Genomic DNA, 55,723 nt, shown 5'->3' with positions numbered 1-55,723 from the left:
ATCCTTTTCTTCTTTCTACATACGTGTATTTTATAGAAAGAAAGAGAAGGAATCTAACAAAAAGTACATATATTTCATAAAAATGAACGGAAATCGAATATATTCCGACAATTTCTCGTTTATTATTCCATTTTACTTTTTAATATATTAGAATACTTATGAATGATGGGTTTAATACACTAAGTTAAGCATTTTGTATATTTGATAATGAAAAATGTTTCACATGAAACTATTTATATTGTGTATTACCTTGCCTCTACACAATGCATATAAAGCCCTTTCTACTTACTATAAAATAGAAAAGACACCCTTTTCAAAAGGACGTCTTTTTACAGTTGAAAATTTACTAATAAATAAAAGGAATTGTTTAATACATGAATCCCCCATGGAACGAGTAAATTGTTTGTTTTCTTATAGGTGTAAGCTAAACATATACCGCCACCCAAAATATATAAAACACTCCCTAAAGTAAGTGGATGTCCTAAAGTAAATATAAAAGCACTTATAACAATGCTACTGAACGTAGAAAAGTGCTGAGATAATTTCGTGAAAAACATCCCCCGGAATAGAAGTTCTTCCCAAACTGGTGCAAAAACTGTGAGCACCACTACGTATATAAGGATTTCACTTTTAGTAGGCTCGATTACTCTATTAGGTTCATCCAAACTGACTCCCGTTGGTAGAATTAAATTTAATACCGCAAGATATATAAGCAGTACGATCATCGTCATTACTATCGTTACATAATGTTTAAAGTGATTGAACTGTATTGATTTTAATAACTGCAAACAGTAATTTCTTGCTGGCGCATATATTAAAATAATAGTAAGAAATGTTAAAGGCGGAATAAGATGATCTACATACCACGGATATAATGAGGAGTCATATAAAAAGTTCAAATAACCAATTCCATACATGATCCCAAAAATAATTACTATCATGATGATTACTTCTAACATACTCATTTGTACATTCTTTTCTTTATATGTAACTAATTCCGTGTCCACTATATCCCCTCCAGTATAATTAAACCTTTCCAACCATTATATACCAAATTAAACGTAAAAAAAGACAATACATTCAACTGTATTGTCCATTTTCTTCCCTACCATTTCTCTCTGCATGTTTCAATTAAATGTAGTAAGTACCTCTTCGTCATATCTGCCCTTCTCCACCTTGAGAGCATTCTCTTTTCTTTTGGGTTCTGCCGTATTCTCGCTACTTCTTTTAATAAAAGCTCCCATTCTTCCGATGAACGTTCTAATAAGTATTGTAATCCTCTATCTTTTGAAACGATTGTTTTATGGTCTAGTGTATATAAAATACGGCCCATCGTAACGACAGCTGATTCTACCCATTCTTCTATAAAGAATAAATATGGCTGCTTCACCTTCCCACTCCAGTACTGTTCTACGTTGTATTTCATCGTATTGACTACATCATCCCACCTTATTTGAAACGGGAGATCTTCCGCTTCTTTCCCGGTAACTGTAATACCTTGATTTTTCAATGTCCACCATGTGACCGCATTAATATCCCAATGACCTACATTCGCTTTACCATCTGCACAATACACGTACTCATTCAGTTCATCATTGTATTTCCCTAAATCAGCAAGCGGAATATACATACCATCCATTCTTTTCCCTAACGTACTACCACTAAGTTTCTTATGAAGTTCTACAAGTTGCTGTTTTTCAGCTTTATTCACGGAATCACTTATTACCGTAACAAAATCAACATCGCTCGTTTCTGCATGAAATGCACCGAGTGCGATGGATCCGTAAATGTATACCCCGACTATTTTTTCATCTAAAAAAATTTCTTTTAATTCTACTGTGTATCGTTCCATTAACTGTTGTACTTCTGTTGGTAACGCATGCTTCACTCCATTTTTCACAACTATCCCTCCAATAAAAAAAGCCTTTGCAAATTCGCAAAGACTTCCTGCTTTATAAATATTTCTCGATTTCTTCGTAAACATCCTTCAAACGAGGATTTCCTTCTCCAACAATTTCTCCATTTACAAGAACGACCGGGTAAAATAAATCTTCCTCCACTACGCGCTCTGCGAATGCTTTTTTCTCTTCATCTTCTTGTTCTTCTTGAAAATCAATATACTCGAAATTAAATTTATTTTCTTGTCCTTCATATTTACGACCAATCGCCGCTTGTAACCACTCAAACGTTTCTGTTGAAGATGGCATTCCAACGCAGCTCGCACAAATTACTTTCGTCCCATACACTTGCACATTAACCATTTCTTCTCCCCCACTTCTTGTTCTAACAGTATATTCAGATGTCTTATTACATAAGCACATCATTTTACAAACTTATTCCATACCCCTATACTGAAAAAACACGTTGTAAACATGATAAAAAATTTCGACAATAAAACAAGAACAGAAAAAATAGATTTTCCCCTCTATCTTGATTATAATAAAACTGATGAAAGGAGTCGATAAAAATGGAAAACCCACATATGCAAGAACAAGTACTAGAAGTATTAGATAAATTACGTCCATTCTTACTTCGCGATGGCGGAGACGTTGAGTTAGTAGACATTGAAGAAGGTATCGTAAAATTACGCCTTATGGGTGCATGCGGAAGCTGCCCAAGTTCTACAATCACACTAAAAGCTGGTATCGAACGCGCATTACTTGAAGAAGTACCAGGCGTTATCGAAGTAGAACAAGTATTTTAATTAAAAGCGGAAGCGGCTCGTTCAGAACAGGAGGTCATTGGAGCTCCTGACGAAGAGGCGCTTTTTGCCTCATAGGAAGGCGCGAAATGGCCGACTGTTCTAGCCGCTGGAGCTGGATATTAATTAAAAGCAGAAGCGGCTCGTTCAGAATCGCTTCCTAGAAAGAGACCCATTTGGGTCTCTTTTTTATTCAAACAACACTTCCCCTTTAACATCATAAAACAAAATTGGAAATCCTTCTCAAAAAATGCGATAATTGATACTATATAGTGAATCGTTCACACATATACAATCAAAAAACATAGGGGGACGACACATGCCAAAAATGGGGAACACTTTTTTAACAATTCAAGAACTAGAAAAGAAAAAAGAGTATTTATTAGGCCTTTCATCTGTTATACCAACATGGAATGCGAGCTATCAATTTTTATTTAAAGAAATCCAGCAAGAATTATTGGGTAAAGTAAATGAAAAAATCGAAAAACATCAATTCATTTTAAATATATGTGCAGAGCAACAAGTAGGGGCATAATGTATTACATACAATTGTGGTATATAAAAAAGAGACCTCACTCGGTCTCTTTTTTATATTTTTAAGATAACCAATCTAATTTTCTAATCCCGAGCTTATCAACTGGTAAACGAAGTGAGCTATAAAAATGCTTCATAAATTGCTCTGAGCGGTTCACATCGTGTAAAATGGCTTCTAAGCGATCTCTATATATGCTTTTTTGTTCTTCGTTTCCTGTTTGGTAGTACCGTTCAACTGTTTCAAAATAGTGAAGCGGGAACAAGAGCCTTGCAAATAATAGGCGCCAACCAAATGAGGATAGCGAATAATTTCGTTCGTAATCTGTAACAAATTGAACGATTGTTTTCTCCCAGTCTTTCTTTTTTTCAATCATCATATAACGGATTAATTCTGCTATATCTCGAGTTGGGTGATCATACACCCAATCAAAAGGGAGTTTGAGACGCTTCGTTTGATGCCATAATAAAGGTGTGAATCGTTCTTGGCAAATTGTTGCTGCATCAGTTAGCTGTGGTGTATCATCCATTTCTGTATCAACAACATATTGAATGGCATTTTCTGCAACCCCTAAGTAATACGGGAAGGATTCAATAAACAATTGATCGAATACGTCTGTAGGGTGGTTCATCACTTGTGATTGCCAAAACTTTTCTAATTGATCGAGCCTTTTTTCCCATAATGCTTTCCATTCACCAATGCGGCTTAGTTGCTCAATTTCTTCTGGAAAGAATGCACCTCGTTTATGGAATATAGAAAGCTCACTACCTAATGATATAGCATGTCGTTCTAACGCTCGCATACCTTTTAATAAGCAGTAATTTTGTTCTTCTATCTCACTTACATAGTAGCCGTGTATAGTTGGAACGAAAGTCGCTACAGTTATATCCCCTTGCTGGTTCATATAGTCACTGAGCTTTTTCATCTCTACAAGTACTTCTTCCTCCATTTCTCCAATTGGAACAAGTACATAAATTTTGTTGCGAATCCAAAAGCTTTTATAGGGGCCAAGGGGGATTAATTCTTTAACATGCATGTGATAATGCTCATAAATATGATGAATCATCGCAGTCGCCACCTATGGTTTTTCTATATATATATGAGCTTGTGCTCGCCTTTCATTCCTATGCACATGATAAAGCAACGAAACGTATACAAATACTAAAAAGAAAAAAAGGTGATAAACATGAAAGAATCAAATCAACTACAAGAAAAAGCATTACAACTATTACAAGAACGCGGTGTAACAATTGACGATATTGCTGAACTTGTTCATTTTCTTCAAAAAAAATACCATCCAAATTTAGAGATGTCAGAATGCCGTTATAACGTTGAGCGCGTATTATCAAAACGTGAAGTACAAAACGCATTGATTACTGGTATCGAACTCGATGTCCTTACTGAAAAAGGTATGTTAAGTGAGCCGTTACAGGATATCGTAAAACGTGATGAAGGCTTATACGGAATTGATGAAGTGATCGCACTTTCTATCGTTAACGTGTACGGCTCTATCGGTTTCACGAACTTTGGATATATCGATAAATTAAAACCTGGTATTTTAGAATACTTAAATGATAAATCGACTGGAAAGGTGCATACATTCCTTGACGATATCGTTGGCGGAATCGCTGCCGCTGCTTCAAGCCGTTTAGCGCATAGAGCTGAGCATTCGGAATAAAATCTGAAAGACCGTCAGTGTCATACTGACGGTCTTTCGTATTCCATGAGCATAAATTCTCTCCCGCGGCTCCAAAAAATAGGACCTTGTTGAAAACCTATGTTTTTATATAGCTTAATCGCTCTTGTATTAAATGTTGCTACACTAAGTCGAAACGTTTTCGGCCTAAATTCTTTAACAACAAAATCTATGCCAGCTTGAAAAAACATTTTTCCCAGCCCTTTCCCTGTTAACGCCGGCTTCATGCCAAGTCCGATATCAATTACATCTTCTCCACCATATAAATGAGCATCTCTTCCCCCTGACACTTGTGCATTTTCCCCAAAACAAAAATAGCCGATAAACTCTCCCTTATCGTCACAACAACCATAATACGTCCCATCTAATAATTCTTCTATTACTTCTTCCTCGCCTGAAAAACTATACAAATGATAAGGTTCTTCGTACGTCCACGTATTTATCTCATTTGCTTCTTCTATCGTTAACTTATGTATATCCATCCTTCTCTCCCCTAATCAAATATTCTATATATACTCATTCATTTTTAACGCCTCATTTCCCTCTAATTGAAATATGCATAATTACATACGCACAACTATGAAACAAATGATACAATTTATTTGAATCGCTGTTGCTACACTTCTTGATCAAAGAAAAGGCGTTAAAACGGATATTAGCGCCTTATCAAACTCAAGCAATTGGCACATTTTGTCATCTTGAAAGACACTCGAAAGAGTGTCTTTTTTTCTATACCTTACAAGGACTTACTCATTTCAAAGCATACGCACATAAAATAATGTAACTCTTTACATGCATGAATTCTTTTCTAAAAGTTGTGCAGTAGACTCAAAATAAAAAAGCACTCTTGGCTAGAGTGCTTTTTACTTTCAAATCAGGAGGTTACATATATGGATAGTACTCTCGTATTTAACTTCGGCATTGGTATTGTCATTATTTTATTTGTTTTCTTTGTTCTTTGTATGAGTGGTGTGTAGAAAGACGATTTGAGGCGTCTTTTTATACATATATGTATTACTTGACTTTCGCAAAAGAAGTAACAATAATGGTTACAGGTAGAACTATTCACATATCCACAAATAGGAGGAATAACAATGAAACATGTAATCGTTTATGCACACCCGAATACAGAAAGCTTCAACCATGCGATTTTAGAAACGGTAAAAAGTGAATTAGCAGAAAAAGGTCATGAAGTTCGCGTTCGTGATCTATACGAATTAAACTTCAATCCAGTATTAGGCGCTTCCGATTTCATCTCATTTTCTCAAGGAAACACACCAGCAGATATTAAAGAAGAGCAAGAGCATATCTCTTGGGCTGATACCATTACATTCATTTACCCAGTTTGGTGGGCGGGACTTCCTGCTATTTTAAAAGGATACGTTGACCGTGTATTTAGCCACGGCTTCGCTTATGCTTACGGTGAAAATGGCATCGAGAAGTTATTAAGCGGTAAAAAAGGATTATTATTATCTACAATGGGAAATACGAAAGAGGCATACCTAGCAGGCGGTATGTTTGACGCAATGAAGAAAACAGCGGATGTTGGTATTTTTGAATTTACAGGCATTGAAACAATTGAGCATACATTCTATACGAGTGTTCCTTCTGTGGATGACAGTGTGCGTAAACAATATCTTGAAGAGGTTAAAGATGTTGTGAATCGTGCATTTTAAATAAAATTATATCAGCGCAACTCAGATTATATCGGCGATTTTCTAAATATATCGACTTACCGACAAAAACCGACACTAATCACAATTGAATATTAACCCGCAAATATCAAAAAAAAAGCTGCTCCAAAGTTTGGAACAGCTTTTTTCATTACATCTTCTCAATCCACTCCGTCAAGTTATGCACAACTTGCGTCGGTTGAACTTCGTATTCTGTTAACTTCTCCACAGTTGTGACTCCAGTGTGGACAAGAAGCGTATGCATACCGGCATTTATTCCTGCTAAAATGTCTGTATCGTAGTTATCCCCAACCATTAAGGCTTCATTCTTTTCTATGCCAAGCACTTTTAAAGCTTGTTCCATAATGATTGATTCTGGTTTTCCGATAAAGATTGGATCTACACCTGTTGATACTGCTACAACTGATGTTAATGAACCGTTACCTGGTAATAATCCGCGCTCAGTCGGAATAGCAATGTCTCCATTTGTAGAAATAAACGTTGCGCCGTTACGTACAGCAAGACAAGCTTTTGCTAATTTTTCATATGTGATGTCACGATCTAAACCGACAACAACGAAATCAGGATTTTCATCCACAAGTTCAAATCCTTTTTCCACAAGTGCATCATGTAAGCCTTCTTCACCAATCATATATACAGTTGCGTCTTGTTTACGTTCGTAAATAAAGTTTGCTGTTGCCATACTCGTTGTGAATACTTGCTCTGCTTTCGCTGGAATATCGAAACGAACAAGTTTTTCTGCTACCTGTTCTGGTTTACGAGTTGAGTTATTCGTAACGAACAAATATGGAATGCCGCGCTCTCCTAACGCTTTTACGAAGTCGCTCGCTTCTTCAATTTGTTCTTCTCCGCGATACATTGTACCGTCTAAGTCAATTAAGTAACCTTTATACATCGATTATGTCTCTCCTTCTATGCTAACGTTCTCACCTTATCATACCACTCTTATATTACCCGCTTTTTACAAAGAAAAAAACGCTTTACCTTAAAGCGCCCCATAACGTTCATTTTTTCTCTTTTATTTGATAAGAACAACTACAATCGCCCTCGCACATGTTTGCTAGTGTTTTCACATCTGCGCCCGCAAATAAACGATTATACATCTCTTTTTCATCTTCACATACTTGCGGGAATCTCTCAGCAATCTCCTTTAACGGACAGTTTTGTTTTTCAATTACGAAAGAGTTCTCTCCGTCTCTCTTTATTTGAACCATATAACCATTTTTCTCTTGCATCGCTGCTATCTCTTGCACTTTATATGCTAAATTCTTTTGATTACTCACTCGCTTTTGCAACTGTTCTTCCATTCGCTTCGTTCTCTCTTTTAAAACGTAACGAAGTATTTGTTCATCGCCCATTCGAGCTAAATCTTCTAGCATATCAATCGCAAATTGCTTATACTCCTTCGGGAATGTATCTTCTCCCTTTTCGCTTAATCCATACAAATAAGTTGGTCTTCCGACATGTTGCCTTACCATCTTAGAATAGATGAAACCATCTTTCTCAAGATTACTTAAATGTCTTCGGATCGCCATTTCTGTAATCTCTAAAACTTCAGCTAGTTCCGCTACCGTGTGCTCTCCCTTTACTTTCAACAATTGGATAATTTCATCTTTCGTCGTACGTGCTTCCCCCATGCTTCACCCTTCTCCCTCACATACAATATAAGACCCCCAAAAGGCTTTCTCTGGGGATCTTATAAGCATAATTATTCTGGTACAAATGCAGATACAGGTCCTAATTCCTTTTCTAAATAACTGCGAATATTGGCTGGGTATTTCTCTACCACTGCAATATGTTTTTGAATCGTCTTATATAATTCATCATGATTCATTTGAATATAATCTTGCGTAAGCATTTTTCGAAGAAGGATAATTTCTTTCATCCCTTGTCCATCTTCTGCACTTATCACTCGCTCGTCCATTAAAATATCAATAATATCTTCATAGCTTCCTGGATCGCGCATAATAAATCCATCAATCATCGCATTCCCTACATCTAATACAGAATCAATCATTAGATGCGCTATGCGTTCTAATGCGTAAAATTCAAACTCGGTTTCATATATCTTTTTCTCTTGAAATGTACTTGTTGCTCGTTCTAAACATACTAGCATTTGTTCTATTTTCTTTCTGTCTACAAAATACATGAATGTCACCTACCTGGAAATTAAAGCATTTACATTTTAATTGTAACGCTTTCTTCTGAAAAAATCGACAATTTTTCGAATTCACCTTTTCCCCGTAATTTGTTATAGTTATATTTGTATGATTTTTGAAATTGGAGGAATGGAATCTTGGAACGTGAACTCGCACTAGAAATTGTCCGTGTAACAGAAGCAGCAGCATTAGCATCCGCACAGTGGATGGGCCGCGGAAAGAAAAATGAAGCAGATGATGCAGCAACTACAGCAATGCGTGATATGTTCGATTCAGTAAACATGGCAGGTACAGTTGTAATTGGTGAAGGAGAACTTGATGAAGCACCGATGTTATATATTGGTGAAGAACTAGGAACAGGTAACGGTCCAGAAGTAGATATCGCCGTTGATCCATTAGAAGGTACAAACATCGTTGCAAAAGGTCTTGCAAACGCAATGGCAGTTATCGCAATCGCAGATAAAGGAAACCTTCTTCATGCTCCTGATATGTACATGGAAAAAATCGCGGTTGGTCCAAAAGCAGCTGGTAAAATTAGCTTAGATGATCCAATTGAAAAAACAATTGAAATTGTAGCAGAAGCTAACAATAAAAAGATTCGCGATCTAACAGTTATCGTTCAAGAACGTGAACGTCATCAAGATATTATCGATCGTGTTCGTGCTAAAGGTGCACGTGTAAAATTATTTGGTGACGGTGATGTTGGTGCGTCAATCGCAACAGCACTACCTGGAACTGGTATCGACTTATTCGTAGGTATTGGCGGAGCTCCAGAAGGCGTTATTTCTGCAGCAGCATTAAAGTGTCTTGAAGGTGAAATGCAAGCTCGTTTAGTTCCAATGAACGAAGAAGAAGAAGCTCGTTGTCGTGAAATGGGATTAGAAGACCCTCGTCAACTTCTTATGTTAGATGACTTAGTATCTGGGGATGATGCAATCTTCTCAGCAACTGGTGTATCTGCTGGTGAGTTATTAGACGGCGTGAAATTCCTAGGCGGAGATTTAGCTGAAACATACTCTATCGTAATGCGTTACAAAACAAGAACAGTACGATTCATTAAAACGCATCACCATTTAGATCATAAGCCACACTTAAACTTAGATATTTAATAAAAGGAGCCATGTGTATGGAAGAACGTTTCTTTCTGTACGACGACACTGTCGCTACAAAAACTCGTTTCGTTAGCTTTATGGGAGAAAATGAGCGTCATGATTTAGCGCTATTATACTCCGATCGTCATTACGGTAAAACAATTGTCCTTGATATGCAGCGTAATAAATTCGCAATCATCGGCGCTGACGATTTAAACGAACCAGGCTACTTAGAGCACGCATTTTCTATGACTGAAGAAATTGCAGAAGAACTACGCTCATTTTTATTTGAACTTATATAATTTATCTCAAACACCAGCTTTTTAGCTGGTGTTTTTTCCCCATAATAATTTTGAATTTTCAATCTTATATGTTATAATGAAGAATAAATCTATTTGGATAGAAAGGACGTTATCTACGTATGCCAACATTTACTTTGTAATGGACCAGCAATTGGATAGCATTACTCTCAAAAAAGCACCACGCTTTTTCAAGGGAGTAGTCTGCCCATTCCCATTACAAAGGAACGTAATGCATCTGTAGTATGATGTTTACGGAGGTTCCTCTTTAGGGAACCTCCTTTTATTTTTGTCTTTTTCTCATGTCTTCATACTACAAGACATCCAAATAGCTGTATCACGTTCCTTTACCACTACTATAAGAGGTGAAGGAAAATGCAGAAAGTACAACTTTCTTGGAGTTTATATGAAAATCAGCAAAATACAATTGAAAAGTATTGTAAAAATTGCAGACGCACTACCCTATTTACCGACACAAATATTCGTAGGCATAACGCTAACGGAAAAAACATATATCGCTTTGCTATTTATAAATGTCCGAAAGATCATACGTGGAATCAAAAACTTCGTATTTATAAATCATTTACTGATCACGTTGAAACAGTCGATATGACGCAACAAGATCAAACGGAAACAGCTACTACCATTTCCATTACACAGCATAAAGAAAGTAGCATAGATGAAATTTCGATTGTATTAGACCTCGTTTTCGGTTCCCACCGGATGGATAAAGCTTTATCCACATATATTTCCGACTGGAGCCGTACACTCATTGTGGATAAAATTAAAAACGGGGATATTCAATTGAACGGACAACAAATGAAACCAAATACAATACTTTCTGAAGGCGATTGTATATCAATTTGTTTATAAGCGAGAATATGCAAAAAATCCTCTTACAATCGTAAGAGGATTTTTTTACTTCTTCACTTTTCGTAATACGAAGTGTGCACAACCGAAGTTACAATACTCGTATAAATACTCCGATAACGTACTAATTTTTGTATCATATGTCGCACGTTGGTTACTATCATCAAAGAATCCGCGCAATCTAAGTTGCTCATAACCCCAGTCTCCAACGATGTAATCATATTTATTTAAAATTTCTGCATAGCGCTCTTTAAATGCTTCTTCACTAAAACCGTCACGAAAGTTTTTAATTACTTCGTACTGCACATTATTAATGCTCACCGTAGCATGAATCTCTTGCTTTTGCTCCATCATTAACTTCCTCTCTAAGCATTCTTCTTTTTATCGTATCACAAAGCATAACAACCAACAATTTCAAATACAAAAATTTGCAAATTAGTACATGCTATGAAGAAGGAGGTGATACATCGTGAAAAAACAAATTATACTTTCTCTCCTCACGCTTTCCTTATTTGCAGGCTGCCAAACAAATAAAGCCGAAATGGAACGTGAAGAAGGAAGTCGTGTTCTTGTGTCCAATAAAAACGACATGTATCATACGGAAAATACAAATACACGATTAACGCGAGTCGGTTATTCATCTAAACAAAAGCATGAAGTATCTAACAAACAAGTAGGAGCCATTAACCGTGAGAAAGTTGCTGAAATGATTACAAGCATGACAGTCAAACTTCCTGACGTTACAAACGCTGCTACGCTCGTTACAGACGATGAAGTATTTGTTGTATACCGTGCAAACACAACGGATGCGAAACTTGTAGCGGATCAAGTATATAGAACTGCTTTGTCCATCGTCCCTCGCTATTATAAAGCATATGTATCAACAGACCAAAAGTTGATTTCTCAAATTCAAGGACTTCAATCTGGCGCATTAAATGATACAGAATATACGCAAAGCCTCGATATGTTAAAGCGTGAAATGAGTAAAAATCCTCATTTGAACAATACAGGGGATCAGACTTTAAATGATATGATAAAAAAATAAAGAAGGCGGAGAAAACCTCCACCTTCTTTATTTTTTACTATTTATTACGATCCGCATAAATCTCCATCGCATCACACATAAACTGCGCTAAACCTTCGCCAAACTTATCGATATTTTTCGTAAAGCGCTCATCAGCGACGTACATTTGGCCGAGCCCTTTAAAAGCATCTAATGAATAGTGACTGAAGTTTTGCAAGTAATCGTACCATACTTTGATAGCTTCTTGCGCCTCTTTGGAATCTGGAGCACCGTGTCTAAGTGCCGCTAAATTTCTGTAAATAGCATTAAACTCTTCTTGCTTCTCTTTTGACATACCTTTCGCATATTCATTCGCTTTATCTACAGCTGCGTCTCCCCATCTTTCACGTGCTTCTTCTTCGTACGGATTATGGCTGAAATCGAATCCTTCAAATTTCTCTTTGTTCGTCATTTCAATCTCTCCTTTTGTATGCTGAATTGTTTTCTCAATTGTCGCAATCACTTTATCTAACCTAGCACGCTTTTCAAGAAGCATTTTCTTATGAAGCTTTAGTGCCTCTTCCCGATCAAATGATGGACTCATGATAATTTCTTTAATTTTCTTCAAAGGGAAGCCTAGTTCTTTAAAAAACAAAATTTGCTGCAACGTTTCTAAATTTTCATTGGAATACAGACGATATCCAGACTCTGTCGTCTCGTCTGGGATTAACAACCCAATTTCATCATAATGATGCAGTGTGCGCACACTAATTCCAACTAAATTAGCTACTTCTTTTACCTTCATTGCCATGTGTATCTCCCCCTTAATACATACGATAAAGTATGACGCAACGTTAGAGTCAATAAGTAAATTCATTTTCTTTATAAAATATTTCATGCATAATAGATATGTACATATATTAGAAAGCGGTGAAAATATGGTTTCAAATACTGTAATTGCCAGCATCATCTTTCAACTCATTGTCTCGATTCTGGTCCCAATTATTGTACTCGTTTATTTCCGTAAAAAATATAATATAAATTGGAAAGTAGTCGGCGTTGGTGTTCTTATCTTTATCGGATTTACCCAAATTCTCGAAACACCATTCCACCTATTTATGCGCGGTAATCCAGCAATCGCTCCAATTTTAGAAAATCCATTTGTCTTCGCACTGTATGGCGGACTCACTGCTGGTATTTTTGAAGAATTAGGACGCTTCGTTGCCTTCTTCTTCTTACTAAAAAAATATCAAGAATATAAAGATGGCTTCGCTTACGGAATTGGTCACGGCGGCATTGAATCCATTTTAGTTGGCGGATTCTCTGCATTCCAAGCACTTATATTTGCGAATTCAATTAACAACGGTAGCTTCGCTCAGATGGTAGAAAAAATGCCAGAGCTAAGCCGTCTACAGGACATGTTAATTCAGCAACCTGCCTACTTATACTTCCTTGGTAGCTTAGAAAGAATTATGGCACTCGTGCTGCAAATTGCCTTTACAATGCTTGTTTTATACGCAGTAAAACAGAAGAAATATATCTTCCTTGTGTACGCTATACTATTCCATGCACTTGTAGACTTCTTCGCGGCACTTTATCAAACGAAAACAATTAACATCTTTGTTGCAGAAGGAATTACCCTTCTCTTTACCATTGGTGCTGTTGTTCTTATTCGTAAAATGAAAGCGAAATTAATGAGTGTGCCGGAGTAAAAAATAACCCACCAAAATTGGTGGGTTATTTTTATATGAATTACCACACTGATGATAACTTTTGCCCTCTTGCAGCTCCCTCTTTGTTTCTGCATCTATAACGATGTACTTATGAAACTCTTCTACTTCATTTTGAGAAAAGGAAGCGAAAAAATAAACTTGGCGATTAGGATGAACAAAAAAATCTTGAAGCATCACACTACTCCGACAACCCATGGCTGTTTTTTGTAGGAAAGAAAATTCCTCATCAGCCACTTCTTTAAATAAGATTTTTTTCCGAACACTATATGCTGCATTGTTGTATTCTTTATACATTTTCTTATCTAATTGTTCGTAAAACACATCCTCACTCACAAATGACTTATTTCGATTGCTTGGATAATCTACCTTTTGATTGGATTGTGCATATGTTGTGGACAGTTGCGAGAGAAAACAAATCATGAATACAATACATATCATTTTTTTCATCATTGCACCTCGATTTTCTATTATCCACATTACTTTTCCACATGATCGGGTCATTATGTTCTTTCCAATAAAAAGGAATATTTTCCACATTTGTCGAAGTATATAGCGTCAACTTGAAAGATGGGGATGAATTATGAAAAAAATTATTGTCATACGACATTGTTCAGCAACTGGCCAAGAACGTGATGCCGAATTAACGACCGATGGAAAAAAACAAGCAAACACCCTTGCTACATTCCTCTTAGAGCATCATCCACAAATAGACCATATTATTTCAAGCCCATTTGTGCGAGCTATCGATTCTATTCGGCCTTATGCACGCCAAGCCAATTTGTCTATCCAAGAAGATGTACGATTAGCTGAACGCATATTAAGCGACGTTCCAATGGACGATTGGATGCAAAAACTAGAATCTACTTTTACAAATATAGATATTGCCTTTTCAGGCGGGGAGTCAACGAAACAAGCAACGGATCGTGCTATATCGCTTATCCAACACGTTTTAAAATTAAACTATACTACAACACTACTTGTTACACATGGCAATTTACTTACACTCATTTTAAAGTACTTTGATCATACGATTGGCTTTCATGAATGGAAAGCTTTAACGAATCCTGATGTTTACGAAATTGTAATTGATGAACAATGTACTATAAAACGATTATGGGAAGCATCATCCAAGTAATATCTCTTTCCAACACATTCAGTTGACGCCACGAGAAGAAACTGTACTAATAATAGAAAGGGGTATCACTCCATATGTACGAAGATGTACTTGCATTACTACATAAAACAAATGCTTCTTATGAAAAATTTGAGCACGAGCCAGTACTCGATTATGAAACAGATCGGATCGTGCGGGAGAGGCTTGGCTTACAAGGCACTCCAAGTAAAAGCTTATTTTTAAAATCAAAGTCTGGAGATTATTACGTATTTTTCACGTTAGAGGGCACAAGGCTCAATAGAGGGGAGATGAAAGAACTAACAGGAGAACGCTTATCTCTCTGTTCTCCTGATGAACTGCGAGACAAAACTGGTTGCACGCCGGGATGTGTCGCTCCTTTCGGGTATTCACACGATGTAACAATTATTGTGGATAGCGCTATTTATACGTACGATAAAATTTTAATTACACCTGGTGTACCTGAATTTACAATTGAATTATCCACAGAGGAATTAAAAAAGATTTTATTAACATGTTCAAATGCTGTTTTGGAGTATAAACAAAAAGAGAGCTAATCGTTAGCTCCCTTTTTTCATTATTTTGCTTCTGCTGTTTTTTCTTTTGCAGAACGAACTTGCTCGTCCGCATGGTAAGAAGAACGCACAAGTGGGCCAGCTTCACAGTGGCTAAAGCCTTTGCTAAGTGCAATTTCTTTAAGCTCTGCAAATTCTGCTGGTGGATAATATTTAAGAACTGGTAAATGCTTCTTAGATGGTTGTAGGTATTGTCCAAGAGTTAAAATATCCACATTGTTTGCACGTAAGTCATCCATTGCTTCAATTAAATCTTCTCTCGTTTCACCTAAGCCCACCATAATGCTCGATTTAGTTGGAATATCAGGCTGCATTTCTTTCGCTCGACGTAAAAACTCTAATGAACGGTCATATTTTGCTCTAGCGCGAACTCGGTCAGATAATCGACGTACTGTTTCAATGTTATGGTTTAAAATATCTGGTTTTGCATCCATTAACATTTTTAAGTTTTCTTCTACTCCACCCATATCAGATGGTAATACTTCAATTGACGTAAATGGATTTTTGCGACGAACAGCGCGTACTGTTTCAGCAAAAACAGCTGCTCCCCCATCTTTTAAATCATCACGTGCAACCGCTGTTATAACAACGTGCTTTAAGCCCATTTGTACTACAGAATCTGCTACGCGTTCTGGCTCTTGTAAATCAAGCTCTGTTGGTAAGCCTGTTTTAACCGCACAGAAACGACAAGCACGTGTACATACTGCTCCTAAAATCATAAATGTTGCTGTTTTTCTTACAGCCCAGCATTCATGAATATTCGGACATTTCGCTTCTTCACAAACTGTATGAAGATTCTTAGAACGCATCATTTTCTTTAAGCCTGTATAGTTTTCATTCGTGTTTAACTTAATTTTCAACCATTCGGGCTTGCGCTTATATTCTGTTTGTTTTGTCATGGTTATCAACTCCGCACAATATGAAATAGTTTACCGTGTTCGCTTCTTTCAATGTAACATATCTATTCTAACGTATGAAAGCGATTTGCTCAAATGAAGATTCTAAGATTTTTTCCAATCGTTCCCTATAATGAAATACTCCGTATATCCCACACTAAAAAGAGTGATGTTGTGAAAGGAGTCTATTTCATGCTTCGAAAAATTTCTCTTTTGCTTTCGATTTGCTTTCTTCTCCACCAAAACATCGCTTACGGTGAAGATAATCAGCAAAGCATATACGAAAAGCGCATGGCACTATATAAAGAAACCGAGCAATCTTCAGGCATTCCGTGGTATTACTTAGCTGCAATGGATCAATATGAAAGAAATATACGGAGCGTAAGAAAAGATATTCCGAAAAAACCAGATGCCATCATTTCCCTTTATTTCAAACCAGAAATATGGGCTGGACCTGTTAATGGTAACGATACTCTCCCCCATACAATTGCTCTATTTGGCGGGTTAGGTTTAGATGGTGACAAAGATGGATTTGCAAATGCAAATAACGACCGTGACCTTCTGCATACAGCAGCAACAATTTTAAAGAAACAAGGAACGTCAGAAGAACGTATCAAAATCATGCTCTGGGAATATTATAGACGTGCAAAAACAGTTGATTTAATTACCGAATACGCCCAAATTTATAAACATTATGGACGTATTAATTTAGAAGGAAATGCTTTTCCCCTTCCTATTCGCAGTGACCATAGCTACCGTAGTACTTTCGGCGCTGGAAGAAGTTTTGGTGGAAGAAGGGTTCATGAAGGAACCGATATATTCGCAGGCTATGGCGTACCAGTAAGATCCACTTGCTATGGCATTATTGAAACAAAGGGCTGGAATCGCCTTGGCGGATGGCGCATCGGTATTCGCGACCTTCATAATAATTATCATTATTACGCTCACTTAGGCGGGTTCTCAAAAGAAATACAGCTTGGACAAATTGTCGAGCCCGGAAAAGTAATCGGATTTGTTGGTAGCACCGGTTACGGTCCTCCCGGCACAGCTGGAAAATTCCCGCCTCACCTACATTTCGGCATGTATAAAGACAACGGTTATACAGAATGGGCTTTCGATCCATACATGCATTTAAGTCTTTGGGAGCGAAAAGAACGCGCAAATACAAAACGATAACCGTAGCACATTGCTACGGTTATTTTTCATTTACAACTAACTATCCGTTTTCTTTTTATTAGGTACAACAACACTTCCGCTTCCATAATAAGTAGGCACTTCTCCTTGAACAATGCGCGTCGCAATTGGAACATTTTGTTTCACTTTTATTTCTTTCGTATGAAATGGAATAACCACTTGCAACGTGACTTCCATCTCCATAATAATTTGAATCGCTGTCGTATTGATCCCGTGTGGTTCAATTTTTTGTTTAATATCCGTATTTACATGACCAATCGTCGTGAAATCAATTGGAATATCGGGTCCTATATTTCCAAGAAGCGCATTATTTGTTACACGACCAAAAGGAACCGCCATCGTTGCCCCGTTTTTTTCAGAAATACCTAGCCCATTTAAATTCCCTTGTTCTACTTGCTGTAAATATTTTTCTATGTATGTGGTCGTTGACGTTACGATTTCATTTACTTGCTTCGTATTTAAGTTAATTGTGGATACTTTTCCGTTTTTATCATTTTGTACTTTCATTAATGAATCGACATCGAACCCTTCATCAATTCTATCTTTTACCGCCTTCGTCATAACCGCTGTCGCCATTTTATGTGTCTCTACTTCTCCATATTTCATTAATGTCGGCTGAATGCTGCTATTCACAATCCATAATCCTTGCACGAGCAATATGACAAAAAGAATAAACGACATAAGCAGTATGTGCCGAAAGGAAATAGGTCCCCTTCGAAACCGCGAATTTTTCGAACGAAATATACTCATAAAAAAACCTCCTTCTTATATCATTTCTATGCAAGAAGGAGGGACGATATATGCTTATCTCATTTTTAATAATGCTTCTTTTCCGATTGTGCCAGCCGTAATACCTAAAGCTTCGGCTTCAATCGTTACTGATTCTAGCGGTGCTTCAAGAAGTTGTTCAATCGTTCTTACACCAACCGCGCGGCCAGCAATAATACCACGATCTCCTAACTTCTCATTTAAAAGACCTACATCTAATGCACCGCACATAATATATCCTTTATCGCTCATTACAGCTAGCAAATTTGTCTTTGGAAGTTTGACGCTAACCGCAATAAACGTATAATTATCGATTATAATCGGCTCTACATTAACCATAGTTCACACTCCTCTCTTTCTTATCTGTATGACAAGAGAAAAATGAGTGTTACAAGTTAACTAGCCTATAGTTTGACGGAAGATGTATGAGTTATTAACACGTCCGTTAACACATCTCTAAGTAGTTCTGGCATATAATATTGTTTGTTAGAAAGTGTGGATAGCTCTGGGTATAAGTAGCCAAATGTAAACATATCAATCGTTCCTACTGTATATATACGATCTAATTCCAGCGATTCTCCGTTAATTAATACATCTTCGAGTAAAATTTTATTCCCGGGAATCGTATCTGGAATGACTTCTACACCAGCGTAAATCATTTTCCCCATCACTTTCCCGCGAAATCCGAATCCTTTTACCTCAAGGTTCTCCATATTCGGGCGACGTGCCTTTAAAATAACTTCTCTTAGCGTTTTCCCCGGCACCTTTAATAAACATGGATTAATTGGATGTGGACAAATTCTGTGAATATCTCCGCGCGTCACAACACCTTCATCTAATCCTTCAAGAAGTACACCAGCGTTCACCATGCCAATCTCTGCACCGCACCACGTTTTCAGCGCATTTGCTAACATGTGCGAAAATGCTGTCTCATGAAACCAATCAACCGGTAATGATTCCTTTAAATGAACGACAGGTTCTTCCATAATATGTGTACTTTCTTCCTGCAGCGCTTCAATTGTGGATAACGGTTTACTATAAGCACCTAAACGGTCTGTCTTAATCGCTCTACCGTCCTTTTTCAACAGCTTCTTCGTCTCTTTATCCACAGTAAGCTGAACGTGCCCAACGTAACGTCCCCACTTTTCACAACAGCAAAGTAACGTATTATTCATAAGAACACCACGCTCAAATAAATGATGCGTATGTGCCCCTAAAATAACATCTATATCATAATGCTCCGCCATATGCTCATCCATACTTTTTCCAAGGTGAGAAAGGACAACCGTTATATGAGCCTCATCTCTCACTTCTTCTAAAATAGACTCTAAATGCTCGATTGGATCTTCAATATGCCAATCTAACATTTGATAAAACTCTGGATACGCAACTGTTAATCCGATAAAAGCAATCGTAATCCCATCTGTCGTTGTATGTAATTTATAAGGCTTTGCCCACTCTGGACGTACCCCTTCTTTTTCAAATAAATTCGCGACGAGCACCTCAAATCCAGCATCATCATATAGACGATTCAAATGCTCCTTCGCTAACGTAATGCCTTCATTATTTCCGATCGTTACATAATCATATAACGCCTCATTTAAAAGCTTCGTATTGCCAAGTCCATTCGTCGCTTCCGAAATACTATGAAAACGATCCACATGATCGCCAATATCTACAGTTAAAACGGTCTCTCCTGCTTCCTGTCTTCGCTTTTTCTCTCCTTGTACAAACCGAGAAATTTGCGGCCAATTTTCAAAATGACTATGTATATCGTTTGTATGATAAAGGTGGATGATTGTTTCTTTATTTATATTCAGAGAAAAAACCTCCTCTCAGTTCCTTACTGCCTTTTACGCTACACGTATGCAATAATCCTGTAAATACTTTTCGTCTTTTCTTGCTATTTTACATTGTACTCGCATTGTGAGAAAAAGCAAAAGATTGCCCTTTTCATATGAATTTTTCTGCATTATCATCTATATAGGAGGTGTTCTTATTAAACTTTATAGCTTACTCTCACTCGTGTTTTCATTAATAGGAAGCATTTTATTTATCGCTTCCGTACTTTACTTACCTAATCTATATCTATTTATTAGCTTCCCTCTCGTTATTCTTGGCCTCATGTTTAGCATCGTTGCAATATCTAAAAACGAAGCTAGCAAATTGAGATTTGCCGGTATCTTTGTCTTACTTATCTTAATTCTCTTCGTATTAATAGGTATTCCTTTTATATTTGTAGGATTTGGATTTTAGAGCTAGTTATTGCTAGCTCTATTTTTATGTTGCGGGGGTATATGAAGAATTTCTTTTGTCTTACTTTGTCGATAAGTCGATATCCCTTGTCGAATCGTCGATATATTGCAATAATCGCCGATATATTCCGAGTTGTGTTCGATATATTTGAAAAATCGCTGATATATTCCAATGTATACTGGATGGGGTATCACCATACATTTATACCTTGTAACACGACATATGTCGTGTTACAATTTCATCATAAGGTGGTGAACCATAAAATGGATAAAGAGATATTAAAAGGAAGTATTGATATTTTACTTCTCTCCATCATTAAACAGCATGATACGTACGGATATGAAATTATTCAAAAGCTAAAAGAAAACAGCAATGATCTATACACGATGAGCCAAGGTACACTCTATCCAGCACTCAAACGGCTGGAACAAAAGGATTTAATCCATTCCTACTGGGGTGAATCTGAAACTGGTATGAAACGAAAGTTTTATCGCATTACTACGAGCGGAAAGAAAATGTTAGAAGAAAAACTAACAGCGTGGGATTCAGTTACAGCTCTTATTAAAACTTGTCAGAAAGGAGCTTTAAATTAATGACGATTGAAAAATACATAAAGAGTATCGTTCAAAAAACAAACCTATCCCAATCTGATAAAGACGAACTATACTTCGAAATTTACGATCATCTCACAAGCTTAAAACAAGAATTTCTCGATCAAGGAAAATCCGAAGAAGAAGCTACTACATTAGCCATTCAAAATTTTGGAGAAGCCTCTACTTTAGGAACTGAAATTGAAAAAGCGATGCAATCTTCTACGCAAAAATATGTGCAGTGGATTGGCTGGGGATTGTTTTTACCGTATTCGTTTGTTTTGTTATTTAAACTATTGCTCGGGAGATCAGCCTTTTACTTTGGTAATCTGACGTACTTCTTTGAAACAGGTGACTGGCATTCTATACACGGTGGGTTAATAAACTTAGTTCCTTTCAGAAGTACAATCCGCTATTTAACTGAATTTGATTCTTATAATATAGATATCGTACTTATGAATACATTAGGAAACGTCATCATATTCATCCCATTCGGCTTCCTGCTACCTTTATTATTTAAACAAATAAACAATGTAAAAATGGCATCAAAAATTTTCATTAAATTTATTTTATTAATTGAATCGTTACAGCTCCTTACTTTTACTGGTGTTTTCGATATTGATGACATCATGCTGAATATGTTAGGTGCTTTAATTGGGTATGGTTCTTTCGTTGGGATAAAGTATATTTTGGAGCGTGTTAGGTCTGTGGATAAGGTGGATACGATTTAGGTTCGGGGTATATTCGCCCTTCTGATATGTCGTAATTTATTGATAAGTCGATATTCCTTGTCGAATCGTCGATATATTGAAATAATCGCTGATATATTTCGAGTTGTGTTCGATATATTTGAAAAATCGCTGATATATTTCGAGTTGTGTTCGATATATTTGAAAAATCGCTGATATATTTAGCTGGAAACCTACCTGGGTATCCCAGCTAACTCCAAGCCCAGCTCACACAATAAAAAAAGCGCCCTGCACAGCAGGGCGCTTCCTTTATATATTATCCAGTTCCAGCGGCTAGAATGTTCGGTGGCTTCACTTCTTCCTATGAGGCAAAAAGCGCCTCTACGTCAGAAGCTCCATCCCCCTCACATTCTGGACGAGCCGCCTCCACTTTAAATATTAACCAATAGAACCTTCCATCTCAAACTTGATTAAGCGGTTCATTTCAACTGCGTATTCCATTGGAAGTTCGCGAGTGAATGGCTCGATGAAGCCCATTACGATCATTTCTGTAGCTTCTTGCTCAGAAATACCGCGGCTCATTAGGTAGAATAATTGTTCTTCTGATACTTTCGATACTTTCGCTTCATGCTCAAGTGAAACGTAATCGTTTTTGATTTCGTTGTAAGGAATTGTATCAGATGTAGATTGGTTATCCATGATTAACGTGTCACACTCGATGTTAGAGCGAGAGTTTTTCGCTTTTGGTCCGAAGTGTACGATACCACGGTAAGTTACTTTACCACCATGCTTCGCAATCGATTTAGAAACGATTGTTGAAGATGTGTTTGGTGCTAAGTGAATCATTTTCGCACCAGCATCTTGGTGTTGGCCTTTACCAGCAATCGCGATAGATAATGTTAAACCACGAGCGCCTTCGCCTTTTAAGATAACTGCTGGGTATTTCATCGTTAATTTAGATCCGATGTTACCGTCAATCCATTCCATCGTTGCGTTTTCTTCACAAACCGCACGTTTTGTAACTAGGTTGTATACGTTGTTCGCCCAGTTTTGGATTGTTGTATAACGGCAATATGCATCTTTCTTAATGATGATTTCTACTACCGCACTATGAAGTGAGTTAGTCGTGTAAACAGGTGCTGTACAACCTTCTACGTAGTGTACGTGTGCGCCTTCGTCTACGATGATAAGCGTACGCTCGAATTGTCCCATATTTTCAGAGTTAATACGGAAATACGCTTGAAGTGGTGTATCAACTTTCACACCTTTTGGAACGTAGATGAATGATCCACCAGACCAAACTGCAGAGTTTAATGCAGAGAATTTGTTGTCTGTTGGTGGGATTACTTTTCCGAAATGCTCACGGAAAATATCTTCGTTCTCTTTTAATGCGCTATCTGTATCTTTGAAGACGATTCCTAGAGCTTCTAGGTCTTCTTTCATGTTGTGGTATACAACTTCAGATTCGTACTGTGCAGATACACCAGCTAAATATTTTTGCTCAGCTTCTGGAATACCTAATTTATCAAATGTTGCTTTAATTTCATCAGGTACTTCATCCCAAGACTTCTCAGATTTCTCAGATGGTTTTACGTAGTACGTAATTTCATCGAAATCTAAGTCGTTTAAGTCGCCGCCCCATTGTGGCATTGGCATTTCATAGAACTTATCCAGTGATTTTAAACGGAAGTCTAACATCCACTGTGGTTCTTCTTTCATACGTGAAATCTCTTCAACGATCTCTTTTGTTAAACCGCGTCCAGCACGGAAAATCGAAACGTCTTTGTCTTTGAAACCATATTTATAATCGCCGATATCTGGCAGTTGCTTCGCCATGTTGGTGTGTCCCTCCTTAGATAACCTCGTTTTTAGGAACCTTTAACATTACTTATCTTCGTTTAAGCCCTTTTCTAACGCTTTCCACGCTAATGTTGCACATTTAATACGTGCAGGGAACTTGCATACGCCTTGTAATGCTTCAATATCTCCTAAATCGATGCTGTCATCGTACTCTTTTCCTAGCATCATGTCAGAGAAAATTTTAGAAAGCTGAAGCGCCTCTTCAATTTTCTTACCTTTTACTGCTTGTGTCATCATTGAAGCTGAAGACATTGAGATAGAACATCCTTCTCCTTCAAACTTCGCTTCTTGCACAATACCTTCTTCTACTTTCATCGTAAGTTGAATACGATCGCCGCAAGTTGGATTGTTCAAGTTAACAGTGACACTATCTTCTAACACGCCATGGTTACGAGGATTTTTGTAATGATCCATAATAACTTGACGATATAACGTATCTAAATTATTAAATGACATTTGTGAAATACTCCTTTGTCTTGATTAGCGATTCAACAAATGTATCAATTTCTTCTTTTGTATTATATAAATAGAAGCTCGCACGTGCTGTTGAAGAAGCTTTCAGCCACTTCATAAGCGGTTGTGCACAGTGGTGTCCTGCGCGAACCGCGATACCTTCTACATCTAATACTGTCGCTACATCGTGAGGATGTACGTCTTCAATATTAAATGTAACAAGACCAGCGCGATGCTTTGGACCATAAATTGTAACGCCATCTACTTCTGATAGTCTTTCTAAAGCGTATTGCGCTAATTCATGCTCATGCTTTTCAATATTATCAAGACCGATTTCTTCTAGGAAATCAATTGCCGCACCAAGTCCGATTGCATTACCGATAATCGGCGTACCTGCTTCAAACTTCCACGGAAGCTCTTTCCAAGTAGATTCTTGTAAATCTACGAAATCAATCATTTCACCGCCAAATTCAATTGGCTCCATATTGTTTAGCAATTCTTTCTTACCATATAATACGCCGATACCTGTAGGTCCGCACATCTTATGAGCAGATAATGCGTAGAAATCACAATTTAAATCTTGTACATCCACTTTCATATGAGGTGTACTTTGTGCACCGTCAACGACCATAATTGCACCGTTTTCGTGTGCGATTGCTCCGATTTCTTTTACAGGGTTAATCGTTCCAAGTACGTTAGATACATACATGATAGAAACGATTTTTGTATTCGGTGTAATTGTTTGACGAGCATCTTCTATTGAAATTGTCCCATCTGGTTGAAGCGGAAGATATTTTAAAGTTGCACCAGTTTTCTTCGCAACTTGTTGCCACGGAATGATGTTACTATGATGCTCCATGTAAGAAATAACGATTTCATCGCCTTCTTTTACATTTTCAAGACCATAACTAGCCGCTACTGTATTTAATGCAGTTGTCGTTCCGCGTGTGAAAATAATCTCTTCCATTGATTTCGCATTAATAAACTTGCGAACTTTCTCACGTGCACCTTCATACGCATCGGTAGCTTTCGTACCGAGCGTATGAACACCGCGATGCACGTTAGAATTATATTCTTTATAGTAACGTTCTAACGTTTCAATGACTTGAATTGGTTTTTGAGAAGTTGCTGCACTATCGAAATAAACAAGTTGTTTGCCGTTCACTTTTTGATCAAGAATTGGAAACTGTTTGCGTATTTCATGAATATTCATTAGCGAACTTTCCTTTCAATTACCTCAACAAGCTGTGCTTTTACTCCTTCAATTGGAAGCTCATTAACTACAGGTGCTAAGAATCCATGGATGACTAAACGTTCTGCTTCGCGTTTTGGAATACCACGGCTCATCAAGTAGTATAGTTGGACTGGATCTACGCGACCTACTGACGCTGCGTGACCTGCCATTACATCATCTTCGTCGATTAAAAGAATTGGGTTTGCATCACCGCGAGCTTTTTCATCTAACATAAGAACGCGAGAAGATTGTTGTGCATTTGATTTAGATGCACCGTGTTCAATCTTACCAATTCCGTTAAAGATAGATGTTGCACTATCTTTTTGTACACCGTGTTTTAAAATCCAACCTTCAGAATGTTTACCGAAGTGAACAACTTTAGTTGTAAAGTTTTGTGTTTGGTTACCACGGCCAATTGTTACTGTTTTCGTATCAGCATATGAACCGTCGCCCATTAAGTTTGTAACGTTCTCTGAAATTGTGTTTCCGTCGTTCATAAGGCCTAGAGCCCAATCAATACGGCCGTCGCGTCCTACAACCCCGCGGCGGTTAACGTAAGTTGTTACGTCTTTTGCTAATAGATCAACCGCACCGAATTTCACTTGTGCGCCTTGTTCCACGATTACTTCTGCTACGATATTTGCAATACCTTTAGCATTTTCATTTGCAACGTAGTTTTCTACATAAGTTGCAGTACTGTTCGCATCAGCTACGAATAATACGTGGTTATATACGTTAGCTTCTTCGCCGTCTACTAAGAATACAGCTTGAAGTGGAGTTTCAAGAACAACGTTTTTCGGAACATATACGAATGCACCGCCGTTGATTAATGCAGCATGAAGTGCAGTTAGACGATGCTCGTCTACCTTCACGCCGTCTTTCATTAAGTACTTTTGTACTAGTTCAGCATGCTCAGTTGCAGCTGTTACGATGTCTGTGAAAATAACACCTTTTTCTTTTGCTTCGTCTGCTAACGAAACGAATGCAGTTGTACCAGTACGTTGCACTAATACGCTGTTATTTTCATCAATTAAGTTTTTCACTGCTTCTGGAAGCTCTGTTAAAGAACTTACAGGCTCTTGCTTAGCAGCGTCGCCTTTTCCGATAAAGTCCCATTTGTCAATTTTCGTTTTATCAGGCGTTGGCATTGGAAGTTCAGTTGCTTGTGCAAGAGCTTGTAAGCGGAACTCAGTCAACCAAGCTGCTTCGTTTACTTCGCTTGCGCGTTGACGGATTGTTTCTTGATCGAAAGGTAATGTACCGATTGTCATGTTTATGCTCCTCTCTTACGCTTCTTGCTCTGTTGTTTCGTCTTCAATACCTAATTCTTTTTTAATCCAGTCGTAACCTTCAGCTTCTAGACGTTGTGCAAGCTCAGGGCCACCAGATTTAACGATACGACCGTTCATCATAACGTGAACGAAGTCTGGAGTGATGTAGTTTAATAAACGTTGGTAATGCGTAATCATTAGGCAACCGAACTCTTCGCCGCGCATTTCGTTAATACCTTTAGATACAACTTTTAACGCATCGATATCAAGACCAGAGTCGATTTCGTCTAAGATTGCGATTTTTGGCTCAATCATCATTAATTGAAGAATTTCGTTACGTTTTTTCTCTCCACCAGAGAAACCTTCGTTTAAGTAACGTTGTGCCATTTCTGGATCCATTTCTAGGAATTCCATGTTTTTATCTAATTTACGGATAAATTTCATAAGAGAAATTTCATCGCCTTCTTCACGACGTGCGTTAATTGCAGAACGTAAGAAGTCAGCGTTTGTTACTCCGCTAATTTCACTTGGATATTGCATTGCTAGGAATAGACCTGCTTGTGCGCGCTCATCTACTTCCATTTCTAATACATCTTCACCGTCGATGATGATGCTACCTTCTGTTACTTCATACTTTGGGTGACCCATAATTGCAGAAGATAAAGTTGATTTACCTGTTCCGTTAGGTCCCATAATTGCGTGGATTTCTCCACCTTTTACTTCAAGGTTTACACCTTTTAAAATTTCTTTGCCATCAATTGATACGTGTAAGTCTTTAACCGTTAATGTAGAACCAGCCATCTCAATACCTCCATTAATCCTATATATACATTTTAAAAATTCCTAAAACGTTCATATTCTCATTTTATTCTCATTCTAATTTTATATCAAATAAAATGATATCGCAAACGATGAAAAAAAGTAACAATTTTTTCACAAATGTATATAAGTATTTCACTTGCATCCTTATATGATACACCTTTCTTCTTATTTATATAAAGAAAAAAGGACTGGTAATTTTCCAGCCCTTTCCTTATATTTATTCACTTACCGGAAGTACAGCACCTTTATATTCTTTATTAATAAAATCTTGAATTTCTTTTGAATGCAGTACTTCTACTAGCTCTTTAATTTCTTTTTTCTTCTCGTCACCTTTACGAACTGCAATAATATTTGCGTATGGAGAGTCTGATCCTTCAATCGCAATTGCATCCTTCGTTGGATTTAATTTTGCGTCAATTGCATAGTTTGAATTAATAAACAAAGCATCTCCTTCATTATTTTCATATAACTTTGGTGAAAGCCCAGGCTCTACATCTGTTTTAAACTTTAAGTTTTTCGGATTTTCTACAACATCTTTTACTGTTGCTTTCACAACATCTACACCGTCTTTTAATTTAATAACGCCTCCTTTTTGTAACAATGCTAGCATACGGCCACGCTCCGCTACGTTATTACTCATAATCACTGTCCCGCCATCTGGTAAATCTTTTAAGCTTTTATATTTCTTAGAATAAATGCCCATTGGCTCTAAATGAATTTTTCCTGCATTTATAATTTTATATCCTTTTTCTTGAATTTCTTTATCTAAGTAAGGAATGTGCTGGAAGTAGTTTGCATCAATTTCTTTATCCGCTAACGCTTTATTTGGCAACACATAATCTTGAAATTTTTTAATTTCTAATTTAATACCCTTTTTCTCTAGTATCGGCTGTGCCTTTTCTAAAATAACAGCGTGCGGCACGTTAGAAGCTCCAACAACAAGCTTATTCTCATCTTTCCCCCCGCAAGCAGCTAATGTAAATACAGACAGCGCTGTAACAACTGACAATAGAATCTTCTTCATAGGATGTCTCCTTCTCCTGTATAATTATGTAGTTATAAAAAGGGCCGGCATACACCAGCCCTTCCACAGCAATTATTCTTTTACAGGAACAACTGCCCCTTTATATTCTTTATTAATAAAGTCTTCAATTTCTTTAGAGTGTAATACTTCTACAAGAGCTTTAATCTCTTTCTTATCTTTATCGCCTTTACGAACAGCTACTACGTTTGCATATGGTGAATCATTGCTTTCAATTGCAATTGCATCTTTTTCTGGATTTAACTTCGCATCAATTGCATAGTTCGAGTTAATTAGAACAGCGTCGCCTTCTTTATTGTTATACACTTGTGGCAATAAACCAGGCTCAATATCCGTTTTGAATTTTAAGTTTTTCGGATTATCCGCAATATCTTTCGGAGTTGCTTTAACTGGATCTACTCCGTCTTTAATTTTTAAAATACCTTCTTTTTGTAAAATTGCTAAACCACGTCCATGGTCAGCTACTGAATTACTCATAATAATTGTCGCTCCGTCTGGAAGCTCTTTTAAGCTCTTATATTTTTGAGAGTATACACCAATTGGCTCTAAATGAATCTTTCCTGCTACTTCAAAATCATATTTTTTATCTTTAATTTCTTTTTCTAAATACGGAATGTGCTGGAAATAGTTAGCATCTAAATCTTTATCCGCTAACGATTTATTTGGCAACACATAATCTTGGAATTTTTCCACTTTTAATTCAATTCCTTTTTTCTCAAGTAACGGTTTTGCCTTTTCTAAAATTTCAGCGTGCGGTACGTTAGAGGCACCAACAACTAGTTTCTTTTCATCGTTATCTTTCCCGCCACAAGCAGCTAACCCAAAAATTGAAGTTGAAATAAGTGCTGTAAGTAATAATTTTTTCATTTGAAACATCCTCCCGTTTTTTATTATCGTTTATCTATTCGAGTCGTTACACGATCACCAATCCACTGAATGAAAAATACAACTAGTAATACACAAATTGTCGCAACGATTGTTACGTCGTTATTTCCTCGTTGGAACCCTTCTAAATAAGCAAGTGTTCCAAGGCCACCAGCACCAACAACTCCCGCCATTGCTGTATAGCCTACTAAAGCAATTGTCGTAACCGTAATACCAGATACTAATGCTGGTAACGATTCTGGAATTAACACTTTCAAGATAATTGTGCTTGTTTTTGCTCCCATCGCTTTCGAAGCTTCAATTACTCCTTTATCAATTTCGCGAAGCGCGATTTCAACCATTCTTGCATAAAATGGTGCCGCTCCAATAATTAAAGCTGGAAGTGCAGCACTCGCTCCAAGAATTGTTCCAAGCAGAATCTTAGTGAATGGGATTAATAAAATGATTAAAATAATGAACGGTATCGAGCGGAAAATGTTTACGAACGCTCCAATCGCCGTATTAACCGCTTTGTTTTCCCATAAATTATCTTTCGCTGTCATAAAGAGTAACAATCCTAAAATGAGTCCTAAAATAAATGTGGCAAGAGCTGCGATTGCCGTCATATATAACGTTTCACCAGTTGCTTCTAACATTTGATTCCAATCAACATTTGTGAGTAACTTATCCATGTGCAATCACCTCCAGCTCTATTTGATCTTGATGTATTCCCTCTATTGCTTGCTGAATCGCTGTTTCCTCACCATTTAAATGAACAACTAAACTACCGTAAGAACCGTTATTCGTTTGTGCGATATTGCCTTGCAAAATGCTAACTTCTATATCACTGCGTTGCATTAATCTTTGAAGCACTGGTCTTTCTACAGCTTCACCGATAAACTGCAAACGAACTACTTTACCATCTGGATATTTTTCAATTAAACTTTCAATCGTTTCATTTGTATCTTCAGAATCCGTTAACTGCTGTACAAATCGTTTTGTAATGTCCTGCTTTGGATTACGGAACACATCAAGTACTGGACCTGTTTCTACAATCTTTCCTTTCTCCATTACCGCAACGCGATTACAAATCTTTCGAATTACGTGCATCTCGTGTGTAATAAGTACAATTGTTAAACCGAGACGTTTATTAATATCTAATAATAAATCTAAAATTTGATCTGTCGTTTCTGGATCAAGAGCTGACGTTGCTTCATCACATAAAAGCACTTGTGGATTATTAGCTAATGCTCTTGCAATTCCAACGCGTTGCTTTTGTCCTCCACTCAGCTGAGATGGATACGCGTCTCCTCTTCCTTCTAATCCAACAAGATGAATTAATTCGTCAACACGTTTTCTTCTCGCAGCCTTATCGACACCTGCAATTTCAAGTGGGAACTCGATATTTTCACGTACAGTTCGTGACCAAAGTAAGTTGAAGTGCTGAAAGATCATTCCGATTTCTTGCCTTGCCTTACGAAGCTCGCTTCCTGTAATGGCTGAAATGACACGATTTGCGATTGTAATTTGGCCAGAAGTTGGTTTCTCCAACTGATTGAATAATCTAATTAAAGAACTTTTTCCAGCGCCACTATATCCGATAACACCAAATATTTCACCTTTATCTATTTTTAAATTGGCATTATCTACAGCAGTGACATCACCGCTTTTTGCTTTATATATTTTCTTTACATTTTCTAATAGAATCATGGTGTATCACCCCTTTTTTGTTTAGGTCGACTCCGCAATTTTTTATTTTTGATGCGTGTAGTCCACCGTTCTCATTACTTTTATTATTTGAATGTCCTCCACATTCAAACAACAAAAAAACCTTTCCGCTTTAGAGAAGCAGAAAGGTTTATATGCGTATATAACAACATTATCCCTCTCTCTCATCTCTCAAAGCATTTGCTTTGCAGGAATTGGCACCATTTCAACATAAGTTGACGGTTGCCGGGCTTCACAGGGCACAGTCCCTCCACCTCTCTTGATAAGAGAAATCAGATTACATTTTCGTCTGATTTGTAATTTATGAAATTGTCTATATTTTATGAATTGAATTGTATCAATATCCACACACCATGTCAACAGAAATTTTCGTAAAAAACGAAACTTCAGAATTTTAAGCACCTACTGACATCGGTTTACATATATGAAACATCGATTCAATTAATAGCATCGTTCGATACGTTCCCGAATATTGTATACGTCCATCGTTCATTAACGTTTGCAATCGTACATTGCCGTTCACCAATTGTTTTACATCTTCTTCATCCACACAAACGATTTGCTCCGTTCCTCTTTCCTCGTGTAGCAGCTCTATATAATCCCTTGAAATTTGTAACGAACAACTTTCATCTCCAAAGCGGAAATTAACAGTTTTTTCTCCTTGTCTTAAAAGCGGCTCTAAATGATATTGACCATTAGCGTAATTTACAAATGATTGCAGCAAAGAATATAATTTCATCCTAAATCACATCCTTCATATCACTTTCTATTACACATACCATTCCCTCTCACTAAAGAGCAATCCTGTTACTTTCGCTCGACAAATACTGTAACCACCCTGCATCTCGACATATTTCCCAAGAAATATGTCGAGGCGGCAAAAACTTTGCCGCCTACTTTAATTCCGTATATAAATATTCAACCGAATGAAATGCATATATCTTCTTCATCAGTGTCCCATTTTCAAAAACAAGTAAACAAGGTACACTTTCGATCCCATACTCTTTCGCGAAATGCGGGGCATAATTTAAATCTAACATCCCAATTTTCAAATCTTCAATTGTCATCTCAACGACTGTTAACATCTTTTTTGCTAATTGGCATGTTCCACACATTGGAGTATATACATATAACACTGTTTTTTCTTCGTTCTCTATTAGGGCTGTAGCTTCGGCTCCTGTCCAGTCAATCACTTCTATCATTCCTTACCGTAAATATTCTGTATAAACGTCAATGTCAGCTCCCCATAATACATTTGCTAAGTGTGAAGATGGCGCAGTTGCCACTTCTCGGTACGAGCGATCAATATAAATATGCTCTGCTTGCGGAAATTCTTTTCGAAATTGTTTCCTTAACTTTTCTCCAGCATCATCAGCATCCACTAGCACATACACTTCCTTATCAAAAAACTGATCAACGAGCTCATCCATTTTCGACAAACCAATTGTACCATTTGTACAAACAATTTCCACTGGTTCCCGAATAATAGATTCAATCTTTCTTCTATCTGATGTACCTTCTACAATAATGACTTTTTCTACATAAATCATATGTCATCACCCGATCACCATATACTATACAACCTTTAACTTAGTATATAGTATATTCGTTATTTTCATGTTGTTTCCTGTTTATTTTTGCAAAAGAAAAGCGCAAGCGGCTCTTTCAGATTGTGAGGGGGATGGAGCTTCTGACGTAAAGGCGCTTTTTGCCTTGTAGGAAGAAGCGAAGCCACCGAACAATCTAGCCGCTGGAGCTGGATCATAGTGAAAAGCGAAACCGACTGTTTAGCCCTGTTGGCTAAGGTTCTTTCGCACAGAAGACGCTTTTTGTCTTCTCGTGCGGAAGGTTCTTAGACATGAAGGGCTAGGAGGTGGAGCTGGACAATGAAAAGCGGAACCGACTAGAACTGCATAAAGCTGAAACAAAAAAGTTTTTTCAAAAAACGTTCTCCCACACGATAATTAGTATATGATTCTACGTTCATTATTTTACATAAAATAAAAAAGGACAGCACAAAGGCTGTCCTTCAGTCGACTATAATTAGTCTTGGTTTGTCATCTCTGCATATTTTTCAGCAGTTAATAACTTCTCAACTTGGCTTGCATCAGAAAGTTCAACTTTAACCATCCATGCACCCTCGTATGGAGATTCGTTAACAAGTTCTGGTTGGTCACTTAATTCTTCGTTTACTGCTACAACTTTACCGCTTACAGGTGCGTATAATTCAGAAACTGTTTTAACAGATTCTACGCTTCCGAATGGCTCGTCAGCTTCGATTGTTGCACCTACTTCAGGAAGTTCAACGAATACGATATCGCCTAGTTCATTTTGTGCAAAGTGAGTAATACCGATAACAACTTCATTACCTTCAGTTTTTACCCATTCGTGTTCTTCAGAGTAACGTAAATTATTTGGAATGCTCATGACTGTACCTCCAGTGAATGTATTAATTATGTAAAAATACCTTATTGGTACTTTTTCCACACACTTTCAAACTGCTCTTCGTTAAAACCAAGTGTTACCTTCGTTCCATCTGTTACAATTGGACGTTTAATCAACATGCCATCAGATGCTAAAAGCTCGTACATTTCGTCTTCACTTGCATCTTTTAACTTATCTTTCAGACCAAGTTCACGGTAACGCATTCCACTTGTATTAAAGAATTTTTTTAATGGTAATTCACTTTTTTCATGTAAATTACGTAAATCTTCTTTTGATGGTGGATTTTCAACAATATGAATCATCTCATATGCTACATCGTTTGCCTCAAACCATTTCTTTGCTTTTTGACATGTGCCACACTTTGGATATGAATAAAATGTTACTGTCATAAATTCACCTACTTTTTTACTAACCTTTACCTTTATCATATAGAAAACGTTTTATTATTTCAAACGATTATTCGCTAAACTTTTACTTATTTCGTGATAAATTTTAATAATCCTGCGAATTTTTCTTATTTTCCCGCCATTTGTTAAGAAAAAAATAAATATATAATTTTTTTAGATTTTTCCCTCATTCTGTATCGAACATATATGTTAAACAAACGTTTGATTAACTCCCTATTTTTCTTTGTTCACTCTTTTAGCTACATCGGTTTCTTCCTACCGAACATATATGTTAAACAAACGTTTGATTAAATTCCTATTTTCCCTTGTTCACCCTTTAGCTACATCAGTCTCTTCCTACCGAACATACATCTTAAACAAACGTTTGATTAAATTCTTATTTTTCCTTGTTCACCCTTTAGCTGCATCAGTTTCTTCCTACCGAACATACATCTTAAACAAACGTTTATTAAAAAAATAAGAAGCCTAATTTACAGGCTCCCTCATCATCTATTCAAATAATCTGCAATTGTTTGGAATACGACGATATACATATTATGAATACTTTCTTCTACATTTCCACCATTTGATAATCCAATTCCCCATTGTTGTCCTTCACCACTTCCGATATTTGCAAACCCTTGCGTATACATGGCATTTACATCTTTTCGGGCACTGTTATACTCTATCCCTTTTGTAATAAAAATCGAATATGATTTATCTTGTAAACCGATAAAAAACACTGGTTTCTTTAGCGATAAAAATACATTTTTATACTGATCTGTTGAGGCTTCTTGAAAGTGAGCTTTCATTATTAGAAAACCATCCACTTCCTTAGATTTCTTTTCCAGTTCCTCTAACTTCATTTCCTCAAACTTTACATTCCTAAACGTATCTTTCGGTTTTTCTCCAACAACTCCAATTACGAGTGCTCTTCCGTTATATTCTAATTTCTCTCCTTCTTTATCCTTTGCACACCCAGCACTCGCTAGGCATATCAATATAAAAACTAAGAAATACGATAAACGCTTCATTTAGCACCCTCCCCTTCTTTTCAGTCAAGTGACAAAAACGTAAGGTTCATTCAAGAAAATGTAAGCAAAATCGATAGCCCAAATTACGTTTCTATATTATAATCAATTGAATTTACTTACATTACTAAACATAGGAGATTATCATGAAGAAATTTAAACTTTCATCTTTTCTTCCGTTAAGTTATATACTTCTACTCGTACTCGTAAGTCCCCTTTACGATGTATTAAATAAATCGACTGTACACGCAGTAGATGTCACAACTGTAGTAGATGATTGGATTCCATTTGTGAAAGCATTTATTATTCCTTATTTAATTTGGTTTCCTTACTTATACGGTGCACTTATTTATTACTGCTTTGCAGATCGAAAACAATATTATGTCACTTTAAGTAGTATCATTCTTGGAAAACTTGCTTGTTTCTCGATTTATTATTTTTGGCAGACAACTGTACCACGTCCAACCGTCGTTGGAACAGACGTATTTTCCGAACTAGTCCGCTATATTTATAGTATCGACCAACCGGTAAATTGTTTCCCTAGCATTCATGTTCTTACTACATTTGTCATTATGCTAGCTGCCTTTAAACGTAGAGAACAACATGCTTTTGAATATTACATTCTTACCTTCTTCGGTACGCTTATTATTTTATCAACGCTATTTACGAAGCAACATGCATTTGTAGACGCCATCTCTGGAATGACGCTTGCAAGCATACTTTACTTCGGCGTTCAACTGCTAGCAAAAGAAACAGTACGTGTTCCAGTAAAACAAAATCAAAAAATGTAAAAAGCAGACTGTGGCTTCTACAGTCTGCTTTTTTCTATATAAAAGGAGATTTTCAATTTAAGATTGCGGTACAGTCATATCACCAGAGTGAATACGACCTGCTTTTTTAAGAGCAATGTAAAGTATATAAGAAACAGCTACTGGAATGACGATATAAGTGATTACCATCGCTGGGACAACTTTCCATCCTTCACTGGAAATTAAATTAATTGGTGCGATAAGAGAACTTAATCCAAGGCCTGCAATTTCTTTTCCTGCTTCCAGTTGGAAAATTAATGCGGATACTGGACCAACTATCGCACTGGCGACGACAGTTGGGACGAGAATCATTGGATTTTTAGTGATATTTGGCAGCTGTACTTTCGGAGTACAAAGAGCTTGAGCTAATATGCCGCCTAAATTATTTTCTTTCGCTGAGATGACAGAGAATCCGATAAACTGAGCAACGCAGCCTGCAAGAGCAGCACCACCTGCAACACCGTCTAAGCTAAGTGCGATCGCTAATGCAGCTGATGAAGCTGGAGAGATCAGTAATAGTCCCCAAACGACTGCAATGACGATAGAAGCGATAAACGGGCTACCAGCTGAACTATCTTTAATGAAAGCTCCAACTGCATTTAAAACAGGAGTGATATTATGAGATAACCAAATACCTACTAAACCAGAACCTAATATTGCCGCAAATGGAACGAGCATCATATCTAACGCAGTTTTTCCACTTAAACGTTTACCAATATATACAGCTAAAGTCGCTGTTAATAATGCACCGATTGGTTCACCTGTTTTAATAATTAGACCTGCTTCAGTAATGGAAATGGATCCGGCACCAATCGCTCCAGCTACCATAGCCGAGAAAATTACAAGTCCATTTGCACCGAGCATAAAAGCAATTCCGGCACCAATGGCTGGTGCCATAAGTGATTTTGCAACAACTCCGATTGTAATAAGCAACGGGATATCAACAATTCTTCCTATATTTTCGATTAGTAAACCAATTCCAAGGGATACGAAAATACCTTGTGCGATTCCAGCTGATGCTTTAAATACACGAGACATTATATATTCCTTCATTTGTTTCACCTTCTCCTATAAGTTAGTAACCAATTGTTTTCATATAATCACGTAAAATATCGTTTGATTTTGCGAATCGAGATTCTTCATCCTCTGTTAAATTTAGTTCTACAATTTCTCTTATACCATCTCTAGTAATAATAGCTGGTACTCCTGTACAAATATCATATTCACCATACTCACCATCTAAAATGGCTGATACAGCAATTACACGGTGATCATCGTTAAAGACTGAGTTTGCAATATATGCTAGAGAATTTCCGATTCCGTAATAAGTAGTACCTTTTCGTTTATAAATTTCCCATCCAGCTTTTGCAGTCTTCTCAACGATTTCATCTAAATCTATTTCACCAAACTTTTCTTTTTTCTCTTCTAAAATTTGTAGAATTGGTTTTCCACCAACAGTTACGTGTGACCAAGCAACCATTTGAGAATCACCATGTTCTCCTAATGAATACCCATGAATACTACGAGGATCTACATGTAACATTTCAGATAAAATTGTTCGTAAGCGAGAAGAATCTAGTGATGTACCAGTACCGATCACACGATTTCTAGGTAATCCAGATAATTTCCACACTTGATATGTAATAATATCAACTGGGTTTGATGCAAGTAAGAAAATACCATCAAATCCACTTTCCATTACGCCGCCAACAACACTTTCCATAATCTTCGCGCTCGCTCCTAAAGTATCTAAGCGACTTTGTCCTGGTTTTGGTGCTGGTCCTGCTGTAATAATAACGATGTCCATATCTTTGCAGTCTTCATAGCTTCCTGCATATACTTTTGTTCTTGTATTTGTAAAGTTAATGCAGTGCGATAAATCCATTGCTTCCCCAACTGCACGTTCATGATTTATATCAATTAATAATAGCTCTTCGCAAATGCCTTGATTGACAATGGAATATGCACAACTTGATCCAACTAATCCAGTACCGATAATTGCAATTTTTCTTGTATGTCTTTTCATAGCAATCTCTCCTAATTGATCATATAATCTATTTCTTTTGTTCCTTACACCCCTAATTATAGAGGTTCCCACGATAGAAACCATGGATACTTTGTGAAATATCGAACAAACTTTTTGTCCTTTTTGTGAATTGTTATATTCCATTTTCGTCATATTTGTTACAACTGGAAAAATATTTATTATGTATTTATTGACATATACAAAAAGAAAACGAGCGAATCCATTTTCGCTCGTTTTTTCATCCCATTATTCTGCACTTAATTGGCCTTTTAATTGCTGTACAATCATTGGGTTAGCAGGTGCTGCCGGTTTGTAATAACTCTTTTGCTTTGCGTACTCGTACATATTACGTTGGCGCATCTCATCTTGATTACGAATTTGAATTAACGTTTGATGTAACTGTTCATTATCAGACTGAGCAATATAATTTGCATAACTTGTTAAACTTGCATTTAATCCTGCTAAATAATCATTTACCATATCTTTTTCATTCATTTCTCTCTTCCTCCTATCCTAAAAAAGTCATTAATTGCTGTTTCGTATTTCGTGCGTCTTGCGCGTCCTTTTGTAGCATTTGTTTCAGTTGTGGATCTGTACACGTCTGTGCATACTGCTCCAACTTGTTAATAATTGTTGCGTGACCACCAATTAAATGACGTAAGTTTTCTACTTCAAGCTCTGTTAAGTTTTGCATAGGGTACTCCTACCTTTCTTTATTCTTTCACTGTTAGTATTTAGCTATTTTTTGATTGTATACATGAATTAACTTTTTCACGTGCATACAAAATAAAAGATGAATAGCTAAGCCATTCATCTTTTATACTGGTTATGTATTTATTTTTATAGAGATACAATCATACTTATACTCACAAGTAAGTTCCATACAATGTGTAAAATAATACTAGGTATAATAGATTGCGTCTTTTTGTATAACATTGCAAATACCATTCCCATAATCGTTGCCGTAATTAGAAGACCTCCATGAAGAATTCCAAAAATGAAGGAAGAAATAATGATACTAACTAAAAAATTATATTTCTTTTCTAAAAATCGATATAAAATACCTCGAAATAGAATTTCTTCTTTAACCGGTGTAATGATAGCAACACTTAACACATATATAATACTTTGTATGCTATTTTGAAACCCTAAACTCCCTAATTGTTCCTTTTGTTCTGCTGCACTTTCAAAACTAAATACATGTAACATTAAATATTGTGATAACGCAATGACAATAAAGCCAATTAATAGATATAAATATGTCTTCCCACTCTTCAAAACGGATACATCCCAAATGTATTTAATAAAATGAAGAACCGGTTTATAAGCTAATAAAACGATAGCAACAACAGCTGCATCTAACAAAAGAAAATGGTATCCCTCTAAATTATCACGTAACGCCTCCTCACCATAAATCCCCAAAGCTAAACCAAGGAATAATCCTCCTAGAAGTAAGAACCCTAAAATGGTTGCTATCATTACAAATAGATTTTTATATGTTATATTCTCTATTTTTCTTTCGACACTATACGCTTCTAACACTGTTTTACTCACAGTAACCCTCCAGTTATTCTCATTTATCTCAATAAAATCCTTTAATTTAAATATAAAGATAATATAACAAAATTTCCAAAAAGAATAATATGCAATTTTACATATTATGAAAACTTTATATTTTATAGTTTTAGGAATAGGATTGCTATGCAATAATTATTATATGAAATTTCAAAAAAACACTTCCTATCCATCATAACCCTCGCATCATATAAAACTTATTAGTTAAAGGAGCAATGAACATGAAAACACATGACTTCCTGACAGAAATCCAGAAAGGCTCTGAACCTAGTCCATATCAAGATCCTATCGTATTCAGTTTCGTTTGCTTTTTTTTAGCCATATACACATTTTTCAAACCTGTAAAATAATATCATGTAATGAGAAGAAGCCTACCATTCTTTTCGAATCATATGCACAAAAAAACCTTAGAATTGCTTCTAAGGTTTTTGGTTGTCTCGCTTCCTATTCACTTTCGCATCACATGTAATCCTTTAATAAACGTTTCTAATAATACATGTAAACTTGTATCTAAATCTAAGGGCAGACCAAATCCACCTTGCTGTTCAATCGACGCAAATCCATGACAAATACTTCTGAATCCACGCGTCGCATGAAGTGCATTTTCCCCTTCTAAGCCGTACTGTTGTAACACCTGCAGACAAAGCTTTACAATTCCGTCACCTGCTTTTCTTACTTCTTCATCTCGTAAAAAGGTTGCTTCATATAGTCCAGGATGTTTTCGGACAAATGCTACATATGCTTCTCCTAATGCATGAATTGCTTCATCCATATGTTTATCCTCGGCCGCTTCTTCCAGCTTGTTATGCAGCTGTTTTATTCCGTAAATACCAAGATTTTTCCATACATCTTGTAAGCCTTTCACATGATTATATAGTGAGGGAGAACGTATCCCTAACCTTTGCGCTAATGAAGCTAACGTTACTTCTTGTATTCCATTTGCATCTGCAATTTCTGCTGCTGTTTCTACAATTTTCGGTAGTGTAAGTCCAATTCTAGGTGACATCAATTAACCCTCTTTTCTACTTTCTATATTCCGCTTCGCTTCCTGAATAGCAAGCTCTATGACAGCCCCTGGATCGTTTATCATTTTTCCATGTCCTGCCGCAAGTAAGGAAGGCTCATATTCTCTTAGCTTCTCTGCACTTTGTAATGCCATTTCTTTACTCCACGTTGCCATCGCAGGAAACGGAAACCAAAATTTCATTTGTCCCGAAACAGCCATACCTCCTCTTGTTTGAAATGCATCCCCAACAATAAGAGCTTTATTTCGTACATCAAGAAACGACATAGAGCCTGGCGTATGTCCCGGTGTCATAATCGCAAGAAGCGATCCAACTCGGTCACCATCTTCTAATAAAATATCAGGTGCCGTTTTCACCTTTTTAGGTACACCGCCTTTTATTGGCGTATTTGGTTCATCCTTTTGTAACGTCGTATCGCCTTCTAATAGCTTTGCGTCTCGCTTAGAAATATAGACTGGAACATGAGGAAGTACTTCCTTTAATGCGTCTAATGCACCGATGTGATCATCATGCGCATGTGTTAATACAATATTCGTAATTGGTTTTCCTATTTTCTCAGCCGCCTGTAAAATTCCTTTTGCGCTATATGGCAAAGCAGCATCAATTAAAGTTAAACCATCTTCTTCCTCCACAAAGTAACAATTCACTGGAAACACCCTTGGCAAAAATGACAATTGATATACCGTTTTTTCATGTATCATTCTCATATTTCCATCTCCCTTTTCCCGAAAACTAATACCATTAGTTTTATTATACTAATGGTATTAGTTTTATGTCACTAAAAATTTATTTTTTTCAGAAAAAAAATAACAGTAGTCGTATAAACGACTACTGTTATTTAAAAGTATTAAACTGTGTAACGCTCATCTTCTAAAATTTTCGCAGCGATTTCACGTTTCTTCGGAATTACGTTAAGTGGTGTGTGGCGAGTTAATTTACGTAATGATGATAACATCATGCGCAGCATGTCGCCGTTTTCAACTGCGATAAGTGTTTCTTTCGCATCTGCTTCGATTTCGTTGAATGCTTCTTGGCAGAATACTTCAGTGTATAACACTTTTTGTTTATTCTTTTCAAGGCCAGTTGTTTTAATTGCTTTTTCTGTACGAAGAACAGCTGACTCCATTGCGTATAGGTTGCTTACGATATCAGCGATATTCACAAGAATTTCCTGCTCTTTATCTAATGCTTTACCGTATTTTTGAGCAGCTAATCCAGCTACCATTAAGCCGATTTTCTTCGCGTTACTTACTAAATATTTTTGAAGTGCTAATGGCTCATCGCCTACTTCTTCTGGCATCATCATCATTAACTCTTCTTGTAATTTTTGTGCCTTTTGAAGAAGTGGTAATTCACCTTTCATCGCTTTACGTAAGAACGTACCTGGTACGATTAGGCGGTTAATTTCGTTCGTTCCTTCGAAAATACGGTTAATACGAGAATCACGGTACATTCTTTCAATCTCGTACTCTGCCATAAATCCGTAACCACCGTGAATTTGAACACCTTCATCTACTGTGTAATCTAGTACTTCAGAACCGAATACTTTATTTAAAGAGCATTCGATTGCATATTCAGCGATAGAAGCTGCTACTGCTTTACCGTCCTTTACTTCTTCTTCAGATAATGTGCTCATGCGGCTTTCGAATAAACCTACTGTACGATATACAGAGCTTTCAGCTGCATATGTTTTTGCTGCCATATTTGCAAGTTTCTCTTGAATTAATGGGAAGCGAGCGATTGGTTGTTTGAACTGTTGACGTTGGTTTGCATATTGTGCTGAAATTTCTACTGCACGTTTTGCAGATCCAACTGTACCAACACCTAATTTATAACGGCCGATATTTAAAATGTTGAATGCGATAATATGACCTTTACCGATTTCACCAAGTAAGTTTTCTTTCGGTACTAATGCATCTTCTAAAATTAACGTACGAGTTGAAGAACATTTAATACCCATTTTCTTTTCTTCTGGGCTTGTAGATACGCCAGCATATTCTTTCTCTACGATAAATGCTGAGAAGTGCTCTCCATCAATTTTTGCGTACACGATAAACACATCAGCAAATGCAGAGTTTGTAATCCATTGTTTTTCACCATTTAATACGTAATGTGTACCTTCTGCATTTAAACGTGCAGTTGTTTTTGCACCTAATGCGTCAGACCCTGAACCTGGCTCAGTTAATGCGTATGCAGCTAATTTTTCACCAGTTGCAAGTAGTGGTAAATACTTTTTCTTTTGCTCTTCGTTACCGAATAACACGATTGGTAAAGATCCAATACCTACGTGAGCACCGTGAGTAATTGCAAAACCACCAGCGCGCGAGAATTTCTCTGCGATTAACGCTGAACTTACTTTATCAAGACCAATTCCGCCGTACTCTTCTGGTACGTCAGCGCCTAATAAACCAAGTTCCCCAGCTTCTTTTAAAAGACGAACAGAACGATCAAACTCATGTTGCTCTAAATATTCAAGCTCTGGAAGAACTTCATTTACGATAAAGTCCTCTGTCGTTTTTGCAATCATTTTATGCTCAGATGAAAAATCTTCTGGCGTAAACACTTGATCAATCGTAATCTCATCAACTAAAAAGCTACCGCCTTTAACCGCACTTCCTACTGTTTTTTCCATGAAAATTTCCTCCTTCATATTTTCATGAGCCGCTTCTTTCATTTCAAAAGAAGCTGGCTCTCCCGTTTATCTTTTATAAGCCTTTGTTGCTTCCATTCTTTGCATTGGCAGCGTCTCGTTCTGAGCAAGCCACCTGCACTTTTTATAATCCAGTTCCAGCGGCTAGAATGTTCGGTGGCTTCGCTTCTTCCTGCGAGGCAAAAAGCGCCTCTACGTCTGAAGCTCCATCCCCCTCACATTCTGAGCGAGCCGCCTCCACTTTTTTTCATAATCCAGTTCCAGTGGCTAGAACAGTCGGTCGTTTCATCCCTTCCTGTGAGGCAAAAAGCGCCTCTTCGTCAGGGCTTCCAACGCCCTCTTGTTCTGAGCAAGCCGCCTCCACTTTTTTTATAGTAATTCAAACACTCCTGCTGCTCCCATTCCGCCGCCGATACACATTGTTACGATACCGAATTGTTCGTTGCGGCGTTTCATTTCGTGAATAAGAGATAGTGTTAGTTTTGCTCCTGTACAGCCAAGTGGGTGTCCAAGTGCGATTGCACCGCCGTTTACGTTTACTCTTTCTTCATCTAAACCAAGTTCACGAATAACTTGAATCGATTGAGAAGCGAATGCTTCATTTAGTTCGAATAGGCCGATATCCGATAGCTCTAAACCAGCTAATTTTAATGCTTTTGGAATGGCAGCGATTGGGCCGATTCCCATTACTTCTGGTGGTACGCCAGCTACTGCAAATGAACGGAATTTCGCAAGTGGTTTCATGCCATCGCTCACTGCTTTTTCACGATCCATCAATAGTACAGATGCTGCACCGTCACTCATTTGTGAAGAGTTACCAGCTGTTACAGAACCGCGAACGTTAAATGCTGGACGTAATTTACCTAAAATATCTAGCGTCGTCTCTGCTCTTACACCTTCGTCTTGCGCAAAAGTAATTGTTTCTTCTTGCAGTTTGTTATTTGCTCCAACAGTACGTAACGTTACATCTACAGATACTGTTTCATCAGCAAAGTTTCCTGCAGCTAATGCTTTCGCAGCACGTTGATGACTTCTTACTGCAAATGCATCTTGCTCTTCACGAGAAATTCCATATTTCACAGCAACTTGCTCTGCTGTATGTCCCATACCCATATAATATTCTGGAGCTGCTTCTACAAGGCGACTATTCGGACGAACAACGTGTCCCATCATTGGAACTAAACTCATTGATTCCGCTCCGCCTGATAATACCGCTTCCGAGTGACCGAGCATAATGCGCTCTGCTCCGTAAGCGATACTTTGTAATCCTGAAGAACAGTAACGGTTAATTGTAATAGCTGGAACATCGTAAGAAAGTCCTGCTAATCCGCCGATATTACGAGCCATATTTAAACCTTGCTCTGCTTCTGGCATCGCACAACCGAAAATTAAATCATCGATTGGCCCTTCATAATTCGCACGCTTTAACGTTTCCTTTACTACTAACGCCCCTAGATCGTCAGGACGAACTGTTTTTAATGAACCCCTCTTTGCTTTTCCAATTGGTGTTCTTGCTCCCGCAACAATGACAGCTTCTCTCATGAACGATATCTCCCCTCGTTATTAGTTACGTAATGGCTTTCCTTTTACAAGCATGTGCTGCATTCTTGCTTGTGATTTCATCTCACTTACTAAGCTAATAAATGCTTCACGTTCTACATCTAATAAATACTGCTCATCAACTTCTGTTCCGTACGGCACTTTTCCGCCTGCGATGACATATGCAAGTTTCTTCGCAATATGAAGGTCGTACTCTGAAATGTAACCAGATAAATGCATTGCTTCTGCACCAAGTGCAAGAGTTGCATATCCTGTTTCACCAACAACCGGTATCTTTTTACGAATCGGTGCTTTATAACCAGCTTCATATAAAGCAAGTGCTTTCTGTTTCGCATCGTATAGTAAGTGATCACCATTCACACTAATACCGTCTTTATCACCTAAGAAGTTATGAGAAACCGCTTCTTGTCCTGAAGTTGAAACTTTCGCCATTGCGACTGTTTCGAACACTTTATTTGCAACTTTTTGCAAGTCAAACTCTACGCCGTTTGCCATTTTATTTAAGTGTTTAATGTATAGCTCTTTATTACCGCCTCCGCCAGGGATTAAGCCAACACCAACTTCTACTAAGCCCATATACGTTTCACTAGAAGCTTGAATGCTCGCTGCTGGTAAGCAAACTTCTGTACCTCCGCCAAGCGTCATACCGTATGGTGCTGCTACAACTGGCTTAGAAGAGTATTTAATTTTCGTCATTGCATCTTGGAAGTTTTTCACAACCCACTCAATTTCAAAGTAGTTGTCGTCTTGTGCTTCCATTAAGATCATTGCTAAGTTCGCACCAACACAGAAGTTCTTCGATTGGTTACCGATAACAAGACCTTTATAATTCTTTTCTACTTCATCAACAGCGTAGTTAATCATTTGCGTAATATCCATACCGATTGCATTGCTCTTCGAATGGAATTCTAAGCAAAGGATACCGTCGCCTAAATCGATTAAGCTCGCTCCGCTATTTTTCTTTAATACACCATTTTTTGCTTTTAATTGTTTAAGAGAAATTGCCTTTTTATTACGCTCAATTAGCTTATATTCGCCATTATCGTAATAGTAGCTATCTCCGTTATCATGTTTGTAGAAAGTAGTGAAACCTTTCTCTAACATTTCTTTCACCCAAGCCGGAATAACTGTGCCGCTTTCTTCCATCTTTTGAACGGACTTTTCAACGCCAATTGCATCCCAAACTTCAAATGGTCCTTGCTCCCAGCCGAAGCCCCACTTCATCGCTTGGTCAATTGCAACGATATCGTCAGCAATCTCTTTATGAAGTTTTGCAGAATATAAAAGAGTCGGTGTGATGATATTCCATAACAACTCTCCTGCGCGGTCTTTCGCATATACAAGCGCTTTCAATTTATTCGATAAACCTTTTTCTTGTTTACTTAACTCAATCGATGCAGCTTTTAATTTTTTACGAGCTTCGTACTCCATCGTTTCTGGATTTAATTCTAAAATTTCTTTTCCTTGTTTTAAGAAGAAGCCTTGACCTGTTTTGCTTCCAAGCCATTTTTTATCAAGCATGTCATGCATGAAAGCTGGTACTTTAAATACATCGCGCTCTTTTTCTTGTACGTTTTCATATACGTTATTTGCAACGTGTACGAATGTATCTAAACCGACAACATCTAAAGTACGGAACGTTGCGCTCTTCGGACGACCAATAAGTGGGCCTGTTACTGAATCAACTTCTCCAATGCTATAGCCGCGTTTTACCATCTCTTGAAGAGTTACTAATAAACCGTACGTACCGATGCGGTTTCCAATAAAGTTTGGTGTGTCTTTTGCGATAACAACGCCTTTTCCAAGAACGTCTTCGCCAAATAGTTTCATGAAGCTTAATACTTGTGGATCAGTTTTTTTCGTCGGTATTACCTCTAGAAGTTTTAAATATCGTGGTGGGTTAAAAAAGTGTGTGCCTAAGAAGTGTTTCTGGAAGTCGTCTGAACGACCTTCTGCCATTTTTTCAACTGAAATGCCTGACGTATTCGAGCTTACGATAGAACCCGGTTTACGAACAGCATCTACTTTTTCAAATAGTTTCTTTTTAATATCTAAGTTTTCAACTACTACTTCAATAATCCAATCTACATCAGCTAGACGCTCAAGATCATCTTCTAAGTTACCTGCTTCAATCAGTGCTAAATTCCCCTTCACTGTCAGAGGAGCTGGTTTTTGCTTTAATAGTTTTTGCACAGCCGTATTACTAAAACGATTTCTCACACTTTTATGTTCTAATGTAAGTCCCTTCGCCTCTTCTTCTTTCGTAAGCGCAGGTGGTACAATATCAAGCAATAATGTCGGAATACCAATATTAGCTAAGTGTGCCGCAATTCCTGAACCCATTACGCCTGACCCTAGAACAGCAGCCTTTTTAATTTGGAACATCCAATTCTCCCCCTATTCTTGAATGAATGCTCATTCAATTTTTCGACATAAGTCGCAATCAATGAGTGAGCCTCTACTAATAAATATATGATACTGTTTAAATTTTCGCAATATATTTATTGATAAAATTTTCTGAAATAAATATTTTTCTTTTATTTGCCCATGCTATATATGTATTTTCTTCACTAAAATACACTTTCCCTTTTTATAATCTGACGAAACTGGAGGAATATATATGGCAAAACTTAAGAAGAACCCTTCAAAGGCTGGAATTAGCGCAGCGAGTGTGACAGGAAACGCTGGACCAACTGATCGAGGCGTAGAAAAAGGACGTCAAGGTAATAACCAACAATATAAGAAGCATAATATGGGCGAAAAATAACGCTATATTTTTGGGCAGAGAACGTGGCATAATGGGTAATGGCTGCTTTTTCTGCCCAATTTATTTGTAACAAATGAGGGAATTATAATGAAACGAACAATAGTTATGATTGTAATGATTGCCACACTATTTACAGGGATGATTTTCTTCTCTTATGCACAAAGACAACAAGCTGTAAGAGCTGATCAGCCCAACATCACTGGACAATACGGTATTACAATCGATGCAGACACAGGTGAAATTTTGTATGGAAAACGAGAAGACGAACGCTCTTATCCGGCTAGTATAGCCAAAATGATGACAACCCTTCTTTTACTAGAAAATGTAAAAGAGGATGAAGAAATTACAGTTACAGAAAACGCAATTAAAACAGAAAGTCAAAGTAAGAAAATTAAACTTCGTGCTGGGGAAAAGTTAAAACGTGATGAAGCATTAAAACTGATGCTTATCATTAGTGCAGATCCAATAGCTGAATCCATCGCAGAACATATTGCAGGGTCAAAAAATGAATTTGTAAAAATGATGAATGCTAGAGCGAAGGAACTTGGTACAAAACATGCGACTTTCAAAAATGCAAGTGGTGCTGATGCATTAGGAAACAAAGTATCACCATATGACATTGCTATGATTACGAAAGAAGCATTAAAATACCCAGTTGTTTTAGAATATATGAATTCAACGCGTACAACTCTACATACTTCAGAACGCTCTCCAAACATCGCAAACTATGGACGAGAAGAACTATATGACGATCCATATGCAATTGGAAGTAAAAGCGGTCTATCAGCACTCGGAAAGTATACAGTCGTAACAGTGGATGAGAAAGACGGTAAACGCGTCATTAATGTTGTATTATCTTCTACCCGCAAGCAACTGTATCCTGATACGAAGAAAATGGCACATTACGCATTTCAGCAATTAAAATAACCAAGGAGTATTTACTCCTTGGTTATTTTTTAACCATACCTTTTAATACGAACGCAACGTTTGCTGGACGCTCTGCTAGACGACGCATGAAGTAGCCATACCAGTCGTTTCCATAAGGTACGTAAACGCGCATTTTGTAACCTTCTTTTACTAGCTCAAGTTGACGCTCATTACGAATACCATATAGCATCTGGAATTCAAATTGATCCCTTGGAATGTTGTGTTCTTCGGCAAGTTTTTTCGTATATTCAATAATCGCTTCATCATGTGAAGCAATTGCAGTATAATTTCCATTTAATAAGTGCATTTTAATAATCTTTTTATAATTGTCATCTACATCTTTTTTGTCCGGGAACGCCACTTCTTCAGGTTCTTTATAAGCCCCTTTTACAAGACGTAAATTAGGATTATAAGCATTTAAGTCTTCAATATCTTTTTCTGTACGATATAGGTAAGCTTGAATAACAGTACCAATATTATCGTACTCAGATTTTAACTGTTTAAAGATATCAATTGTCTTTCCGCAGCGTGTATAATCTTCCATATCAATTGTAACGAACACACCATTTTCTTTTGCAGCTTCTAAAATACGGCGCATATTGTTCATTACGATTTCATCAGAGATATCTAATCCCATAGAAGTCATCTTTAAAGAAAGTTGCGAATCAAGACCTTCTCTTCCAATTGCACGGATTGCTTCAATCGATTGGTTAGCCATTTCATTTGCTTCCGCTTCATTATCAACGAATTCCCCTAAATAATCGATTGTTACACAAAGTCCTTGCTTGTTCAATGCCTGAATAGCTGCTGTCGCTAATTCAATTGTCTCCCCTGCGACAAAGCGACCTGCACCAAAGCGTAAACCGTACTTTTTAGCCAGTTTTGTTAGCGCTTTATTTTTTGACAAGAAAAGAAACGAATTTCGCATTAATTGTTCCATGTAATTCACCCCTATGACTTGATTTATCTGTTTTTTACCCCTCTTCAAAATTATATCATTGTTTAAAATTATTGGATACAAATAATTATTTAGATAATTTATAAAATACTATAAAAACATTTAAAACCCTATATTTCCGCTTATAAATATGTAGGAAATATTTTTCGACATTTAGAAAAAACGAGTTTACTAGGCACAAATAAGCATGTCGAAAATATTCGACATGCTTATAAAACCCTTTATATTCCATGTAAATTATATGAGGATATTAATACAGAAAACTTGAGATTATATTTACCTTAAGTTTTTTTATTGCTCATTTCTCTTCTCTTCATTCAGCTTTTTAATATTTGTAATTAACTGTACCATCTCTTCTTTTGCATCAGGATACGTCTCATTCCAGTGCTTCACTAAAGCCGGCATCGTCTTAGCTATATAAGAATATAGTGCCCACTTCTGTACCTGTTCTTTTCTCTCTTCATTGCTCTCTCCAAGTAATAGTTCCGTGTATTTCTCTAACAACCCGTCAAACTGTTCGTTAAACTTTTCACTCATCTTATCTACCTCCTATATGAAAAAAGCAGCGAAGATCGCTGCTTTTCTTTATAATTTTGATCGAACAGAGTTTAATTTTTTCTCCATTGTGCTTACTTTATCACGACGATCATCGATACGAATTGTTGTTGCAACGCGCTGTGCACCTTTCGTATATGGAACTTCATGCATTTGTTGAATTACTTCTAGAATGACAGGAAGATCTCCTTCAATAACTGTATTCATTGGTGTTAATTGATACTTCACGCGATCTGCATTTTTCTCTAGCACCTTTTGTACTTCTGCTACATATTCACTAACACTTGGATTACCTGTTCCTACTGGAATAATCGATACGTCAACAATTGCCATAGTAGTCTTCCTCCTATAATTGCTTCTTATATATCCATTATCTATTTTACCGAAATACGCATCATTTTACTAATTTGTTATTCCTCTATTTTAAATTGCTCAACCAATCTTTCCAAGTCTCTCATATGCTCCGTCAAACTTTCCATCGTATGAGCTACCTTTTCTAAATGATTCACTTGTGATTCAGTTGCAGCATTTACTTCTTCCGAAACAGCTGCACTTTCTTGACTCGTACCAGCAATTGTATGCATGACCGCTGTAATTTCTCCTTGCTCGTGACCGATGTTATGTACCTCTTCTACAATTTGTTCCACTGAAGTACTAATGGTATTAACAACTGACATAATTGTACGGAACTCCGCCTCTGCTTCTGTCGTAACATTATTTTGTATATCCGCAATATCTTTTAATTTACTTACAACTTCTACAACTCGTCTTACCTCTACTTGTACATCACCAATCATCGTCGCAATTTCTACTGTTGCTTCTTTTGATTGTTCCGCTAATTTTCGAACCTCTTCAGCAACAACAGCAAAGCCTTTACCTTGTTCACCCGCACGTGCCGCCTCGATTGAAGCATTTAAAGCAAGTAAATTCGTTTGATCCGAAATACCTTTTATAAGCTCTACAACATTTTGAATCGATCCAACTCTTTGCTCCAACTTTCCAGATGCTTCCTCTGTATGAACAACAATTGAAGAAGATTGTTCTCTTGTACGAACTAAATTTCGCATCGTATTCAATCCTTGCTTAGATGCCTCTTCTGCTTTGCCAGCTACTCCTTTTATTTCACCAACAGAGCTATTCATTTGTTCCACTGACTGTATCATATTCTCAAGCTGCTCTGAAACTTCATCTACACTATTTGCAAGAGTGGATGCTCCTCCGCTTACATCATCCATTGCACCTGACACTTCTTTACTAGCTGCTACAGTTTCATTCGTTAAATAATGTAGATTATTCGTTGATTGTTGCACAGTTGATACACTATTTTTAATTTTACTTACCATTTCATTCATTTGCTCAACCATATGATTAAAATGGTTCGTCAGTTCTCCAACTTCATCCTTACTTGTCACTTTCATTTGCAACGTTAAATCACCTTCTGCTACTTTTTGAACGTGATTCGTTAATAGTTGCAGTGGTCTTGCTAATCTTCTTGAGAACAAGTATGAAGCTACAATTCCAACGAATAAGCTAATACATGCCATTATAATGACTGTATTTCTCGTACTATTTAATAGCCCATCAATCGTTTCTTTCGGATAAAAAATTCCTATCTTCCATTTCATCAAATCAAATGACTGACTATATGCAACTACCTCTTCACCTTTTAATGTAGTGACAGCATATTTTGTTACATCTTTATTTAAACTCTGCACAAGTGGCTCTTTCGAAACATCTTTCCCTATCTTTTCCGGGTAAACAAGAGCCATATTTTTATCATTTATAATAAACATTTCTCCGCCGTTATTGTATTGAATATTATGAAGTAATTTCTGAATTGTTCCGAGCGATACATCCATCGCCACAACACCTAATACAGATCCATCTTGAGCTGTAATTGCTTTAGAAACTCCCACGCTTAACTTACCTGTTGCAATTTCATACATAGGTTGTCCCCAGTGAACCGTTTTCACATCAGCTTCTGAGTCTTTATACCAAGGTCTTGTCGTTGGATCATATCCCTCTGGCACTTTTCCACCTTCAGCAAGATTGGCACTCAATGTTTTTTTATCTTTCGTACCAATATATAAGTCTAAAATGCCTGGATGATTCTTTTTATACTCCGAAAACTCTTTCGTCAAAAATGCTTCCTCTTCTGGAGTAACTCCGTCTTGAAGCATATTACGAATCATCTCACTGTTCGCATAATACCCCATATCTTCATCCGTTCTTTGAACAAATGTCGTCAGTTGCTCTGTCACAAGATCCATCGTATTTTGAGAATACTGGTCTAAGGAGCGCACTTCCTTCTCTTTCTGTAACTCATACATAGCTGTACCCAATATTACGAACATCATAGAAATAAGTACCGAAAATACTACCGCAATTTTTAAACGTAAACTTCTTAACATATCCCCCAAAGCATCCCCTTCGCATTGAATTTAAATCTTATTAATCATTATATTAAGTATAATAGATAAAATTAAAAAATTGAAATTAATTCTCACCTTAAAACAATTAGAAAACTGACTACCACTTGTGCAAAAACAAATAGTTCATTATCCTTAAAATATAATCTCATTCGTTCGGAGGTAACTATGTTACAAAAATTCGGTTTCTCACAATATGAAAGCCAAGCTTACGAAGTTGTCGTATCAAGCAACGAGCCATTAGATGCTACAACGATTGTGAAGCATTCTGGCGTTCCAAAAGCCAAAATATATGAAGTGCTTGCACGCCTAATCGATAAAGGAATGGTAATGGATTCTGTTTCAGAGAAGAAAAAGATGTATACAGCATTACCACTCAAGCTAGCAATTGAAAAATTAACGACAGAATTTCAATCCAATATTAAAGAATTAGAGACAACTATATCGAAAAAATCATTTACAGATGACCGTGTATGGAGCTTAAAAATGCAATCTTCTATTCGCGTTCAAAGTAAAGAACTCATCGAAAATGCAAAAGAATCGATTCGCATTTCAGCTTGGAACGATACTCTTTTAGAATATCTTCCGTTATTAGAAGAAAAAGCAAAACAAGGCGTCAAAACCGAATCCCTTATAGTTGGAAAAGTAGAAACAGACTTAGAAAACATGCATTTTCTAATCCCAGCCGAAGAGCCTAACGCGCTAGAGCGATACTTACTGCTCATCGTTGACGACCGCGAAATTTTATTTGCTGGCGTCGAGCAAGAGTCATGGCAAGCAATGAAAACAATGTCACAACCTTTCGTAAAGTTCTTTACAGAATTTTTCTATCACGACGTTGCACTTGCAAAGATTACCCAGAAACACCATGACCTCTTTATGGAAGATGAGGAAATTAAGAGTTTATTGATGAAATTGAGATACTAAAAAAACGCCTCTATTACAAGGCGTTTTTTTCTACATTTCTTTTCTATTTTTCATCTTTAACACATAAGCTCCTGCAATAATAAAACCAAGTCCTAGAACAAATAAAACCTTAAATTCATTGCCGACGCCGCCAGTAGCTGGCAAACGTACTTCATTATGAATATTAGGTTGTTGCATCGGCTTCACATCAGCGGAAGGTTTCACTTCTCCATTCGGTGTTGGCTTATTTGGCTTAGCAGGAAGCGATGCCTTTTCTTCTTTCTTATTTTTCACAATATGTTTAATAATTTCTCCATTCTCTTTTATTTCAAATGCGAATGTCTCTTCATTTATTACATATCCATTTGGTGCTATTGTTTCTTTATACGTGTACTTTCCGTATGGTAGTTTAAATTTCGCTACACCTTTTTCATCCGTTTTCCCTTTTACTACTTCTTTCCCTTGTTCGTTGTAGATTGTAAACTCTGCATTTGGTAATTTCGTATTCCCATCCGCTATATCTACTTTCGTTATTTCTAACTCACCTTCTACTTTCTTATCTTGAACGATATGTTTAATAATTTGTCCATTCTCTTTTATTTCAAATGCGAATGTCTCTTCATTTATTACATATCCATTTGGCGCTATCGTTTCTTTATACGTGTACTTTCCGTATGGTAGTTTGAATTTCGCTACACCTTTTTCATCCGTTTTTCCTTTTACTACTTCTTTCCCTTGTTCGTTGTAGATTGTAAATTCTGCGTTCGGCAGTTTCGTATTCCCATCTGCTACATCTACTTTCGTTATTTCTAATTCACCTTTTACATTTTCATTTTTAAGCTCTAATACAGCTGTTTCACCAGTTTTCACTTCAATTTTTTTAACGCTTCCGTCTAACACATATCCAGCTGGCGCTTGAATTTCTTTGACGCTATATATACCGATTGGAAGATTACCTAACTCCGCAATCCCCTTATCATTAGTCGTAACATTTTGTTTAAAGTTTTCATTAGAAACTTCAAACACCGCTCCTTTTAATACTTCCTTTTTTTCTCCTAATTTCATAATCTTTAAAGAACCTACTGATTCCCAATTTACAACTAAATCTGTACTGATTTTCTCACTATTTCTTTGTAACAATACCGTTGTATTTTGAACTTTTTCCGATCCTTTAAAAGCTATTGCTTGTAAATTTGTTAAAGTAGACTTCACTTTCATTTTAAAGTTACCACTACTCGTATTTTTCGGGATTAAGATTTTGAATTTTTCGTCAATTGATAACGTACTTTTCTCTTCACCATTTTCATTTACAATTCGAAGCCCTTTAGGAGCATTTTCAGGAAGAATTGTATAAGAGCCAGAAACCGCATTTGTTTGCACTGCATAAAATCCGGTTTCTAAATAATCACCTTTTTTTGTAGCAGTTTGTGAATCTACAGGATTAACTTTAAAGAATACATTTTGTGATCCAGTTTCTTTCTTTGAAGCCTCTACTAAACGCTTCATAAGATTATGTACACGTTCATTTTTTGCAACTAAATCTTCTTCCGTTAATTCATTTGCTGCAATCCATACTGCTAATTGTGTAGCATAATGCGCTTCTTCCGTTGTCGCTACACCTAATTCAGATGGGCTTTTTTGAGGATATCCATTTAATAAAATACGATATACAGCATCGGATGTTTTCCCCATCTCAGGCAAATCATCCCCATTGGGCGAACGTAAATCAGGCGTTAAACAATACGCAATACTACCCGAAGCCGTTTTAATTATTTCTGTCTTTATTTCACGCTGTTTCGAATTACTATAGCTCCAATCCATCTTATATGTTTCTCTGTTCATTACTTCTGCCTTTACTTGTGGCATTGCAATTCCTAATAAAATAATAAGAGCACTTAAAAAACTAAACCATTTTCCTACCATCTTTCGTTTCATTCTCTCCACCACCATATATAAATTTCTACATGAAGCAATCTTACTGTTTCATTGTACTTATAGTGAAAAAAAGAGAATAGGTGGTTTTTTTGTAGTATCTTGTCGAATTGTTGAGAAAGTTTCACAGTAATAAGCCATTTTAAAACGTTTTGTTGTCATGCTGCTATTGACAAATAAACATTACATGTTTCCAATTTTCAAACATAATAAAAAAGGCACTTTATAAGTGCCTTCATATCTTACGAGAAACAAATTTCAAATGAATACATATTACTTATCTTTTTCCTTTATCTCCATCAACAGCTCAATAATCTTCTCATTTTGCTCCACTTGTTTCTCTGAATTTTGATAGATGAAACGAACCCATCTAAAAATAAACGCGACCACAAATATTGGTATAAGGCTAAGTATCACTCCGACTAAATCATATGCCATTTTCTATCACCTCGCTACATACAAATTCTCTGCCTTTCTACTAAAACCTGCAATTTTTTAGTAGAGTAGAAAACTGAAACAGATTATATTTTCTTTAGGGGTGGCTTTGCCATCCCTTTTCTGTTTCAGTTTCCCCTCATCAAACCGTACGT

The 55,723-nt window shown here is 36.9% G+C and carries 65 protein-coding genes and 1 riboswitch; of the genes, 19 read left to right on the top strand and 46 right to left on the bottom strand.

Features of this window, described 5'->3' with window-relative positions:
• Positions 1-329: 329 nt before the first annotated feature.
• From ACVWY7_RS23590 to ACVWY7_RS23580, 3 genes are all read right to left on the bottom strand, one after another.
• Positions 330-1,007, bottom strand: coding sequence for a CPBP family intramembrane glutamic endopeptidase (locus ACVWY7_RS23590; protein WP_144508308.1), 678 nt, complete (start codon positions 1,005-1,007; stop codon positions 330-332).
• A 98-nt stretch (positions 1,008-1,105) separates the two neighbouring features.
• A complete protein-coding gene (locus tag ACVWY7_RS23585; RefSeq protein WP_105989954.1) occupies positions 1,106-1,984 on the bottom strand; it encodes a nucleotidyltransferase domain-containing protein in 879 nt (292 codons plus the stop codon).
• Complete coding sequence (locus tag ACVWY7_RS23580) at positions 1,953-2,261, bottom strand: DUF1462 family protein (RefSeq protein ID WP_000248594.1); 309 nt, start codon at positions 2,259-2,261, stop codon at positions 1,953-1,955. Before ACVWY7_RS23580 ends, ACVWY7_RS23585 begins: the two co-directional genes overlap by 32 nt.
• Before the next feature lie 206 nt (positions 2,262-2,467).
• Between ACVWY7_RS23580 and ACVWY7_RS23575 the strand changes: the two genes are divergently transcribed.
• Together ACVWY7_RS23575 and ACVWY7_RS23570 are read left to right on the top strand one after the other, a co-directional pair.
• Complete coding sequence (locus tag ACVWY7_RS23575) at positions 2,468-2,704, top strand: NifU family protein (RefSeq protein WP_000431159.1); 237 nt, start codon at positions 2,468-2,470, stop codon at positions 2,702-2,704.
• A gap of 316 nt (positions 2,705-3,020) precedes the next feature.
• Positions 3,021-3,236 (top strand): hypothetical protein, encoded by a 216-nt coding sequence (locus ACVWY7_RS23570; protein ID WP_038356750.1) that lies wholly within the window; start codon positions 3,021-3,023, stop codon positions 3,234-3,236.
• A 61-nt stretch (positions 3,237-3,297) separates the two neighbouring features.
• Here ACVWY7_RS23570 and yutH read toward each other — a convergent pair whose 3' ends face one another.
• Positions 3,298-4,299 (bottom strand): spore coat putative kinase YutH, encoded by a 1,002-nt coding sequence (gene yutH, locus ACVWY7_RS23565; protein ID WP_000581265.1) that lies wholly within the window; start codon positions 4,297-4,299, stop codon positions 3,298-3,300.
• Between the two features lie 120 nt (positions 4,300-4,419).
• Between yutH and ACVWY7_RS23560 the strand changes: the two genes are divergently transcribed.
• A complete protein-coding gene (locus tag ACVWY7_RS23560) occupies positions 4,420-4,911 on the top strand; it encodes a phosphatidylglycerophosphatase A family protein (RefSeq protein ID WP_072190695.1) in 492 nt (163 codons plus the stop codon).
• A 20-nt stretch (positions 4,912-4,931) separates the two neighbouring features.
• Here ACVWY7_RS23560 and ACVWY7_RS23555 read toward each other — a convergent pair whose 3' ends face one another.
• Positions 4,932-5,411, bottom strand: coding sequence for a GNAT family N-acetyltransferase (locus ACVWY7_RS23555; protein WP_105989956.1), 480 nt, complete (start codon positions 5,409-5,411; stop codon positions 4,932-4,934).
• A 612-nt stretch (positions 5,412-6,023) separates the two neighbouring features.
• On the opposite strand from ACVWY7_RS23555, the gene ACVWY7_RS23550 reads away from it, so the two are divergent.
• On the top strand, positions 6,024-6,605 hold the full coding sequence (locus tag ACVWY7_RS23550) for an NAD(P)H-dependent oxidoreductase (RefSeq protein WP_000683415.1): 582 nt from the start codon (positions 6,024-6,026) through the stop codon (positions 6,603-6,605).
• 148 nt (positions 6,606-6,753) lie between these two features.
• Here ACVWY7_RS23550 and ACVWY7_RS23545 read toward each other — a convergent pair whose 3' ends face one another.
• The 3 genes from ACVWY7_RS23545 to ACVWY7_RS23535 all read right to left on the bottom strand — a co-directional run bounded on the left by ACVWY7_RS23545 (position 6,754) and on the right by ACVWY7_RS23535 (position 8,772).
• Positions 6,754-7,518, bottom strand: a complete 765-nt coding sequence (locus tag ACVWY7_RS23545; RefSeq protein WP_000276467.1) for a TIGR01457 family HAD-type hydrolase — start codon at positions 7,516-7,518, stop codon at positions 6,754-6,756.
• Positions 7,519-7,627: 109 nt separating this feature from the next.
• The gene (locus tag ACVWY7_RS23540; RefSeq protein WP_000503333.1) at positions 7,628-8,260 is read right to left on the bottom strand and encodes a helix-turn-helix transcriptional regulator; all 633 of its coding nucleotides are present in this window, start codon (positions 8,258-8,260) and stop codon (positions 7,628-7,630) included.
• Positions 8,261-8,331: 71 nt separating this feature from the next.
• Positions 8,332-8,772, bottom strand: a complete 441-nt coding sequence (locus tag ACVWY7_RS23535; protein WP_000274012.1) for a DUF86 domain-containing protein — start codon at positions 8,770-8,772, stop codon at positions 8,332-8,334.
• 147 nt (positions 8,773-8,919) lie between these two features.
• Here ACVWY7_RS23535 and glpX point away from each other — a divergent pair, with 147 nt between their 5' ends.
• The 3 genes from glpX to ACVWY7_RS23520 all read left to right on the top strand — a co-directional run bounded on the left by glpX (position 8,920) and on the right by ACVWY7_RS23520 (position 11,045).
• Positions 8,920-9,891 carry a class II fructose-bisphosphatase gene (glpX, locus tag ACVWY7_RS23530; RefSeq protein WP_000439090.1) on the top strand — a complete coding sequence of 324 codons (972 nt, stop codon included), beginning with the start codon at positions 8,920-8,922 and terminating at the stop codon, positions 9,889-9,891.
• 17 nt (positions 9,892-9,908) lie between these two features.
• The gene (locus ACVWY7_RS23525) at positions 9,909-10,175 is read left to right on the top strand and encodes a DUF3055 domain-containing protein (protein ID WP_000392606.1); all 267 of its coding nucleotides are present in this window, start codon (positions 9,909-9,911) and stop codon (positions 10,173-10,175) included.
• 372 nt (positions 10,176-10,547) lie between these two features.
• A complete protein-coding gene (locus ACVWY7_RS23520; protein WP_456524000.1) occupies positions 10,548-11,045 on the top strand; it encodes a cytoplasmic protein in 498 nt (165 codons plus the stop codon).
• Positions 11,046-11,090: 45 nt separating this feature from the next.
• Here the strand turns inward: ACVWY7_RS23520 and ACVWY7_RS23515 are convergent, their stop codons facing one another.
• Positions 11,091-11,393 (bottom strand): YutD family protein, encoded by a 303-nt coding sequence (locus ACVWY7_RS23515; RefSeq protein WP_000435941.1) that lies wholly within the window; start codon positions 11,391-11,393, stop codon positions 11,091-11,093.
• A gap of 118 nt (positions 11,394-11,511) precedes the next feature.
• Here ACVWY7_RS23515 and ACVWY7_RS23510 point away from each other — a divergent pair, with 118 nt between their 5' ends.
• A complete protein-coding gene (locus tag ACVWY7_RS23510) occupies positions 11,512-12,087 on the top strand; it encodes a YhcN/YlaJ family sporulation lipoprotein (RefSeq protein ID WP_000744043.1) in 576 nt (191 codons plus the stop codon).
• 37 nt (positions 12,088-12,124) lie between these two features.
• Here the strand turns inward: ACVWY7_RS23510 and ACVWY7_RS23505 are convergent, their stop codons facing one another.
• Positions 12,125-12,856, bottom strand: a complete 732-nt coding sequence (locus tag ACVWY7_RS23505) for a MerR family transcriptional regulator (protein WP_001240988.1) — start codon at positions 12,854-12,856, stop codon at positions 12,125-12,127.
• 85 nt (positions 12,857-12,941) lie between these two features.
• Here ACVWY7_RS23505 and ACVWY7_RS23500 point away from each other — a divergent pair, with 85 nt between their 5' ends.
• Entirely contained in the window at positions 12,942-13,757 is an 816-nt protein-coding gene (locus tag ACVWY7_RS23500) for a YhfC family intramembrane metalloprotease (RefSeq protein WP_212115057.1), read from the top strand.
• Here the strand turns inward: ACVWY7_RS23500 and ACVWY7_RS23495 are convergent.
• Entirely contained in the window at positions 13,737-14,255 is a 519-nt protein-coding gene (locus tag ACVWY7_RS23495; RefSeq protein ID WP_456523999.1) for a hypothetical protein, read from the bottom strand. The genes ACVWY7_RS23500 and ACVWY7_RS23495 overlap by 21 nt on opposite strands.
• A 103-nt stretch (positions 14,256-14,358) precedes the next feature.
• Between ACVWY7_RS23495 and ACVWY7_RS23490 the strand changes: the two genes are divergently transcribed.
• Together ACVWY7_RS23490 and ACVWY7_RS23485 are read left to right on the top strand one after the other, a co-directional pair.
• Positions 14,359-14,913 (top strand): histidine phosphatase family protein, encoded by a 555-nt coding sequence (locus ACVWY7_RS23490; RefSeq protein WP_000721032.1) that lies wholly within the window; start codon positions 14,359-14,361, stop codon positions 14,911-14,913.
• A 74-nt stretch (positions 14,914-14,987) separates the two neighbouring features.
• Positions 14,988-15,467, top strand: coding sequence for a YbaK/EbsC family protein (locus ACVWY7_RS23485; protein WP_000272733.1), 480 nt, complete (start codon positions 14,988-14,990; stop codon positions 15,465-15,467).
• Between the two features lie 20 nt (positions 15,468-15,487).
• On the opposite strand, the gene lipA is transcribed toward ACVWY7_RS23485, so the two are convergent.
• Positions 15,488-16,384, bottom strand: a complete 897-nt coding sequence (gene lipA / locus ACVWY7_RS23480; protein WP_000166369.1) for a lipoyl synthase — start codon at positions 16,382-16,384, stop codon at positions 15,488-15,490.
• A 189-nt stretch (positions 16,385-16,573) separates the two neighbouring features.
• On the opposite strand from lipA, the gene ACVWY7_RS23475 reads away from it, so the two are divergent.
• Positions 16,574-17,557 carry a M23 family metallopeptidase gene (locus ACVWY7_RS23475; RefSeq protein ID WP_000944673.1) on the top strand — a complete coding sequence of 328 codons (984 nt, stop codon included), beginning with the start codon at positions 16,574-16,576 and terminating at the stop codon, positions 17,555-17,557.
• A 36-nt stretch (positions 17,558-17,593) separates the two neighbouring features.
• On the opposite strand, the gene yunB is transcribed toward ACVWY7_RS23475, so the two are convergent.
• From yunB to ACVWY7_RS23460, 3 genes are all read right to left on the bottom strand, one after another.
• Positions 17,594-18,325, bottom strand: a complete 732-nt coding sequence (yunB, locus tag ACVWY7_RS23470; protein ID WP_000021812.1) for a sporulation protein YunB — start codon at positions 18,323-18,325, stop codon at positions 17,594-17,596.
• A 54-nt stretch (positions 18,326-18,379) separates the two neighbouring features.
• A complete protein-coding gene (locus ACVWY7_RS23465; RefSeq protein ID WP_000248463.1) occupies positions 18,380-18,682 on the bottom strand; it encodes a YunC family protein in 303 nt (100 codons plus the stop codon).
• 65 nt (positions 18,683-18,747) lie between these two features.
• On the bottom strand, positions 18,748-20,139 hold the full coding sequence (locus ACVWY7_RS23460) for a bifunctional metallophosphatase/5'-nucleotidase (protein WP_088668249.1): 1,392 nt from the start codon (positions 20,137-20,139) through the stop codon (positions 18,748-18,750).
• Between the two features lie 229 nt (positions 20,140-20,368).
• On the opposite strand from ACVWY7_RS23460, the gene ACVWY7_RS23455 reads away from it, so the two are divergent.
• The 3 genes from ACVWY7_RS23455 (at position 20,369) to ACVWY7_RS23445 (ending at position 21,920) form a co-directional block, all read left to right on the top strand.
• Positions 20,369-20,599, top strand: coding sequence for a hypothetical protein (locus tag ACVWY7_RS23455; RefSeq protein ID WP_456523998.1), 231 nt, complete (start codon positions 20,369-20,371; stop codon positions 20,597-20,599).
• A gap of 263 nt (positions 20,600-20,862) precedes the next feature.
• On the top strand, positions 20,863-21,192 hold the full coding sequence (locus ACVWY7_RS23450; RefSeq protein WP_000356632.1) for a PadR family transcriptional regulator: 330 nt from the start codon (positions 20,863-20,865) through the stop codon (positions 21,190-21,192).
• Positions 21,192-21,920, top strand: coding sequence for a VanZ family protein (locus tag ACVWY7_RS23445; RefSeq protein ID WP_283729399.1), 729 nt, complete (start codon positions 21,192-21,194; stop codon positions 21,918-21,920). Before ACVWY7_RS23450 ends, ACVWY7_RS23445 begins: the two co-directional genes overlap by 1 nt.
• Before the next feature lie 396 nt (positions 21,921-22,316).
• Here the strand turns inward: ACVWY7_RS23445 and sufB are convergent, their stop codons facing one another.
• From sufB to ACVWY7_RS23370, 15 genes are all read right to left on the bottom strand, one after another.
• Positions 22,317-23,714 (bottom strand): Fe-S cluster assembly protein SufB, encoded by a 1,398-nt coding sequence (gene sufB / locus ACVWY7_RS23440; RefSeq protein WP_001118827.1) that lies wholly within the window; start codon positions 23,712-23,714, stop codon positions 22,317-22,319.
• Positions 23,715-23,762: 48 nt separating this feature from the next.
• Positions 23,763-24,194, bottom strand: a complete 432-nt coding sequence (sufU, locus tag ACVWY7_RS23435; protein ID WP_000009523.1) for a Fe-S cluster assembly sulfur transfer protein SufU — start codon at positions 24,192-24,194, stop codon at positions 23,763-23,765.
• Positions 24,184-25,404 (bottom strand): cysteine desulfurase SufS, encoded by a 1,221-nt coding sequence (sufS, locus tag ACVWY7_RS23430; RefSeq protein ID WP_001020761.1) that lies wholly within the window; start codon positions 25,402-25,404, stop codon positions 24,184-24,186. The genes sufU and sufS overlap by 11 nt, the downstream gene beginning before the upstream one ends.
• Positions 25,404-26,696 (bottom strand): Fe-S cluster assembly protein SufD, encoded by a 1,293-nt coding sequence (sufD, locus tag ACVWY7_RS23425; protein ID WP_000152167.1) that lies wholly within the window; start codon positions 26,694-26,696, stop codon positions 25,404-25,406. The genes sufS and sufD overlap by 1 nt, the downstream gene beginning before the upstream one ends.
• Positions 26,697-26,711: 15 nt before the next feature.
• A complete protein-coding gene (gene sufC, locus ACVWY7_RS23420; RefSeq protein WP_000929158.1) occupies positions 26,712-27,497 on the bottom strand; it encodes a Fe-S cluster assembly ATPase SufC in 786 nt (261 codons plus the stop codon).
• 238 nt (positions 27,498-27,735) lie between these two features.
• Positions 27,736-28,542 carry a methionine ABC transporter substrate-binding lipoprotein MetQ gene (metQ, locus tag ACVWY7_RS23415; protein WP_456523997.1) on the bottom strand — a complete coding sequence of 269 codons (807 nt, stop codon included), beginning with the start codon at positions 28,540-28,542 and terminating at the stop codon, positions 27,736-27,738.
• Between the two features lie 72 nt (positions 28,543-28,614).
• Positions 28,615-29,427: a methionine ABC transporter substrate-binding lipoprotein MetQ gene (gene metQ / locus ACVWY7_RS23410; RefSeq protein WP_000735116.1), complete on the bottom strand. Its 813-nt coding sequence runs from the start codon at positions 29,425-29,427 to the stop codon at positions 28,615-28,617.
• Positions 29,428-29,450: 23 nt separating this feature from the next.
• The gene (locus ACVWY7_RS23405) at positions 29,451-30,116 is read right to left on the bottom strand and encodes a methionine ABC transporter permease (protein ID WP_000359553.1); all 666 of its coding nucleotides are present in this window, start codon (positions 30,114-30,116) and stop codon (positions 29,451-29,453) included.
• The gene (locus tag ACVWY7_RS23400; RefSeq protein ID WP_073524264.1) at positions 30,109-31,134 is read right to left on the bottom strand and encodes a methionine ABC transporter ATP-binding protein; all 1,026 of its coding nucleotides are present in this window, start codon (positions 31,132-31,134) and stop codon (positions 30,109-30,111) included. The genes ACVWY7_RS23405 and ACVWY7_RS23400 overlap by 8 nt, the downstream gene beginning before the upstream one ends.
• 179 nt (positions 31,135-31,313) lie before the next feature.
• Positions 31,314-31,421, bottom strand: a riboswitch (SAM riboswitch).
• A 125-nt stretch (positions 31,422-31,546) separates the two neighbouring features.
• Positions 31,547-31,891 (bottom strand): hypothetical protein, encoded by a 345-nt coding sequence (locus ACVWY7_RS23395; RefSeq protein WP_000781218.1) that lies wholly within the window; start codon positions 31,889-31,891, stop codon positions 31,547-31,549.
• A gap of 154 nt (positions 31,892-32,045) precedes the next feature.
• The gene (locus ACVWY7_RS23390; protein WP_001998544.1) at positions 32,046-32,354 is read right to left on the bottom strand and encodes a thioredoxin family protein; all 309 of its coding nucleotides are present in this window, start codon (positions 32,352-32,354) and stop codon (positions 32,046-32,048) included.
• A 3-nt stretch (positions 32,355-32,357) separates the two neighbouring features.
• On the bottom strand, positions 32,358-32,702 hold the full coding sequence (locus ACVWY7_RS23385) for a toprim domain-containing protein (protein ID WP_000640869.1): 345 nt from the start codon (positions 32,700-32,702) through the stop codon (positions 32,358-32,360).
• Between the two features lie 493 nt (positions 32,703-33,195).
• Positions 33,196-33,579 carry a glycine cleavage system protein GcvH gene (gcvH, locus tag ACVWY7_RS23380; RefSeq protein WP_000026899.1) on the bottom strand — a complete coding sequence of 128 codons (384 nt, stop codon included), beginning with the start codon at positions 33,577-33,579 and terminating at the stop codon, positions 33,196-33,198.
• Between the two features lie 41 nt (positions 33,580-33,620).
• On the bottom strand, positions 33,621-33,986 hold the full coding sequence (locus tag ACVWY7_RS23375) for an arsenate reductase family protein (protein WP_000218967.1): 366 nt from the start codon (positions 33,984-33,986) through the stop codon (positions 33,621-33,623).
• Positions 33,987-34,489: 503 nt separating this feature from the next.
• Complete coding sequence (locus ACVWY7_RS23370; RefSeq protein WP_105990089.1) at positions 34,490-35,017, bottom strand: hypothetical protein; 528 nt, start codon at positions 35,015-35,017, stop codon at positions 34,490-34,492.
• Positions 35,018-35,160: 143 nt separating this feature from the next.
• On the opposite strand from ACVWY7_RS23370, the gene ACVWY7_RS23365 reads away from it, so the two are divergent.
• Positions 35,161-35,805, top strand: coding sequence for a phosphatase PAP2 family protein (locus ACVWY7_RS23365; RefSeq protein ID WP_431175149.1), 645 nt, complete (start codon positions 35,161-35,163; stop codon positions 35,803-35,805).
• Between the two features lie 57 nt (positions 35,806-35,862).
• Here the strand turns inward: ACVWY7_RS23365 and ACVWY7_RS23360 are convergent, their stop codons facing one another.
• The 10 genes from ACVWY7_RS23360 to ACVWY7_RS23315 form a co-directional block, all read right to left on the bottom strand.
• Complete coding sequence (locus ACVWY7_RS23360; protein ID WP_456523996.1) at positions 35,863-36,876, bottom strand: PTS transporter subunit IIC; 1,014 nt, start codon at positions 36,874-36,876, stop codon at positions 35,863-35,865.
• A gap of 22 nt (positions 36,877-36,898) precedes the next feature.
• Positions 36,899-37,849: an L-lactate dehydrogenase gene (locus ACVWY7_RS23355; protein WP_073524268.1), complete on the bottom strand. Its 951-nt coding sequence runs from the start codon at positions 37,847-37,849 to the stop codon at positions 36,899-36,901.
• Positions 37,850-38,095: 246 nt separating this feature from the next.
• Positions 38,096-38,344, bottom strand: a complete 249-nt coding sequence (locus ACVWY7_RS23350) for a spore coat protein (RefSeq protein ID WP_001002985.1) — start codon at positions 38,342-38,344, stop codon at positions 38,096-38,098.
• Positions 38,345-38,357: 13 nt separating this feature from the next.
• Positions 38,358-38,543 carry a hypothetical protein gene (locus tag ACVWY7_RS23345; RefSeq protein ID WP_001180555.1) on the bottom strand — a complete coding sequence of 62 codons (186 nt, stop codon included), beginning with the start codon at positions 38,541-38,543 and terminating at the stop codon, positions 38,358-38,360.
• Positions 38,544-38,689: 146 nt separating this feature from the next.
• The gene (locus ACVWY7_RS23340) at positions 38,690-39,403 is read right to left on the bottom strand and encodes a CPBP family intramembrane glutamic endopeptidase (RefSeq protein ID WP_000048034.1); all 714 of its coding nucleotides are present in this window, start codon (positions 39,401-39,403) and stop codon (positions 38,690-38,692) included.
• Between the two features lie 469 nt (positions 39,404-39,872).
• The gene (locus ACVWY7_RS23335) at positions 39,873-40,430 is read right to left on the bottom strand and encodes a TetR/AcrR family transcriptional regulator (RefSeq protein WP_456523995.1); all 558 of its coding nucleotides are present in this window, start codon (positions 40,428-40,430) and stop codon (positions 39,873-39,875) included.
• 3 nt (positions 40,431-40,433) lie between these two features.
• Positions 40,434-41,156: an MBL fold metallo-hydrolase gene (locus ACVWY7_RS23330; RefSeq protein ID WP_073524272.1), complete on the bottom strand. Its 723-nt coding sequence runs from the start codon at positions 41,154-41,156 to the stop codon at positions 40,434-40,436.
• A 140-nt stretch (positions 41,157-41,296) separates the two neighbouring features.
• On the bottom strand, positions 41,297-43,081 hold the full coding sequence (locus ACVWY7_RS23325) for an acyl-CoA dehydrogenase family protein (RefSeq protein ID WP_000416297.1): 1,785 nt from the start codon (positions 43,079-43,081) through the stop codon (positions 41,297-41,299).
• Positions 43,082-43,468: 387 nt separating this feature from the next.
• Complete coding sequence (locus ACVWY7_RS23320; protein ID WP_001206337.1) at positions 43,469-44,641, bottom strand: acetyl-CoA C-acetyltransferase; 1,173 nt, start codon at positions 44,639-44,641, stop codon at positions 43,469-43,471.
• 21 nt (positions 44,642-44,662) lie between these two features.
• Complete coding sequence (locus ACVWY7_RS23315) at positions 44,663-47,044, bottom strand: 3-hydroxyacyl-CoA dehydrogenase/enoyl-CoA hydratase family protein (protein WP_000486387.1); 2,382 nt, start codon at positions 47,042-47,044, stop codon at positions 44,663-44,665.
• 235 nt (positions 47,045-47,279) lie between these two features.
• Between ACVWY7_RS23315 and ACVWY7_RS23310 the strand changes: the two genes are divergently transcribed.
• Positions 47,280-47,426: a YuzL family protein gene (locus ACVWY7_RS23310; protein WP_001096347.1), complete on the top strand. Its 147-nt coding sequence runs from the start codon at positions 47,280-47,282 to the stop codon at positions 47,424-47,426.
• An 87-nt stretch (positions 47,427-47,513) separates the two neighbouring features.
• Complete coding sequence (locus ACVWY7_RS23305; RefSeq protein WP_000831459.1) at positions 47,514-48,353, top strand: D-alanyl-D-alanine carboxypeptidase family protein; 840 nt, start codon at positions 47,514-47,516, stop codon at positions 48,351-48,353.
• 22 nt (positions 48,354-48,375) lie between these two features.
• Here the strand turns inward: ACVWY7_RS23305 and ACVWY7_RS23300 are convergent, their stop codons facing one another.
• From ACVWY7_RS23300 to ACVWY7_RS23285, 4 genes are all read right to left on the bottom strand, one after another.
• On the bottom strand, positions 48,376-49,293 hold the full coding sequence (locus tag ACVWY7_RS23300) for a proline dehydrogenase family protein (RefSeq protein WP_000436780.1): 918 nt from the start codon (positions 49,291-49,293) through the stop codon (positions 48,376-48,378).
• A gap of 309 nt (positions 49,294-49,602) precedes the next feature.
• Positions 49,603-49,848, bottom strand: a complete 246-nt coding sequence (locus ACVWY7_RS23295; RefSeq protein WP_001290597.1) for a YusU family protein — start codon at positions 49,846-49,848, stop codon at positions 49,603-49,605.
• A 48-nt stretch (positions 49,849-49,896) separates the two neighbouring features.
• The gene (locus ACVWY7_RS23290) at positions 49,897-50,199 is read right to left on the bottom strand and encodes an MTH1187 family thiamine-binding protein (protein WP_001018862.1); all 303 of its coding nucleotides are present in this window, start codon (positions 50,197-50,199) and stop codon (positions 49,897-49,899) included.
• A 77-nt stretch (positions 50,200-50,276) separates the two neighbouring features.
• Complete coding sequence (locus ACVWY7_RS23285; protein WP_002080430.1) at positions 50,277-52,277, bottom strand: methyl-accepting chemotaxis protein; 2,001 nt, start codon at positions 52,275-52,277, stop codon at positions 50,277-50,279.
• A 186-nt stretch (positions 52,278-52,463) separates the two neighbouring features.
• Here ACVWY7_RS23285 and ACVWY7_RS23280 point away from each other — a divergent pair, with 186 nt between their 5' ends.
• Positions 52,464-53,222, top strand: a complete 759-nt coding sequence (locus ACVWY7_RS23280; RefSeq protein WP_000939488.1) for a TrmB family transcriptional regulator — start codon at positions 52,464-52,466, stop codon at positions 53,220-53,222.
• 30 nt (positions 53,223-53,252) lie between these two features.
• Here the strand turns inward: ACVWY7_RS23280 and ACVWY7_RS23275 are convergent, their stop codons facing one another.
• Both ACVWY7_RS23275 and ACVWY7_RS23270 read right to left on the bottom strand, forming a co-directional pair.
• Entirely contained in the window at positions 53,253-55,136 is a 1,884-nt protein-coding gene (locus ACVWY7_RS23275) for an MSCRAMM family protein (RefSeq protein WP_456523994.1), read from the bottom strand.
• Between the two features lie 270 nt (positions 55,137-55,406).
• Positions 55,407-55,571, bottom strand: a complete 165-nt coding sequence (locus tag ACVWY7_RS23270) for a hypothetical protein (RefSeq protein ID WP_000312826.1) — start codon at positions 55,569-55,571, stop codon at positions 55,407-55,409.
• Between the last annotated feature and the right edge of the window lie 152 nt (positions 55,572-55,723).

It is taken from the genome of Bacillus sp. TE9106W (genome assembly GCF_054062215.1).
Note: the sequence above shows the minus strand (reverse complement) of the source record. Positions and strands in the feature narration are given on the sequence as shown.

What these genes read in the sequence shown, in the direction of transcription:
- sufC (WP_000929158.1), bottom strand. Translation starts at nt 27,497, where the DNA reads ATGGCTGGTTCTACATTAACGGTTAAAGACTTACACGTATCAATTGAT.
- ACVWY7_RS23285 (WP_002080430.1), bottom strand. Translation starts at nt 52,277, where the DNA reads ATGTTAAGAAGTTTACGTTTAAAAATTGCGGTAGTATTTTCGGTACTT.
- ACVWY7_RS23485 (WP_000272733.1), top strand. Translation starts at nt 14,988, where the DNA reads ATGTACGAAGATGTACTTGCATTACTACATAAAACAAATGCTTCTTAT.
- ACVWY7_RS23540 (WP_000503333.1), bottom strand. Translation starts at nt 8,260, where the DNA reads ATGGGGGAAGCACGTACGACGAAAGATGAAATTATCCAATTGTTGAAA.
- ACVWY7_RS23360 (WP_456523996.1), bottom strand. Translation starts at nt 36,876, where the DNA reads ATGAAGGAATATATAATGTCTCGTGTATTTAAAGCATCAGCTGGAATC.
- ACVWY7_RS23450 (WP_000356632.1), top strand. Translation starts at nt 20,863, where the DNA reads ATGGATAAAGAGATATTAAAAGGAAGTATTGATATTTTACTTCTCTCC.
- ACVWY7_RS23445 (WP_283729399.1), top strand. Translation starts at nt 21,192, where the DNA reads ATGACGATTGAAAAATACATAAAGAGTATCGTTCAAAAAACAAACCTA.
- ACVWY7_RS23355 (WP_073524268.1), bottom strand. Translation starts at nt 37,849, where the DNA reads ATGAAAAGACATACAAGAAAAATTGCAATTATCGGTACTGGATTAGTT.
- ACVWY7_RS23375 (WP_000218967.1), bottom strand. Translation starts at nt 33,986, where the DNA reads ATGACAGTAACATTTTATTCATATCCAAAGTGTGGCACATGTCAAAAA.
- lipA (WP_000166369.1), bottom strand. Translation starts at nt 16,384, where the DNA reads ATGACAAAACAAACAGAATATAAGCGCAAGCCCGAATGGTTGAAAATT.
- ACVWY7_RS23550 (WP_000683415.1), top strand. Translation starts at nt 6,024, where the DNA reads ATGAAACATGTAATCGTTTATGCACACCCGAATACAGAAAGCTTCAAC.
- ACVWY7_RS23300 (WP_000436780.1), bottom strand. Translation starts at nt 49,293, where the DNA reads ATGGAACAATTAATGCGAAATTCGTTTCTTTTCTTGTCAAAAAATAAA.
- ACVWY7_RS23555 (WP_105989956.1), bottom strand. Translation starts at nt 5,411, where the DNA reads ATGGATATACATAAGTTAACGATAGAAGAAGCAAATGAGATAAATACG.
- ACVWY7_RS23345 (WP_001180555.1), bottom strand. Translation starts at nt 38,543, where the DNA reads ATGCAAAACTTAACAGAGCTTGAAGTAGAAAACTTACGTCATTTAATT.
- ACVWY7_RS23575 (WP_000431159.1), top strand. Translation starts at nt 2,468, where the DNA reads ATGGAAAACCCACATATGCAAGAACAAGTACTAGAAGTATTAGATAAA.
- ACVWY7_RS23495 (WP_456523999.1), bottom strand. Translation starts at nt 14,255, where the DNA reads ATGTGGATAATAGAAAATCGAGGTGCAATGATGAAAAAAATGATATGT.
- ACVWY7_RS23305 (WP_000831459.1), top strand. Translation starts at nt 47,514, where the DNA reads ATGAAACGAACAATAGTTATGATTGTAATGATTGCCACACTATTTACA.
- sufU (WP_000009523.1), bottom strand. Translation starts at nt 24,194, where the DNA reads ATGTCATTTAATAATTTAGATACGTTATATCGTCAAGTTATTATGGAT.
- ACVWY7_RS23545 (WP_000276467.1), bottom strand. Translation starts at nt 7,518, where the DNA reads ATGTATAAAGGTTACTTAATTGACTTAGACGGTACAATGTATCGCGGA.
- sufD (WP_000152167.1), bottom strand. Translation starts at nt 26,696, where the DNA reads ATGACAATCGGTACATTACCTTTCGATCAAGAAACAATCCGTCAACGC.
- ACVWY7_RS23560 (WP_072190695.1), top strand. Translation starts at nt 4,420, where the DNA reads ATGAAAGAATCAAATCAACTACAAGAAAAAGCATTACAACTATTACAA.
- ACVWY7_RS23295 (WP_001290597.1), bottom strand. Translation starts at nt 49,848, where the DNA reads ATGAGTGAAAAGTTTAACGAACAGTTTGACGGGTTGTTAGAGAAATAC.
- ACVWY7_RS23535 (WP_000274012.1), bottom strand. Translation starts at nt 8,772, where the DNA reads ATGTATTTTGTAGACAGAAAGAAAATAGAACAAATGCTAGTATGTTTA.
- ACVWY7_RS23320 (WP_001206337.1), bottom strand. Translation starts at nt 44,641, where the DNA reads ATGAGAGAAGCTGTCATTGTTGCGGGAGCAAGAACACCAATTGGAAAA.
- gcvH (WP_000026899.1), bottom strand. Translation starts at nt 33,579, where the DNA reads ATGAGCATTCCAAATAATTTACGTTACTCTGAAGAACACGAATGGGTA.
- ACVWY7_RS23335 (WP_456523995.1), bottom strand. Translation starts at nt 40,430, where the DNA reads ATGTCACCTAGAATTGGACTTACACTACCGAAAATTGTAGAAACAGCA.
- ACVWY7_RS23325 (WP_000416297.1), bottom strand. Translation starts at nt 43,081, where the DNA reads ATGGAAAAAACAGTAGGAAGTGCGGTTAAAGGCGGTAGCTTTTTAGTT.
- ACVWY7_RS23580 (WP_000248594.1), bottom strand. Translation starts at nt 2,261, where the DNA reads ATGGTTAATGTGCAAGTGTATGGGACGAAAGTAATTTGTGCGAGCTGC.
- ACVWY7_RS23515 (WP_000435941.1), bottom strand. Translation starts at nt 11,393, where the DNA reads ATGGAGCAAAAGCAAGAGATTCATGCTACGGTGAGCATTAATAATGTG.
- ACVWY7_RS23385 (WP_000640869.1), bottom strand. Translation starts at nt 32,702, where the DNA reads ATGATTTATGTAGAAAAAGTCATTATTGTAGAAGGTACATCAGATAGA.
- yunB (WP_000021812.1), bottom strand. Translation starts at nt 18,325, where the DNA reads ATGAGTATATTTCGTTCGAAAAATTCGCGGTTTCGAAGGGGACCTATT.
- ACVWY7_RS23275 (WP_456523994.1), bottom strand. Translation starts at nt 55,136, where the DNA reads ATGAAACGAAAGATGGTAGGAAAATGGTTTAGTTTTTTAAGTGCTCTT.
- yutH (WP_000581265.1), bottom strand. Translation starts at nt 4,299, where the DNA reads ATGATTCATCATATTTATGAGCATTATCACATGCATGTTAAAGAATTA.
- ACVWY7_RS23570 (WP_038356750.1), top strand. Translation starts at nt 3,021, where the DNA reads ATGCCAAAAATGGGGAACACTTTTTTAACAATTCAAGAACTAGAAAAG.
- ACVWY7_RS23395 (WP_000781218.1), bottom strand. Translation starts at nt 31,891, where the DNA reads ATGAAATTATATTCTTTGCTGCAATCATTTGTAAATTACGCTAATGGT.
- ACVWY7_RS23505 (WP_001240988.1), bottom strand. Translation starts at nt 12,856, where the DNA reads ATGGCAATGAAGGTAAAAGAAGTAGCTAATTTAGTTGGAATTAGTGTG.
- ACVWY7_RS23500 (WP_212115057.1), top strand. Translation starts at nt 12,942, where the DNA reads ATGCATAATAGATATGTACATATATTAGAAAGCGGTGAAAATATGGTT.
- ACVWY7_RS23330 (WP_073524272.1), bottom strand. Translation starts at nt 41,156, where the DNA reads ATGAGAATGATACATGAAAAAACGGTATATCAATTGTCATTTTTGCCA.
- metQ (WP_456523997.1), bottom strand. Translation starts at nt 28,542, where the DNA reads ATGAAGAAGATTCTATTGTCAGTTGTTACAGCGCTGTCTGTATTTACA.
- ACVWY7_RS23270 (WP_000312826.1), bottom strand. Translation starts at nt 55,571, where the DNA reads ATGGCATATGATTTAGTCGGAGTGATACTTAGCCTTATACCAATATTT.
- metQ (WP_000735116.1), bottom strand. Translation starts at nt 29,427, where the DNA reads ATGAAAAAATTATTACTTACAGCACTTATTTCAACTTCAATTTTTGGG.
- ACVWY7_RS23365 (WP_431175149.1), top strand. Translation starts at nt 35,161, where the DNA reads ATGAAGAAATTTAAACTTTCATCTTTTCTTCCGTTAAGTTATATACTT.
- ACVWY7_RS23280 (WP_000939488.1), top strand. Translation starts at nt 52,464, where the DNA reads ATGTTACAAAAATTCGGTTTCTCACAATATGAAAGCCAAGCTTACGAA.
- ACVWY7_RS23465 (WP_000248463.1), bottom strand. Translation starts at nt 18,682, where the DNA reads ATGGTTAATGTAGAGCCGATTATAATCGATAATTATACGTTTATTGCG.
- sufB (WP_001118827.1), bottom strand. Translation starts at nt 23,714, where the DNA reads ATGGCGAAGCAACTGCCAGATATCGGCGATTATAAATATGGTTTCAAA.
- sufS (WP_001020761.1), bottom strand. Translation starts at nt 25,404, where the DNA reads ATGAATATTCATGAAATACGCAAACAGTTTCCAATTCTTGATCAAAAA.
- ACVWY7_RS23290 (WP_001018862.1), bottom strand. Translation starts at nt 50,199, where the DNA reads ATGGCAATTGTTGACGTATCGATTATTCCAGTAGGAACAGGTAATCCA.
- ACVWY7_RS23405 (WP_000359553.1), bottom strand. Translation starts at nt 30,116, where the DNA reads ATGGATAAGTTACTCACAAATGTTGATTGGAATCAAATGTTAGAAGCA.
- ACVWY7_RS23490 (WP_000721032.1), top strand. Translation starts at nt 14,359, where the DNA reads ATGAAAAAAATTATTGTCATACGACATTGTTCAGCAACTGGCCAAGAA.
- ACVWY7_RS23400 (WP_073524264.1), bottom strand. Translation starts at nt 31,134, where the DNA reads ATGATTCTATTAGAAAATGTAAAGAAAATATATAAAGCAAAAAGCGGT.
- ACVWY7_RS23390 (WP_001998544.1), bottom strand. Translation starts at nt 32,354, where the DNA reads ATGATAGAAGTGATTGACTGGACAGGAGCCGAAGCTACAGCCCTAATA.
- ACVWY7_RS23525 (WP_000392606.1), top strand. Translation starts at nt 9,909, where the DNA reads ATGGAAGAACGTTTCTTTCTGTACGACGACACTGTCGCTACAAAAACT.
- ACVWY7_RS23315 (WP_000486387.1), bottom strand. Translation starts at nt 47,044, where the DNA reads ATGTTCCAAATTAAAAAGGCTGCTGTTCTAGGGTCAGGCGTAATGGGT.
- ACVWY7_RS23475 (WP_000944673.1), top strand. Translation starts at nt 16,574, where the DNA reads ATGCTTCGAAAAATTTCTCTTTTGCTTTCGATTTGCTTTCTTCTCCAC.
- ACVWY7_RS23350 (WP_001002985.1), bottom strand. Translation starts at nt 38,344, where the DNA reads ATGAATGAAAAAGATATGGTAAATGATTATTTAGCAGGATTAAATGCA.
- ACVWY7_RS23310 (WP_001096347.1), top strand. Translation starts at nt 47,280, where the DNA reads ATGGCAAAACTTAAGAAGAACCCTTCAAAGGCTGGAATTAGCGCAGCG.
- ACVWY7_RS23585 (WP_105989954.1), bottom strand. Translation starts at nt 1,984, where the DNA reads ATGTTTACGAAGAAATCGAGAAATATTTATAAAGCAGGAAGTCTTTGC.
- ACVWY7_RS23520 (WP_456524000.1), top strand. Translation starts at nt 10,548, where the DNA reads ATGCAGAAAGTACAACTTTCTTGGAGTTTATATGAAAATCAGCAAAAT.
- ACVWY7_RS23370 (WP_105990089.1), bottom strand. Translation starts at nt 35,017, where the DNA reads ATGAAGCGTTTATCGTATTTCTTAGTTTTTATATTGATATGCCTAGCG.